General features: G+C 54.6%; 51 protein-coding genes (2 of these 51 only partly in view). 31 read left to right on the top strand and 20 right to left on the bottom strand.

Annotation, left to right across the window (positions count from 1 at the left end; translation table 11 throughout):
- The 3 genes from ACLCGK_RS07830 to ACLCGK_RS07820 all read left to right on the top strand — a co-directional run.
- Window positions 1–1,478: the 3' portion of a hypothetical protein gene (locus ACLCGK_RS07830; protein WP_410951740.1), read on the top strand. Its footprint begins 64 nt before the window's first position; 1,478 of the gene's 1,542 nt are visible here — the last part of the coding sequence; its start codon lies beyond the left edge, outside the window; its stop codon occupies window positions 1,476–1,478.
- An 84-nt stretch (window positions 1,479–1,562) separates the two neighbouring features.
- Window positions 1,563–1,853: a nucleotidyltransferase family protein gene (locus ACLCGK_RS07825; RefSeq protein WP_410951739.1), complete on the top strand. Its 291-nt coding sequence runs from the start codon at window positions 1,563–1,565 to the stop codon at window positions 1,851–1,853.
- A complete protein-coding gene (locus tag ACLCGK_RS07820; RefSeq protein ID WP_410951738.1) occupies window positions 1,850–2,326 on the top strand; it encodes a DUF86 domain-containing protein in 477 nt (158 codons plus the stop codon). Before ACLCGK_RS07825 ends, ACLCGK_RS07820 begins: the two co-directional genes overlap by 4 nt.
- Window positions 2,327–2,390: 64 nt before the next feature.
- Here ACLCGK_RS07820 and ACLCGK_RS07815 read toward each other — a convergent pair whose 3' ends face one another.
- Both ACLCGK_RS07815 and ACLCGK_RS07810 read right to left on the bottom strand, forming a co-directional pair.
- On the bottom strand, window positions 2,391–3,947 hold the full coding sequence (locus ACLCGK_RS07815) for a hypothetical protein (RefSeq protein WP_410951737.1): 1,557 nt from the start codon (window positions 3,945–3,947) through the stop codon (window positions 2,391–2,393).
- On the bottom strand, window positions 3,940–8,904 hold the full coding sequence (locus tag ACLCGK_RS07810) for an AAA domain-containing protein (protein ID WP_410951736.1): 4,965 nt from the start codon (window positions 8,902–8,904) through the stop codon (window positions 3,940–3,942). The genes ACLCGK_RS07815 and ACLCGK_RS07810 overlap by 8 nt, the downstream gene beginning before the upstream one ends.
- Window positions 8,905–9,788: 884 nt before the next feature.
- On the opposite strand from ACLCGK_RS07810, the gene ACLCGK_RS07805 reads away from it, so the two are divergent.
- From ACLCGK_RS07805 to ACLCGK_RS07795, 3 genes are all read left to right on the top strand, one after another.
- Window positions 9,789–10,028 (top strand): hypothetical protein, encoded by a 240-nt coding sequence (locus ACLCGK_RS07805; RefSeq protein WP_056798324.1) that lies wholly within the window; start codon window positions 9,789–9,791, stop codon window positions 10,026–10,028.
- Complete coding sequence (locus tag ACLCGK_RS07800; RefSeq protein WP_410951735.1) at window positions 10,028–10,624, top strand: YkgJ family cysteine cluster protein; 597 nt, start codon at window positions 10,028–10,030, stop codon at window positions 10,622–10,624. The genes ACLCGK_RS07805 and ACLCGK_RS07800 overlap by 1 nt, the downstream gene beginning before the upstream one ends.
- Before the next feature lie 286 nt (window positions 10,625–10,910).
- Window positions 10,911–11,216 carry a hypothetical protein gene (locus ACLCGK_RS07795; RefSeq protein ID WP_056798319.1) on the top strand — a complete coding sequence of 102 codons (306 nt, stop codon included), beginning with the start codon at window positions 10,911–10,913 and terminating at the stop codon, window positions 11,214–11,216.
- Between the two features lie 63 nt (window positions 11,217–11,279).
- Here ACLCGK_RS07795 and ACLCGK_RS07790 read toward each other — a convergent pair whose 3' ends face one another.
- The 3 genes from ACLCGK_RS07790 to ACLCGK_RS07780 all read right to left on the bottom strand — a co-directional run bounded on the left by ACLCGK_RS07790 (window position 11,280) and on the right by ACLCGK_RS07780 (window position 13,506).
- On the bottom strand, window positions 11,280–11,981 hold the full coding sequence (locus ACLCGK_RS07790; RefSeq protein ID WP_410951734.1) for a CerR family C-terminal domain-containing protein: 702 nt from the start codon (window positions 11,979–11,981) through the stop codon (window positions 11,280–11,282).
- 162 nt (window positions 11,982–12,143) lie between these two features.
- The gene (locus ACLCGK_RS07785) at window positions 12,144–13,205 is read right to left on the bottom strand and encodes a hypothetical protein (protein WP_410951733.1); all 1,062 of its coding nucleotides are present in this window, start codon (window positions 13,203–13,205) and stop codon (window positions 12,144–12,146) included.
- Window positions 13,192–13,506: a hypothetical protein gene (locus ACLCGK_RS07780; protein ID WP_410951732.1), complete on the bottom strand. Its 315-nt coding sequence runs from the start codon at window positions 13,504–13,506 to the stop codon at window positions 13,192–13,194. Before ACLCGK_RS07780 ends, ACLCGK_RS07785 begins: the two co-directional genes overlap by 14 nt.
- A 369-nt stretch (window positions 13,507–13,875) precedes the next feature.
- On the opposite strand from ACLCGK_RS07780, the gene ACLCGK_RS07775 reads away from it, so the two are divergent.
- From ACLCGK_RS07775 to ACLCGK_RS07750, 6 genes are all read left to right on the top strand, one after another.
- The gene (locus ACLCGK_RS07775; protein WP_410951731.1) at window positions 13,876–15,543 is read left to right on the top strand and encodes a hypothetical protein; all 1,668 of its coding nucleotides are present in this window, start codon (window positions 13,876–13,878) and stop codon (window positions 15,541–15,543) included.
- Between the two features lie 2 nt (window positions 15,544–15,545).
- Window positions 15,546–17,141 (top strand): hypothetical protein, encoded by a 1,596-nt coding sequence (locus ACLCGK_RS07770; RefSeq protein WP_410951730.1) that lies wholly within the window; start codon window positions 15,546–15,548, stop codon window positions 17,139–17,141.
- Between the two features lie 108 nt (window positions 17,142–17,249).
- Window positions 17,250–18,017, top strand: a complete 768-nt coding sequence (locus ACLCGK_RS07765) for a hypothetical protein (RefSeq protein ID WP_056798303.1) — start codon at window positions 17,250–17,252, stop codon at window positions 18,015–18,017.
- A gap of 207 nt (window positions 18,018–18,224) precedes the next feature.
- The gene (locus ACLCGK_RS07760) at window positions 18,225–19,331 is read left to right on the top strand and encodes a hypothetical protein (RefSeq protein ID WP_410951729.1); all 1,107 of its coding nucleotides are present in this window, start codon (window positions 18,225–18,227) and stop codon (window positions 19,329–19,331) included.
- 96 nt (window positions 19,332–19,427) lie between these two features.
- The gene (locus tag ACLCGK_RS07755) at window positions 19,428–20,798 is read left to right on the top strand and encodes a hypothetical protein (RefSeq protein ID WP_410951728.1); all 1,371 of its coding nucleotides are present in this window, start codon (window positions 19,428–19,430) and stop codon (window positions 20,796–20,798) included.
- A gap of 72 nt (window positions 20,799–20,870) precedes the next feature.
- Entirely contained in the window at window positions 20,871–22,244 is a 1,374-nt protein-coding gene (locus ACLCGK_RS07750; protein WP_410951727.1) for a hypothetical protein, read from the top strand.
- A 39-nt stretch (window positions 22,245–22,283) separates the two neighbouring features.
- Here the strand turns inward: ACLCGK_RS07750 and ACLCGK_RS07745 are convergent, their stop codons facing one another.
- Together ACLCGK_RS07745 and ACLCGK_RS07740 are read right to left on the bottom strand one after the other, a co-directional pair.
- The gene (locus ACLCGK_RS07745; RefSeq protein ID WP_410951726.1) at window positions 22,284–22,553 is read right to left on the bottom strand and encodes a VWA domain-containing protein; all 270 of its coding nucleotides are present in this window, start codon (window positions 22,551–22,553) and stop codon (window positions 22,284–22,286) included.
- Window positions 22,550–22,840 (bottom strand): VWA domain-containing protein, encoded by a 291-nt coding sequence (locus ACLCGK_RS07740; RefSeq protein ID WP_410951725.1) that lies wholly within the window; start codon window positions 22,838–22,840, stop codon window positions 22,550–22,552. Before ACLCGK_RS07740 ends, ACLCGK_RS07745 begins: the two co-directional genes overlap by 4 nt.
- Window positions 22,841–23,110: 270 nt before the next feature.
- Here ACLCGK_RS07740 and ACLCGK_RS07735 point away from each other — a divergent pair, with 270 nt between their 5' ends.
- Both ACLCGK_RS07735 and ACLCGK_RS07730 read left to right on the top strand, forming a co-directional pair.
- Complete coding sequence (locus tag ACLCGK_RS07735) at window positions 23,111–23,683, top strand: non-canonical purine NTP pyrophosphatase (RefSeq protein WP_410951724.1); 573 nt, start codon at window positions 23,111–23,113, stop codon at window positions 23,681–23,683.
- A 454-nt stretch (window positions 23,684–24,137) separates the two neighbouring features.
- A complete protein-coding gene (locus tag ACLCGK_RS07730; RefSeq protein WP_410951723.1) occupies window positions 24,138–25,019 on the top strand; it encodes a hypothetical protein in 882 nt (293 codons plus the stop codon).
- Window positions 25,020–25,045: 26 nt separating this feature from the next.
- On the opposite strand, the gene ACLCGK_RS07725 is transcribed toward ACLCGK_RS07730, so the two are convergent.
- Entirely contained in the window at window positions 25,046–25,339 is a 294-nt protein-coding gene (locus ACLCGK_RS07725) for a hypothetical protein (protein ID WP_410951722.1), read from the bottom strand.
- A 135-nt stretch (window positions 25,340–25,474) separates the two neighbouring features.
- Between ACLCGK_RS07725 and ACLCGK_RS07720 the strand changes: the two genes are divergently transcribed.
- A complete protein-coding gene (locus tag ACLCGK_RS07720) occupies window positions 25,475–25,894 on the top strand; it encodes a DUF6957 family protein (RefSeq protein WP_410951721.1) in 420 nt (139 codons plus the stop codon).
- A gap of 183 nt (window positions 25,895–26,077) precedes the next feature.
- Window positions 26,078–27,163, top strand: a complete 1,086-nt coding sequence (locus ACLCGK_RS07715) for a hypothetical protein (protein WP_410951720.1) — start codon at window positions 26,078–26,080, stop codon at window positions 27,161–27,163.
- Between the two features lie 500 nt (window positions 27,164–27,663).
- Here the strand turns inward: ACLCGK_RS07715 and ACLCGK_RS07710 are convergent, their stop codons facing one another.
- From ACLCGK_RS07710 to ACLCGK_RS07695, 4 genes are all read right to left on the bottom strand, one after another.
- Window positions 27,664–28,209 (bottom strand): hypothetical protein, encoded by a 546-nt coding sequence (locus ACLCGK_RS07710; protein WP_162241122.1) that lies wholly within the window; start codon window positions 28,207–28,209, stop codon window positions 27,664–27,666.
- Between the two features lie 341 nt (window positions 28,210–28,550).
- Window positions 28,551–30,518, bottom strand: a complete 1,968-nt coding sequence (locus ACLCGK_RS07705) for a TonB-dependent receptor plug domain-containing protein (protein WP_410951719.1) — start codon at window positions 30,516–30,518, stop codon at window positions 28,551–28,553.
- Window positions 30,519–30,728: 210 nt separating this feature from the next.
- The gene (locus ACLCGK_RS07700) at window positions 30,729–31,109 is read right to left on the bottom strand and encodes a DUF2388 domain-containing protein (protein WP_410951718.1); all 381 of its coding nucleotides are present in this window, start codon (window positions 31,107–31,109) and stop codon (window positions 30,729–30,731) included.
- Complete coding sequence (locus ACLCGK_RS07695) at window positions 31,099–31,548, bottom strand: chemotaxis protein CheW (RefSeq protein WP_410951717.1); 450 nt, start codon at window positions 31,546–31,548, stop codon at window positions 31,099–31,101. The genes ACLCGK_RS07700 and ACLCGK_RS07695 overlap by 11 nt, the downstream gene beginning before the upstream one ends.
- Window positions 31,549–31,715: 167 nt before the next feature.
- On the opposite strand from ACLCGK_RS07695, the gene ACLCGK_RS07690 reads away from it, so the two are divergent.
- Window positions 31,716–32,207 carry a hypothetical protein gene (locus tag ACLCGK_RS07690; RefSeq protein WP_410951716.1) on the top strand — a complete coding sequence of 164 codons (492 nt, stop codon included), beginning with the start codon at window positions 31,716–31,718 and terminating at the stop codon, window positions 32,205–32,207.
- A gap of 42 nt (window positions 32,208–32,249) precedes the next feature.
- Here ACLCGK_RS07690 and ACLCGK_RS07685 read toward each other — a convergent pair whose 3' ends face one another.
- Window positions 32,250–33,221, bottom strand: coding sequence for a hypothetical protein (locus ACLCGK_RS07685; protein ID WP_410951715.1), 972 nt, complete (start codon window positions 33,219–33,221; stop codon window positions 32,250–32,252).
- A 299-nt stretch (window positions 33,222–33,520) separates the two neighbouring features.
- On the opposite strand from ACLCGK_RS07685, the gene ACLCGK_RS07680 reads away from it, so the two are divergent.
- From ACLCGK_RS07680 to ACLCGK_RS07655, 6 genes are all read left to right on the top strand, one after another.
- The gene (locus ACLCGK_RS07680) at window positions 33,521–34,984 is read left to right on the top strand and encodes a hypothetical protein (protein WP_410951714.1); all 1,464 of its coding nucleotides are present in this window, start codon (window positions 33,521–33,523) and stop codon (window positions 34,982–34,984) included.
- A gap of 66 nt (window positions 34,985–35,050) precedes the next feature.
- The gene (locus ACLCGK_RS07675) at window positions 35,051–36,514 is read left to right on the top strand and encodes a hypothetical protein (protein ID WP_410951713.1); all 1,464 of its coding nucleotides are present in this window, start codon (window positions 35,051–35,053) and stop codon (window positions 36,512–36,514) included.
- Window positions 36,515–36,516: 2 nt separating this feature from the next.
- On the top strand, window positions 36,517–37,950 hold the full coding sequence (locus ACLCGK_RS07670) for a hypothetical protein (RefSeq protein ID WP_410951712.1): 1,434 nt from the start codon (window positions 36,517–36,519) through the stop codon (window positions 37,948–37,950).
- A 3-nt stretch (window positions 37,951–37,953) separates the two neighbouring features.
- The gene (locus tag ACLCGK_RS07665; protein ID WP_410951711.1) at window positions 37,954–39,387 is read left to right on the top strand and encodes a hypothetical protein; all 1,434 of its coding nucleotides are present in this window, start codon (window positions 37,954–37,956) and stop codon (window positions 39,385–39,387) included.
- A gap of 71 nt (window positions 39,388–39,458) precedes the next feature.
- Entirely contained in the window at window positions 39,459–40,508 is a 1,050-nt protein-coding gene (locus tag ACLCGK_RS07660; RefSeq protein WP_410951710.1) for a hypothetical protein, read from the top strand.
- Between the two features lie 22 nt (window positions 40,509–40,530).
- The gene (locus tag ACLCGK_RS07655; protein WP_410951709.1) at window positions 40,531–41,211 is read left to right on the top strand and encodes a hypothetical protein; all 681 of its coding nucleotides are present in this window, start codon (window positions 40,531–40,533) and stop codon (window positions 41,209–41,211) included.
- A gap of 212 nt (window positions 41,212–41,423) precedes the next feature.
- On the opposite strand, the gene ACLCGK_RS07650 is transcribed toward ACLCGK_RS07655, so the two are convergent.
- The 3 genes from ACLCGK_RS07650 to ACLCGK_RS07640 form a co-directional block, all read right to left on the bottom strand.
- Window positions 41,424–42,908, bottom strand: a complete 1,485-nt coding sequence (locus tag ACLCGK_RS07650; protein WP_410951708.1) for a prepilin-type N-terminal cleavage/methylation domain-containing protein — start codon at window positions 42,906–42,908, stop codon at window positions 41,424–41,426.
- A 269-nt stretch (window positions 42,909–43,177) separates the two neighbouring features.
- Window positions 43,178–43,927 carry a hypothetical protein gene (locus ACLCGK_RS07645; RefSeq protein ID WP_410951707.1) on the bottom strand — a complete coding sequence of 250 codons (750 nt, stop codon included), beginning with the start codon at window positions 43,925–43,927 and terminating at the stop codon, window positions 43,178–43,180.
- A 69-nt stretch (window positions 43,928–43,996) separates the two neighbouring features.
- The gene (locus ACLCGK_RS07640) at window positions 43,997–45,622 is read right to left on the bottom strand and encodes an RNA repair transcriptional activator RtcR family protein (RefSeq protein ID WP_410951706.1); all 1,626 of its coding nucleotides are present in this window, start codon (window positions 45,620–45,622) and stop codon (window positions 43,997–43,999) included.
- 122 nt (window positions 45,623–45,744) lie between these two features.
- Between ACLCGK_RS07640 and ACLCGK_RS07635 the strand changes: the two genes are divergently transcribed.
- The 4 genes from ACLCGK_RS07635 (at window position 45,745) to ACLCGK_RS07620 (ending at window position 50,532) form a co-directional block, all read left to right on the top strand.
- Entirely contained in the window at window positions 45,745–47,346 is a 1,602-nt protein-coding gene (locus ACLCGK_RS07635; protein WP_410951705.1) for a TROVE domain-containing protein, read from the top strand.
- Window positions 47,347–48,221: 875 nt separating this feature from the next.
- Window positions 48,222–48,524, top strand: a complete 303-nt coding sequence (locus ACLCGK_RS07630; protein WP_410951704.1) for a hypothetical protein — start codon at window positions 48,222–48,224, stop codon at window positions 48,522–48,524.
- 82 nt (window positions 48,525–48,606) lie between these two features.
- On the top strand, window positions 48,607–49,275 hold the full coding sequence (locus ACLCGK_RS07625; RefSeq protein ID WP_056798216.1) for a hypothetical protein: 669 nt from the start codon (window positions 48,607–48,609) through the stop codon (window positions 49,273–49,275).
- Window positions 49,276–49,560: 285 nt separating this feature from the next.
- On the top strand, window positions 49,561–50,532 hold the full coding sequence (locus ACLCGK_RS07620) for a metallophosphoesterase (RefSeq protein ID WP_410951703.1): 972 nt from the start codon (window positions 49,561–49,563) through the stop codon (window positions 50,530–50,532).
- 433 nt (window positions 50,533–50,965) lie between these two features.
- Here the strand turns inward: ACLCGK_RS07620 and ACLCGK_RS07615 are convergent, their stop codons facing one another.
- Together ACLCGK_RS07615 and ACLCGK_RS07610 are read right to left on the bottom strand one after the other, a co-directional pair.
- A complete protein-coding gene (locus ACLCGK_RS07615) occupies window positions 50,966–51,553 on the bottom strand; it encodes a hypothetical protein (RefSeq protein WP_410951702.1) in 588 nt (195 codons plus the stop codon).
- Window positions 51,554–51,719: 166 nt separating this feature from the next.
- Window positions 51,720–52,727 (bottom strand): fibrinogen-like YCDxxxxGGGW domain-containing protein, encoded by a 1,008-nt coding sequence (locus ACLCGK_RS07610; RefSeq protein WP_410951701.1) that lies wholly within the window; start codon window positions 52,725–52,727, stop codon window positions 51,720–51,722.
- Between the two features lie 585 nt (window positions 52,728–53,312).
- Between ACLCGK_RS07610 and ACLCGK_RS07605 the strand changes: the two genes are divergently transcribed.
- The 3 genes from ACLCGK_RS07605 (at window position 53,313) to ACLCGK_RS07595 (ending at window position 56,079) form a co-directional block, all read left to right on the top strand.
- Window positions 53,313–55,346: an AAA family ATPase gene (locus ACLCGK_RS07605; protein WP_410951700.1), complete on the top strand. Its 2,034-nt coding sequence runs from the start codon at window positions 53,313–53,315 to the stop codon at window positions 55,344–55,346.
- 104 nt (window positions 55,347–55,450) lie between these two features.
- A complete protein-coding gene (locus ACLCGK_RS07600) occupies window positions 55,451–55,807 on the top strand; it encodes a hypothetical protein (RefSeq protein WP_410951699.1) in 357 nt (118 codons plus the stop codon).
- Between the two features lie 71 nt (window positions 55,808–55,878).
- Entirely contained in the window at window positions 55,879–56,079 is a 201-nt protein-coding gene (locus ACLCGK_RS07595) for a type II secretion system protein (RefSeq protein WP_410951698.1), read from the top strand.
- Between the two features lie 81 nt (window positions 56,080–56,160).
- Here the strand turns inward: ACLCGK_RS07595 and ruvB are convergent, their stop codons facing one another.
- Window positions 56,161–57,105 (bottom strand): Holliday junction branch migration DNA helicase RuvB, encoded by a 945-nt coding sequence (ruvB, locus tag ACLCGK_RS07590; RefSeq protein WP_410951697.1) that lies wholly within the window; start codon window positions 57,103–57,105, stop codon window positions 56,161–56,163.
- 65 nt (window positions 57,106–57,170) lie between these two features.
- Between ruvB and ACLCGK_RS07585 the strand changes: the two genes are divergently transcribed.
- Complete coding sequence (locus ACLCGK_RS07585; RefSeq protein WP_410951696.1) at window positions 57,171–57,521, top strand: hypothetical protein; 351 nt, start codon at window positions 57,171–57,173, stop codon at window positions 57,519–57,521.
- 12 nt (window positions 57,522–57,533) lie between these two features.
- Here ACLCGK_RS07585 and ACLCGK_RS07580 read toward each other — a convergent pair whose 3' ends face one another.
- Window positions 57,534–57,671: the end of a hypothetical protein gene (locus ACLCGK_RS07580; protein ID WP_410951695.1), read on the bottom strand. Its footprint extends 1,383 nt past the window's final position; 138 of the gene's 1,521 nt are visible here — the last part of the coding sequence; its start codon lies beyond the right edge, outside the window; its stop codon occupies window positions 57,534–57,536.

The raw sequence follows: 57,671 nt of genomic DNA, 5'->3' as shown, positions 1-57,671 counted from the left end.
TGGCACTCGGGAGCCAGGGTCTAACAGACGGGCCCGTGCACCTGCACATCCACAAAGGTGAAGTCCCGAACGACTTCTATCGAAGGCTCTTCAAAGAGGCCGACCAGCGACTCAAGCAACTCGATGCGTGGTCACTCACATCTGAACTGATTAAGCTTGGGGTCAATCCGGTGGATATGGTCATTCACTCGATCCACCCCTCATTCCCCTGGAGAGGGGGTGGGACGAAATTTGTCCCCTCGGTATTCTTCATTGGCAATCTGGAACCAACCCGTTTTTACCCCGATTTTTCAACCAAGGTTGAGGAGCTGGATCAGTTGCTGCGCCAGACTTTGGATATGGAGAGCCACCCAACGCCTTCCGAAGCGGATCATCTTGGCCTGCCCCTGAAGCACCCCAAAGCCAGACTGTTTGGGTTCGTCATGTCAGGCGCCTCCCCTGTGCCGTATATGTGCTTCTCCCCCCTGATGAGAGAGTGCCTTGAACACTGGTCGGCTGAATTGCAAACCGCGCCACGTGAATACCAGGCAGGTGTAGTTGCCTACTTCCATGAGTTTGGACTTCAGCTGGGGAATTACGCGCCGGAACACCCATCAATCAATCAGGATTATCGCACACGAGTCAGTGAGTTCTTGCTGGCCATGGCAAAGGGGATTTGTGCGAGTGGGTACAGTGCTACTCCAGAGACACTCGATGCCAACACCTCGGTGCACAAGGAACCCGTGCTGAGCGAGATCCTGTCGAAACCGCAGTATCAAGAGCTTTGCAAGCTGTTTGTCGATGCAAGGATCTGGCCTTGTGAGGCGCGCTTCTTGGGTGAACTCTATGACACCCCAGATGAATTTGCCGAGACCCTGATGCTGTCTGGTGCGTCACAGGAGCGAGCTGAACAGGTGCTTCGTGGCTGCCTGATGACCGATATCATTTTTAGAAAACACGACGATCTACTGGCCGAATTCTCACACAAGGTTGCCGCCTTGCGCCGGGCCTTCCTTGATGTCGGCTATAACGACATTGTCGGCAGCCAGGCGATGGATGCTTTGGCAGTGGACATTGATCTGGGTGAGCATTTCAATGCCCTTGGCTACCTGCGCCATGAGGACATGGCCTTGGGCAGGGCCTTTTGCAGCCGGGCCACCTCGTCACGCAATCAGCAGGTGTTTCCGACAGATGAATACCTGGCGCGCAAGGTGGCGCTGGCAATTGCGTTGAATCAACGAGAACTTTTGAGTCGGGAGATGGAGGACTTCTTTGCTCGCAAAAACGGGGTCAACACTGAATTGGTTCGCACGGATAAATGCCAGCTCATGATCCTGACCAGTGGCCTGCTTGACCTGAAGAGTCTGCTGCGCACCCATGCTCGACTGGAAAAAGCCATTCAGATAGGCATTCCAGCTGATCTAGTGCTCAATAAGCCTGGATTTGAAAGGGCCTCCCGTGCAGCCGAGCGCTTTTTGCAGAGGGATCTTGGGCTCTGAATGGCGTTGACAGCACCATTCCTCATCCTGATCATATCTGTCTATGCTTCATTGAATTTTTGAATCATAACTGTGGGGTGTCTTATGGTTAGTCTCTCATACATCATTGAAAATAAAGAAAAAATCAGAAAGATGGCCGAAGCTCACAGGTTCAGTAAAATCAGGGTATTTGGATCGGTGGCTCGTGGCGAAGAAACTGAATTGAGTGATGTTGATTTTGTCGTTGATCCTAACGAGGATGCAAATTTATTCGATCTTGGTGGCTTGGTGATGGAATTGGAAGAGTTCTTAGGAACTCCAACAGATGTAATTTCGAGCAGATCTCTGGGGGAGAAAATAAAAAAGAGCATAGAACGCGATGGGATTGAATTATGAGTCTCCCAAAGAAGCGTGAACTAAGAGACTGCTTAGATGAGATAAAGCAGGCATCTCAGGATATATCGGATTTCACGAAAGACATGACGTATGATCAATTTTCCAAAAATAGAATGTCCATGCTTGCAACACTGAAGGCAGTCGAGGTAATTGGTCAAGCCTGCTGGGAACTCAGGGAGCATCACAAAGATTTCTTGGCTGAAGACCCCGATTTGACTAATCTTGTTAATCAGGCGCGAGGTATGCGTAACAAAACCGCCCACAACTACAATGCCACAGATTATAGGATGGTGTTTGGCGTCAAAGACGCAGCACCTGAGCTCATTGCAAAACTTGAAAATAGATACCAATTGTACAAGTTAAAGACGATGGCAGAAAACACTCTCCCGTTAGGGAGCTTCGGCAAATCCTTAAAAAATGTTTTGAGGAATAATAAGCTTGATAAAAGTGACTCAGGGCCGAAGCAAGGTTGAAAATACGCGGGGTTCATTTAACTTGAAGAAAAAACCCCTCCCTGTGGAAGGGGCTCCCCCACCTTTAGTATTTGCGAGGTGGTTTCTTGAGCGTCAGCTTAACCTGACTGGTCATTGGAAATTTCAGTCCATTCGAGTGCAGTAGCTCAAGACGATCCTTGTCCAAATGATTGGCTATGTCCCGTTCCGCCTCCTCACTCCACACCACATGCCCTTCACCCCGGCCAAACAGCTTGGCGTTGAGGAAGCCGTCAACCTGCGCTACCCGCACCGGGTCGCAGGTGATGTAGCCGATCGGGACTGTGGCGGCACTCTCGTCGCTCGGCTGGAAATGGTACTGAACCACCGCGAGCTGCCCTGGTACGAGGAAGATCTCAAACTGATCCTGAAGATCCACCCCTTCGAACGCGATGCCGTTGGGGATTCGGTTGTGGTAGGTGCTGCGCAGCTGGCCGAATTCACGCTTGTCCGTAAAGGGCAGGATGGCGGTGATCTTGCCTTTGGTGTGCGGCGCTTCGCTGAGCTTGTCGGACGTCTTGCGGCAGAAGTCACCCAGTAGCGTACTGCTGGCAGCCCACAGCGGAACAGCGCTCGACAGCCACAGGGCCAGATGAACTTTGCCTTCAGGCCAGTCCTTGGACAGGTCTTCGAGCATTCGACCGATCGTGATGCGGTTGTTGTTATCGTACACCGGGCCAATCATTGCCCGTGTTTCCTGGGTACCGTACCCCGTCTTGCGGTTTTTGTGGTCGATCAGCCAGGTATTGATATCTAGGCCGCGATCATCCAGGTAGCGCTCCAGGACTTCATCGTTGAATAGCTGGCAATACTCCTGAAGGCTCATGCCATCTTTGGGCATCCTCAGGCTGTTGAGAAAGTCGGAGATCTTGGCCTCAAGCTCCATGCTCAAAGGGCGCTGGCGGATTCCCCCAACCTTTTCCGCAACCCGCTTGATGACCTCCACACTACCAGTCGCTGTGGGCAGCAAGCCAATCTCCAGATCAACCTGAATGTTGACTGGCGCTGTTTGGTCACACGTACCGACCTTGTAAAGGCGTGTCTTGCGCGTCTCCGACTCGGGCAGCTTGGAAAAATCGAGGTAGGCGCGGTACTGGTCACCGAACGCATCCGCCACCGCCTGCACCGACCAGGCCTTGTTCTCCGGTGGAACAGGAATCTGGGGGAGCCCCCAGCGCGTCCGATTGTTCGGGCTGGCAGGCACAATGGTCTTGGTCAGCAGCTCGAAGATCGGGCGCTCGATCCTCTCCTCGTACTTGGTGAGGCTTGGGCTCGCGGACGAATTGCCCTTGGTGCGATCCAGCAACATGGATGAGGGCATCAGGTGCCCGTCATTGGTATGGACAGCCAGCTTGTTGCGAATCAGTGTGTCAATCAGCACATCGCATTCACGCCTGGACAGGCCGAAGTACTGGCGGATCTCGCCTGGCAAGACCTCCCCCAGCGCCAGCAGCAAACGGCAGGTAAACTCCTCGACCGCAGGCAGGGACACTTCTTTCGTCCAGGCGCAGTTGATCTGGTACTGGTATGCCGGCACCAACAGGGAAATGGTGTTACAGATGCGAAAGCCCGAGGCATCAACTGCTTGATACTCTTCATTCATGACGTTGACCCTCGATAACAGTGGTGCCATCCACGATTTCATAATCATCTGGAGCGGTGACTTGATGCTCGGCAATGTAGCTCACAACACTGCCCAAAGCTGAAGGTGCGTGCACCCCACTCCACATGCGCTTCGAACCAATGACAACCAGGCGATCCTTGGCACGCGACAACGCGACGTTGATGCGGGATACGTCGCCAAGGAAGCCTTGAAATCCTTTGTCATTGTTCCTCACCAAGCTGAGGAAAAGGATGAGGTTCTCAGAACCCTGATAGGAGTCGACCGTATCGATCCTGACGGCACCACGCAATGGCGCGGCCCATTCAGCGCGGCTCAGCTCTTCTTCAATCAAGCGCTTCTGGCCCCGGTACATGGTGATGACACCGATGGGCTGCGGGCTCATCGGGGTGCATTTGGCGTTGAGTTTTTCCATGTGCTCGGGGCGGGCCAGCTGGCGAAGCAAGTGCAAGCACACAGCCACCTCATGCTTATTCACAAACTTGCCCTTTTCGGGCTCATCTTCGTTGACCGCACGCTCTCCGGAGCCGCTGTCAATCCAGCTCACTGGCTTGTTCAGCGGATAAGGGAGCTCCGAGCACCAGGCGCCAGCCTTCTTGCGGAAGCTGTGCAGCTCGTTGTTGTAGAAGCAATGACTGACGATGTTGCCGATCGGTTCGATCATGCGGTATTGGGTGTTGAGCGTAATGCCGTTGTTCACCACAAACGCCCGCTCAAAGTCGGTTTTGACCGCCTCACGCTCATCGATTTGCAGCTTCCTCGCCACTTCGCGCACATGTCGTTTCTCATACATCGGCGCCAGCTGCTTATGGTCGCCCACCAGCAGGACGCGACGTCCACACTGCATGGCAATCATCAACTCCGAAGCCTGGGCTCGCCCGGCTTCATCGATGATGACCCAGTCGAATTCCATCTCCTCAATGTGAATGGCGCCTGCGCCGATGCCGACCAGGGTGCCACACACAAGTTGCGAAGTCTTGACGAGGAAGCGGTCGTAATTGGCGCCTCCCGAGCCGAGCACATCGATCCAATCCTGACTGATGCTGATCAGGTTGTTCAGACGCTGGAGTGCCAGCAGATCCGTCACACCGTGCTGACGCGCTACCTGCCTGGAAAGTTCATCCCAGAATTCAGACGCAGCAGGCGACGGCAAGTCGAACTCATAACCCCGACTGTCCATGTGATGCTGAAGCGACTCGACACAACTGGCAATTCGCTCATCAAATTCGCGAACTTGCTCGATGCGAACAGATTCGTCGATGTGGCGCTTGGCAGCGGCATCGCCTTTCTGCTTGGTGTACGTACGCACCCTATCCAGGATTGGGCTGATGCTGCGGTGCAGCTTGGCCAACTCCTCCACCAAATCCTGGCTGAGCATCAGGCGCGAAGACAGGGCATTGATGCGTTTCTCGTATTCGCGCTGGAACTTGAAGCGAATCTGACGCTGGATCGAGCTGGAGTGGCACTGGAGCATCTGATCGTCGATAGCCGACTCATGACCCAGACGAATGACGCTCACCTCTGTACCGAGCTTGGCGCACAGTTCACGGGCCTTTACCGCAACCGTGTCCACCGACGCATGCGACTGACCGACCAGGAGGATGTTCCCCGCCAGGTCATTCTCGAAGAGATAGTGAATCAGCTTGGTCACGAAAGCGGTCTTCCCCGTCCCCGGCGGCCCTTGTAAAACCTGGATCGGGCCTTCAGAGATCGTCCGCTGGAACGCCACGATCTGCCGGGGATTGAGCTGCTCGAATTCGGAATCGTACCGTGCCCGAATGGCAGCCTCATCAGGAATCTTACCAATGACCTTCGATTGCAGGGTGCCGTTCTGATCGAAATAGGCGGGCAGGTGGGGAATGCGGGATACACCGTTGAGCACCCTTTCCATGGCCTTTTTCCGGCGCTCACGGGAAGCATTACTGAGTTTGGACTCAAAAATCAGCTCAGTACCAGGGGTCAGCTTCTGCTTCACGCTGCGAATACCAGCAGCAAACATGCGCACAGCCAACCGGGTGGAGCTGCATTCCTCGGCAATGACCTCGCCAAACGGGCGGCCCTCTCCTTCCAGGTAGATGCCAATGTCACCCGCCTCAGCGTTGAAATCGAGCTCCCGGTTGTCCTGAGAAACATAGGGGATCAACAGTGACCCGCTGGCACTCTCCTCCAGGCTGGCGTTGTCGATCTCGACGCGCATCAGCTGATCACCCTCGGTTTCCAGCATCGCCCTCCAGATGGCCGTAGGCCTGATGGTCTGGTCAACGGAGTCATCGCAGGTTTCGCTGAACGCACACCCCTCTTCATCCTCCCCTTCTTCGGCTTTCTTGAGGAGGGTCTGAACAGGTTCTTGCTCCAGCAGGAAGCGCACGAAGGCTTCTTCATTCGCCTTGGTCGAGATGCCTTTCTGGATGGCAATCGGCTGGACGAAGGTGGCTTGGGCTTTTTGCCCTGCGGAGATGTATTCGCCGAAGGACACATCGGCGAGCCAGGCTGAAGACAGCGCCTCGCTCACTGGGTCGAAGTTGAAGGACAGGCGCTTGTCCTGAGCCGTGATCCGGATGTACAGGTGTTCCGGGTTGCGATCGGCCTTGGCCACATGAAGGTAGTAAGCTGATTCACCCGCTTGCAGCAAGGTCTGCTCGGCAGGCCATTTGTAGGCATCGGCAATGAATTTAAGCGGCTCGATGGGGGCTGCAGCCGGTTTGCGCAATACCTCAAGGGCAGCCGTGATGCTGACCGCAAGGGGGTCGATGGCAACAGGGATTCCATTGGGCTGTTCCTTGGCCAGCTCAAATTCAGCAGTGAGGGCTGCAGGCGCTTCATTTCCCAGGAGCTCGCGGACGATCTGGTAGACCGCATAACAGTCACGACCAAAACTATCACTGGTGGATGGATCAAGCGGGCCATACTCGACGTTGTAGGGCTCCGAGGTGTCGCCAAAGTCCAGGGCGTCGATGAACATCAGTGACAACGGTTCATCCGCCTGGGTAGGCCGCACCAGAATGTTGCCGGGGTGCAAATCGCCGTGGGCGAAATCCAGGCCATGAACATTGTTCAACAGGCAGCACAACGCGGCTGCAGCTTCGAGCTTTTGCTCCAGCGTCTCCAGTTGTGCGACATAGTCTGGCCAGGCAGTTCCGTCCTCGAAACGCGTGACCACGAACAGACCATTGCCGTGGGCGAACAGGCCATGATCCAGCAGGCCTGGCAGCGGCAATTCATCCTCCAGCGTCTGCTCAATGCGTTGGCGCATGCGCAGGATGCGACGGTTGATGCCTGGATTCTTCAGATCCACAACAGCCTTGGGCCAGAACTTCAACAGCGCTTCTTCGCCATTGCAGAGGCAGCGGTACACCATCTTCTCGCCCACAGGGGCAGGCATAACCCCTGGTACTGGCGGGAAGTAGCTCATCAGCATGTAGGGATTCCAATCGGCCTTGATGAAATCGCCTTTGGTGATCGCCTGCATGACCTCTTGGGTGTCGTCATATTGCAGTGACTTCCCGACCGCGATGCTGTTGAACTCCGCGAGCATTTCAGAAGCGTTGGCGAAGCGATTTTTCTGCTCCAGATCCATGGCCTTGGCAAAGAAGGCGTCGAGTTTCCCTTCAAAGGGGTCGCTCGGGATCGGGCGCCAGACGGGAATGCCATCGTCCAGGTTGAATTTCACGCCGTGGAAGCAAATCTTGTGGGCAACCAAGGCCAATAGGTAGACATCCTTGGCAAACGGGCTAAGCACCTCGCCCTCCGACGCATACACGTCCTCTGGCAACAGCGTCGAATTGCTTCTCAACCGCTCAGCCAGATCTTTGACCGTCCCCTTATCAGGTATGAATGCGGCATGGAAGCCGGAGGTCAGGATGATCCGCGAATCCTGGGAGTACCACAGGTTCTGCGCGTCGATATCACGGTGGGCGAAGCCCATGCCGTGCATTTCACTGAACGGCAGTAGCAAGGCCTTGGTCAGGTCTAGACGCTCCTCCACCGACCACTTGTGCCCATGCAGGTTCAGGTGCTGCTCAAGGCGCAGGGTGTTCTTGCGCAATTCGAACAATTCGACGCAGTCGCTGGTGATGTTGTCCTCAACCATCGGCGACAACGGGCGGAGCAGGAATTCTTCCAGCGGGCTGTTGGCAGCGCTGGCGGTGCGGTAGACGTAGTCCTCACGAGTCACCACGCGACGCCATGTATCGTCATCATGAAACGCCAGGCCCAGCGTTGCCAGATCCCAGCGACGCATCATGGCCTTGCTGACCGGTGGGCCCGCCTTGGTTGCCGGGTACTCGCTGAACAGGTGCTGGTCATGCACCCGGTCAGGTGCATTCGCAGCGGTGTATTCCAGGTAATTGAACTCAGCCAGCTCTACGCGATTGCCACGGAAGAAGCTGTCAAAGATGTGCTGGGCCTTGTTGGGCCTGAGCCGCCCCATCTCATCGAACTTGATCATCCGCACTTGCTGGACGAAGTTGTCGTAGTCGTTGCCAGCGATTTTCAAGAAGTCTTCGAGGGTGTGAACGTATTTGCGCTCTCCCTCAGGCAAGAACTCCGGGGTCGCGCTGCCACAGAGCACCACATGGGCTTCGACATAGGGATCGTAGGACAGCTTGTGGCCGATTTCCCGTTTGAGAATGGCTGCCAGGCGATAGCCCTGGTCACGCTTGCGGTGATAGGCGCTTTTCCCTCGGTTTTGCTGACCACGCGGGGTGGTGATCACCCAGTTGCCGTCGAAATTGGTCAGCTTGCCATGCCACTCCTTGAGCTCGACAACCAGCACCCGATCATGGGTGACGACAATCAAGTCAAATTCCATCGAGCCTTGCTTGTCGGCCACCAGTACCGAGGCATAACCAAACCAGCTATTGCGCAAGTGCTTCTGCATTTGGTCAAGCGCGTTCGTTTCGCTCTTGTGCAGCCCATTACCGCGAACGATGATATCCATACTGACATCCCTTGTGCTGACCTGCGCGACCGTGGAGTGACCAGGGGCGTCGGCGCCTCCATGGCATCCAGCTGTTGAATCGTGCGCAGTTCCCGCTGGCTTGAGAAAACACTCTTTCAGTGCTGGTTCAGATTCTGGAAGCCTGGCATACCTTGCCAGCGTCCGAGCTGTCGCGAATGGTATAAGAAAAGATGGCCATTGAATAGCCTTTCGAGATCATCTCAACATCATCGTGGTCATGTAGCAAGGCAGTTCGTTACTGGGTTGGCGGTCATGCTGAATAATGAATCTCTTTCACACTCGGGAATACCTCACGGATCGACTCAACGGTTTAGATGTTTATTGAATCAAAAATGCTAGTTGCGTCAAGACGCTCCTGACCACCATAGCCCACATCGCAGCGACAAAATCAGAGATTGCCTGCACCAAATGAGATTGTCCTTACGCCTGACACCCAAAGGAGGCGCGCATCTGAAACGATTCCAACAATCCGTGGGTGACTCCTGATGGCGTTCAATTTGGCAGTACCCACACCTCATAATAAAGCTCATCTGACTGTTAATCTAAGTTGAAATCCCTGGTGCTTTGGATTAAGCGCAAGCACCCGCTGCAAAACTATCAAAGGAGTTGGTCAAAAATATATTGCGAAACTCTAATGCGGAAAATGCGTTTAAGGCGACAATCTGGCAGCCTAGCCTGCTGATTAAAATGAGGCTCTCTGCACCGCTGAGGAAACTTCCATACCCCCCCGATGGAGTTCATGGGGCTCTTGAATGCACTTCCCATCCTCATCAATGCCACCCATGATTGCGCCATTATTTCCTTAGGGTGCAACGCTCTGGTAGACTCCAAGCCTCTTCAGATCAACGTCAACAGGTGCACAAATGACCAAGGCAGAAATGCAGATGCTCGAAAAGGTCTGGATTGCAGAGGTGGAGAACCGCCTGCCCTTTCAGACAAAGTCCAAGGTCGCTCAAAAGCTCGTTGACGAAGGCATGTTGCAACCCGACGTGACCACCATCAGCGGCATCAAGATCGAAGGGTTCGCCCTGACCCATGCTGGTCGCTTCACCTATTGCAACAGCTGTGAAGATCCCGAAATGGAACAAAGCAGCCCCCTCTGATGGCTGATCTGATCAAGTCCGTCGAGGTCGTTTACTCCAAGGCACAGGCCGAGGCACAGGGGCTTACTAACCTCAAAGCCATGAACCTGGATGCCATGGAGGATGACCCCCGCTACGCCTTCATGGCGGCCCTGGAGCGGGACATCCCTGCCAGGGCCAAACTCAATCAGCTTAAAAAAGCCTCTGATCAGCTAGCCCGTGTCGTGATCCCGCACTCAGCCTGCCGATCGGGTTGTAGCTACTGCTGCAACATCTCGGCGGTGATTTGTGAATCCGAGGCACGAGCAATTGCAAAGGCTTCCGGGCGCCAGATGAAGACCCTTCAGGGCGTGCCCAGCCCTTCCGTGCGCGAAAAGTGGCACAGAGCACCCTGCCCGTTCCTGAAAAAAGGCCGCTGCTCTGTGTATGACGAGCGCCCCATGGTGTGTCGACTGATGTTCAACATGGCTGACACGCCCGAACAGTGCAATACCGACATTCCCTCTAGCGACAGCCATGTCATCACACTGAATCTCAAACAGTTGGAGCATGGATTTGTCGCCGCCTTCGCGCATGAGGCTTGGGGTGACATCAGGGATTTCTTTCCGCCCTCCTGATCATAGCCCTCAGACTAACCGTCGAAAACATAATCCTCTCCCCCCCCAGTTTGCTACCAAGAACCGACCATGGATTTGAATAAGGGGAAACCTGACTTGGTTTGGACACAACCTGGGATACCCATTATCATAGTTTGACTGGGTTTTGGAAAATTGATCAAACACCCTAGGTTGACGGCCTGGCGCTTGGACTGCAGCCCACTGTAAAATGAAATGCATTCAGGCTCTGTCGTATTTTTGCCTTTAATTATAACCTCAGGACACCCCTGATAAAGGAACAGTACCCATGCGTCTTGGTTTGGAACAAATTACCCGTGAACAAACGGTCTGGCTGCTTCGCGATGAACAGATCGCCCCGTTCAAGGCCGTCGATGTGAAAAGCAACTGCATCGTTTTACAAGATTTTGAGCAGCCACCCCGGTATTTGCCCTATGACGGCAAGAACGGCTCACTGTATGGATCTGAAAAGGATGCGCGTGTTGCCCTGATCAACATCTTCCAGGAAGACCTCGACATCAGAGCGCGTCGCCTGGCTTCTGCCAAGGCTGCTCTTAATCAGCTCTTGCGCCAGCTCGAAGATCCAGCCCCGTAATCCAGGCTGTTGATCACCACAGGCCAGCGGGCCCTGCACGGTCTCACCTCTGCCTGGAGACGATCACCCTCCGTAGCTAGACAAGGCGGCTACGGATTGCTCCCTGAGCACGGTCTTCAGCAGGTCAAGGTCTTCACCAGAAATCTGAGTCCAATTGAGCGCCGCCTCGGTGTATCGACGCCCCACGTGAAAAATCAAGGTCTGCCCCAGTAGTGTCATGGCCCGCACTTTCACCAAGGGTTCTTCAGGTGGCAACGAGCATGCGATCGCCACCAGGGTCTGGGCGGCGCTGTCGATCTTGTCGGCAACATGCTCACGCATCAATGTAAAACCACATTCCAAGCCTTGGCCTGTCTGCGACATGGCCATGAACAGGCGCCGGGTGCCATCCTGTTCACCGCACCCCAGGAGGCGGTCGACAATGGAATCCTGCAGGTCGCAAAACAGGCAGATCGCCTGCTTCCTGGAGACCGGTTGCAGCAAGCGCGCCTCGATCATGCTCAACACTGATTCGAAATGGCTGCTCGCATCGTGCGTGATCAGTTCGGCGCAGGCCCGATACAAACCTTCCTTGTTTTCAAAGTAGTACTGCAGTGCAGGTGTATTAACGCCGGCTTTTTCCGCTATCTGGCGCGTTGTAGCAGCCTGGAAACCTTTGGTGGCAAATACGTCAATGGCGGCTTCGATGATGCGCTTACAGGTCTCGTCGCCACAGTGATAGGCCTGACGATGGGTGCGTCTGATCTTCTTGTCGGGGTGCGGCATGAACCTTTCCAGCTCAATACATGGGTAAAGCAATTGTATCAGCCGGGAAAATAATTCCAATCAGGAAATCATCAAACCTTCACCAAGGGCTGCCACGCTTGAAGCGCACTGCCAGTGGATGGCCGATGCACCCTGCCCAGGGAATGGGCAGGTATCAGGCGATTAAAGAGAAGGGGCAGCAACCGAGGTCTGTACAGAATGAGGGGCATGCTCAAGTTTCAGGGGCTCCCGCCTGGTGCCAAGATCCATTTCTTCCTTGACGATGGTTTTGGGGTCGATCGCGTACCTTTCAGCCCAGCCCTGTGGAAGATGGCGGCTTTTCAGAATCGCTGTCAGGTGATTGGTGTCCCCTTTAATATCAACGAGCATGGACAAAGCTGTCTGGTTGGCAAGGTGCCTGTCGACCAGGTAATCCTTCACTAGGATTTGCGCGCTGCGCTCGATGTGCTTGAAGGTAGGCTCGTCCTTGCGCTTGGTCAGATTCAGGATTTTTTCAGTCGAGAGGTTCATTTTCTGCATCGTCTGAATGCGATTGAGCGACTGCTGGCTCACCTCTGGCTCAGCAAAATACTTCCCAGTGAATCGGGCCTTGCACCACTGCATGAAGGTCTTTTCCTTTGCCAGCGCGCCATCAAGAATAGCTTGGTCGCGCCCTTCCATGAACTTTGCGTTGTCGTAGTGCTTTTTGGCGTCCCAACCCAGCTTCAAGCTGATGAGCCCGAACGCCACCAGGCCTGCCGCCGCCGAGGTGCCAAACCAACCCATGTGGATCTTGTCCATGCTGTAATTCATCATCTCCATGACAGGAGCCATGGTTGGAGAATTGAAAAACGAGTTCACTGTCCGCCCTTCCAATCCCATGCCGAGCGCAGCAGCAGCGCCGATAATCATGGCGTTTCCACCGACATAGCGAGCCAACTTGTCCGCAATATTGGCTTTGGTGCCTTCATCAATCGGCTTAATGAACACGCTCGACAACCAGGGTTTCATCTTCACGAAATTGTTGAAACCCGTACCCACCTTTTGCCAGAAGACATAGGAGTCGGGACGCGTGTAGTGATGGATGCCATTGAGCCCCAGGTTCGGCTCGAACTCGGCTCCAATAAGGTCTTTGGCCAACACGCCCACCACCTGGTTGGCCTGAGCCTCAACGACAGGGGCGATTTCTTTGGCTTGAGCGTCAAAACGCTCCAGAATCTGGCTTTCGAGCTTAAGCTTGGGCATGGCGGTTCCCCTTGACCCGGAGGATGAAATGATCGATTTGATACAGAAACTCCTCGGAGGCCTTGAAAAAGCGCTCTTCGACAGCAGGGTCGATCATCTCATCGATGCACCTGAGTTCTGGAATGTCATGGCATGACACCAGCAACGACATGCGCGTGCTGATCACACTCAACCGCCCAAGAATTTGCTGAAGACTCTCATCATCGAAATGGGGTGCCAGATCAATGACTTCTGCGGTAATCCTGCTGTTGGTCGTCAATATCTTTTCGACCCGCACGATTGAAACTGGGTAATTTCTCATGCCTAACCCTTCTTAGCGAGGTTTTGGGATATTGTAACAGATAGTGTGCTGCAAATTACAATTCCAGCAATGCGTCTAGTGCGGGTCGCATATGAAGGTTGGATCATCCTGCCTGCGCCTGCAGCAACTTGTAACCCATTTGCGATTTACCCTACTATTGAAGATGCAGGGTATTCTTCAATGTGCCTGTAAGCCTCAGCGATAACCAAAGAGTCGGGCCTCTTGAGCGTGGTACCATGAATGGCATTTCTGGTAGCCCATGTTCATACACCCCAGCTCAACCTCCACTGTGGGGAACCGGGTTGAGCATGAGATACTTGGCCAGTTGCCCCACACTCCATCAACAGTACATCTACGGCGGCAGACCTCGTGTTCACAATCAATCAAGGCTTCTCAATCAACCCCAGCAGCATGGCCAGCCAACAGCTGAATGATGATGCCGACGCCCTGCTAAGCAAATGCTTTGAGCTGGCGCCCATTGTCAACACACGATCCGTCGAAGCAGCCTTGCTGGCCAGCGATGATCCCGTGGGTGCAGCCGGCAGTTTCTATGGGAAGCTCAACGGTGAGCTGATGTTCGAGTTCATGCCAACCAAAATTGATCACGAGGCGAACATTTTTGAAATGTTGGTCGATCGAGGCATCAATATGGTTGATGCGTGCCTACAGAACATCAAGCTACCGCTGCTGAGCGTTTCCGAGACGCTCCATTTGATACCGGGACTAACCATGACCGCGTCAGTGAAATCTGATCGGGATGGACTGGTGAAATTGCCCGCCGCCATTGCCAGGCTGGATCAGATCTACGCGAAGGTGCTCGACCTGGCGTGCTTCGCCCCTGACCTTGACGTCCGACGCGGCCTTCCCAGGGTGTATCCAGGACAACACCTGAGCATTCCCCTCAATGATCCGAAAGCACGTGCCTTCGCCCTTGTGTTGAACACACCCAATCCACTGCCGTATATCGCCAATTCCACCTTGATGCAGGACTGCATGGCGCATTGGTTTGACGAGTTGCAAGGGGTGGAAGGAGCCTATCCCCACCTTGCCATCGAGGGCCTTCTAAATCGGTTCAATCGTGCTCACACCGACCTACTGCGGCGCATGGCGTTCTACACCGATGACCGCAATGGCAATGAACTCGGCATTGATCGCCTGCTGATCACGGTCGCCAAGCGAATCTCCCAGCTTGACCTGCGCCAGGACATACCGTCTTATCGCGCCCTGGATTTTGAACAGCTCTTGCTGCCACTGGGTGACGCTGTAGCGCTTGAAACGCATCTTGAAACGCAGGGCGCCACGCTTTTCCAGGTGGCATCTAACATCATTGCTTCCGGCAGCTTCCTGGAGTCTAGGCGCATCCTCCAGTCGTTCTTCACGTTCCCTGAGACATTCGTTCGTTTGCTGGTTGACCAGGAGATGGAACCGGATCGAGCCTTTTCGCTGTTCGCTCATGCCCTCGGTGATTACCTTGGGAAATCAAGATTCACGCCTGACTGCGCCGACCTTCAGGGGAAAATCGACTGGTACCGTGAGGTTTTCCAGGCTGCGGGGTACCCCGACCTGAAAGGCACTCACGCGCTGGATACGCTGTGCATGAACATCGAGCATGGCGAATACTTTCATGCCAGGGGGTATTTGCGCACCGAGGAGATGAACCTGGGGAGCGGTTTCTGCAGTCGTGGTTTTAACTCACCCTTCTCGGGACTGCAGGCTGAAACGATGGCGCGTCGGGAGCGAAAGGTCGCATTCGCCCTCGCCATGGGGCAGATTGAGATGCTCTTACCCAGCGCCATCCATTTGCTCGACAGATCCAAGCCCAAAGGCATTGACAAGGACTATGAGATTCCCAGCCTTATATTGAACCTTTTGAACCGTTCGCTTGTAGCTCCGAGCCAGATCATCTTCTCCAAAACAGCCTTCAAGACGGCGATGACGATGGGCTGCTCAGCCCACTTGCTATTGGATGACCCAAAGGTGGCCGATATCATGCGCGACAGTCTCGACGACATCCTCGAAGACGAGCTGGGACTTTGAACATGACACTCTCAATCCACCCTGGGGATCGCAGGGCAACGCAAAAACCCAAATATCGCGTCGTCGCTGATTATCAGATCCTGATTGATCAAGCAGTGCGCAGGGTGCTCGCAGCGCCGCCCTTCTCCATGAGTTCTGCACAGCGCAAGCCGCTGCGCGAACTGATCGATGTGGCCCTGCATCCTTCGAACCTGAGCAGGGACTCTTTCTGGAATCATCTGGCCAAGGATCTGCGCGATACCCTCGATCCGTATCTCCATGAAACGCCTGTGGAGCAAATGCGCCTTTGGGAAGGTCTCTCAAAATGCGGGCTGGAGCCGATTGCATTTTTTGAAAACACCAACCCATCGATTACGGGCAGCATGGTACCGTCCCCGAGATTGCAACTGCCTGAACATGATGAGGATAAGCACACAGCCTTTCGACACTTCAAGGATGAGATTCGACATCTTGATCAAGCCATGGAAACGTTCCTTTTCCCTGAGGAAAACGCCATTCAAGTAGGTTCAAAGACCTTCGCAAGCCATGAGGCAAGGCTCTACCACCTCATCAATGCAACGCCTGCCAACGCGACCTACTTGGCTACGTCAAAGCTCATGGCGCGATGCAGAGGCTGGTGGCTTGACGAGTTGCAGCAACCCACCGCCCCTCGGGTGTTCAATGCCAGGACTGCCTTCTATCACTCCTTGATTCAATGCCCAAGCCAACATGAGTTCGCACCAACACTAGAAGCGCTGCATAACTACTTTCTGTCGATGTCCATCGCCTTTGCCGGCATGCCTGCACAAGAGGATCCCGAAGCGTTCGACTGGGAGTGGGTCGAAATGAAAACCCACAGTATCCGAGACCTCCAGTTTGACGAAGAACAGGCAGTAACCTTGGCGGCGACAGCACTGATAGCAGGCTCTATCAAGGGGGCGGCACGAATCCTGGAAACCTTGATTGATCAGCCTGACGCTTTCGTTCAAGCATTGCGCGCTGGTGGGCAAAATAACGAGCAAGCCCAGTATTTTCTCAAAGTGTGCCTTTATAGCCATCTCAACAACAGCACAATTAGCCCCTCTGAGGTGCTTTCACTGGTCGAGAACATGCGCACGGCCTTCGTAGGCTATGGGTACCACGACATTGTGCGTACCCAGGCGCTGGATGCAGTGACCTGTCACCTGGACGCTGCTGAACAATTTGAAACCATGGGCTATTTGCGCACCGAGCCGATGGGTATGGGGGATGGCTTTTGTCGCACGCCCCATAAGGTGAAGAATAAGCTAGCTCCTGCGGGTACCCGAGAGGTTGAACCGCAACATTGCGAACGGGCGATGGCACTGGCTTTGCGGCTCCAGCAAACAGAAATGATCGAGCGTGCCGCCACCGTGTTTTTTGATTTTGAGATCGATACCGCAGAGGAATCGATGCTGTGCCACGGCGCGGCACTCCGCTTCCTGATAGACAGTGACCAATTCGACCCGACGACTATCATCACCACTCCACGCAGGGCAGAAATGGCCTTGAAGCTGGGGGTTAGCCGGGAGAAATTCCTCGCCCACCCGCAGCTTAAACATTATGCCGCCAGTGCCCTGGAGATAGATCTGGGTCTTTGAGCAAGCCGGGCAGCGCTTCGCTCGCCCGAACAGGGCGACCTCCTTGGGGTTGATTGCGCCAGGGTTCGCTCATCGACTAACCTAGAAAAAAGAATCCAGGAGCAAAACATGAAAACGCCGGCCCAACTTACCGAAATTCTCGAAGCCTTGGTTGACTCCGGGAAGGCCAAGATCAACACCGTCATGACCTCATTGTCGGACATCAATCACCAGCTCGTCTTTCCCGGCGTGAACACGGTGTACGTGGCTCCCAAGTTCGAAGTACCATTGGCTGGCGCAGAGGCTTCAGCGGCGCTGTTCATCGACCATCTGCTCAAGGACAAAGGCGCCCAAGTCCGCAGGGACTCCATCCTGCAGCAGGCAGAAACCGGCGAATCCGAGCTTTTGTTCCTCAAGGAAGTTCAAAGCACCAGCAAGGCATTTCAAAATGCCCCCGTGGGTGAGTTGGCTCAGTCGGGATCCAACGTCATCGAGGTGTACTACCACACCCGTGACCTGATCGAATTCCACCCCAATCTGTATGTCCAGGCCACCATTTCGCCAAACGATGCCATCATCAAGCAGTTGACTGACAAGGGGCTGTTCGAGCGCGCTGCGGTCGTCATTTTCCCGGAAGGGGCTGAGGCGACAAACCTGGAGGCGGCGTTTGAGTCCACGCAAAACATCGAAGATGCCTGGACAGCGCACAAGCATGTCATTGCGATCACAGAACGTCCGCGCTCCTCAATGGTGGGGGATGTAATGGTCAAGGATGGTAAACCCTTCGTGGTGGCGATGATGGGCTTCAAGCCATTGGAAAGCTTCGACCCCTTCCCAGAACCAGAGGTCAAGAAAGCGGCGGTGCGCGCCATGGACAGTGACGGCCTTCTTTACTGATCGTCCTCACCAATCGACCCCTGCACAGGGGGTCGATCTGCCTCCCTGCAGCCCCGCCTGCAAATGCCCCCACACACTCCATGACGATGAGAGCCTCAGGCTCAGCTCAGGCGCCCACAAACGCGGCACGCTTCGGTTTTAATGAAAATTGCCTCGATCCGCTCGTGTATGATTCAATTGCTTTTTAAATAATAAAAAGAATTGATCATGATCCCTCGCTTGCACAATTGGCTCACCCATCGAAAAATGGAAACTGACTTCCCGCCCACGCAGTGGCACAGGGTGGGTGCCATTGCCAGCAGCCTCACTTTTCTACCCTTTCTGCTCTGCTATGCCGCACCATTGGTCTGGCTGGCACTCGACAATCCCCTGAGATTTGTCGCAGAAAATACTGCTGTGGCATTGGGGGTAGTTGGCATTGGATCCGTGATGATCATCGATATCTGCGTTCCCTCCCACCTGAAGAAGCTTGGATTGAATCTCCTGGCACTGTGTTTCTTGAGCGCGCTCAACCTTGTCTATCCTGAGCTGGAATTGAAAATGGCCGAGCTCCTAGTTCTCCTGAATGAACATCGCGTAACGCTCACGTCCATGGCTCTACTTGCCGTGGCCTTGTGGGGCTTCTTGAGCCTCATGAAACACCCTCTACAAAACCTCATTGATCGCCTGTTCGGCCTCTGGGCCAAGGAGTGGGAAGCCCAGGGTTACATGAGCAAAGCCACCCGGTTCACCTGGTTCGACAAACGCAGCATTTCGATTCATGAAGCGGGTCATGCCGTGGTTATGGCGCTTGATCCTTTCCTGGATGACAGTGCCGAGGTCGTGTTGGCCCAAGGGCCTGACAGAGGCAGTTTCGGGTACTGCCGACACAATGGCTGGCCCCACAATGTCCTGATGCGTGAATACATGCAGATGCGTATGATCGGGATGCTGGCAGGCGTCGAGGCTGAGCGACTGATGCTGGGAGGCTATGGCTCCGGAGGTGCAGCGGATTTTAGAAATTGGCTGGCGCGGGCACCTCAGTTCATGGCCACTGACCCTGACGATGTGTATTTCACATCACCAACAGGATTGGCAGAAATCGAACTCAATCGCCTGACCCTGAACGAGGTGAGGAAAAAACACCAAGACCAGGCCCGGCGAATCCTGGAGGCAAACAAACCAATTCTCGAAGAGATCGCCGCCAAGCTGGTTGAGAAGAACCGCCTCCACGGGGCAGAGTTACGAGAAATTCTAAGCCGAGTCGTTTCGGTCGAGGGCGTACCAGACTTTTCCCGGTATCTCGAATGGCAGAGGGCGCACCAAAAGGCATAGGGCTCGGGGAGCCGCCTTGGTTGCGTCGGCACCTGTCCTTCCGGCATCATGGAATTGATAACTAACCTCTATATTGCCGTTCGTGGACATCCTCGCATGAAGCCTGACTGCTCACCACCCCCTGCCGCGTCGGCTGCCCGCGTTCCAATGCCACCGCACCTGGAACTGCACAGACAATCCCGGTGCATCCTGGATCTGATCGGGAGCGGCCTCAATAGCGGTAACGCTGCCCTGATTCATGACGCTGGCAAGCTGCTGGAGGCCTTCAGCACCTACGGCAGCCAGCAACGCCTATATGCCCTGATGGCGGCAGAGCTGGTTAAAATCAACGATACGATCCCCTACGGACGTACCCTGGAATCCATTCAAAAAGGACTCACCTCCAGTGAAAGCCTGTGCGCCCTTTTTGAATACGTTGCACCACCCCTCAATGTAATTATCAAGGCTATTGATAGCGCCCCGGATGCGGTGCCAATGGCGTTCGAAGCCTTTATTAGAACCGGGCTGGTCGAAGATCACGCAATCGATGACTTGATTCAGGAGGTCTACCCCTTGCCTGACTCCAGAGCGCTGGCGGTGCTCATGAAGCACAAACTTGATCGCTACTGCAGGGGTGACGAAGAAAATTTCAATGTGCCCAGATTAGTTTCCGACTACCTCTCTGATACCGGTTTACCCGCAACCCTGCGAGGCGCAGGAGCGATCGGTGAGTTCCTGAGGCAAGAGCTGCCAACACTGGTCGAGTGCGTTGAGCAAGAAGAAGCATTGGCTAGCGGCAATTTAGCTCATCTGTTTTCCCTGAGCAGTTTTGAGATGCTTGCTGCCAGCGGCTTTACGGCAGAAGTTGCAAGAATGGCAGTTTTCTACCTGAACTATGAAATGAGCGAGGGTCGAAGCAGAAGTCGGTTGGCCAAGCTTGTTCCTGCTGACATTGTGGCGGAGCGAACCCTTGAGATTCTGGGCACCTTGAAGCGCGTCAGCACGGGTCATCTGAATTTTTGCCTCGAAAGCCCGCTTATCTCCACCGCGCAATTTTGCGCGCTCCTGAACGTGGGGGATTCGCGCCTGGAGGCCAACGGAATGATGACAGCACTGGGAAGCGCCCTGTCGGTCTATGACGAAATGGATGACGTTTGTCGAGGGCAGCTCCTCGAAAAAAGCAGTTTGACTATACAACGCTTTGTGGAGCTGATTGGGAGCTACTCCCAGGGCATCTCAACTGAACTTGCTCGTGGATTGAATAGGGTGTATCGCCAATACAGCCATCTCGATGCCACAGGACAGTCCATGCTTGATCAGCAAACCCTCTGGGCGATCAACCATTGCATGCTGACCATGGACAGTAATCCCCAGCTCAAAGGAAAACTGCAACACGAAATCATCACCCTGCCGTATCTGCCTAAAACCGTGTGGTCGTCCGTAGAATGGATGCAAACGCAAAAACTTGAGCTCGACCTTGGCCTCTGATGCCTGCGCCCCACACGTTACAGGTGAGGCAACCCTAACCGTCCATTTGTCCAGTCCCCGGATATCGAACCGATGAACCCAGAAAGCCCGGCACCTGCCAATCAATGGCTCCAGATGAGCAGCATGCTCGAACCTTTGGATCAGCTGGGTGTGCTGTCCAACCGCATTCAAGTCTTGTTCGAACGCGGCCTGATAACCAACGATGTGTCGCTGATTCATGACGCCGGCAACATGCTGGCGACATTTACAGCATTCGGAACCCAGCACGGTTTGTTTGCAAAAATGACCGATCACCTGGTCGAAATCAGTAAAACCCTGCCCTTTGAGCGAACGTTGATAAACATCCAGCTGGGTAGCGTGTCCAGCGATGTATTTGAGGCGCTGTTTCATTACGTGTCGCCACGCATGAGTCAGCTCGGGGAGCTGATTGAGCGTGCTCATGACACGGTTCCCTCTGCCTTGCACGCCATGCTTCGTAACGGCCTGGTGCGTCAGCGGGAAGTTGATGAGCTGGCAACGCGCCTACACCTCATCCCGGACAATCTGGCGTTCACAATGCTGCTGGAGTTCAAGCTGCTGGGCCTTCGCTCGGGCGCCTCGGACTATTTCAATGTACCCTACCTGGTTTCCGATTATTTTTCGGAGGTTGGCTTACCGGGGAGTCTGCTCGATGCGGGTGCTTTGGGTCAATTTCTGATCCGCGAGCTTCCGGCCCTGAAGGATCAAGCCGTGCGCGCAGAAAAGGCCAGGAACTCCGGCCAGGCCAACCTGTTCTCCTTTGAGGCGCTGGAGCTTTTTGCGCGCAGTGGGTTCGAGCAGGAGGCCTCCACCATGGCCGCCTTTTACCTGGCATTCGATTCGAACGACGATCGTCATATGAGTCGCCTGGCACAACTGGGTCATGGCGAAGTCATGCTGCAAAAACTAGTGACGGCGCTTGGTACCCAGCAGCCAATGGCCACGGCGCAGGTGAATTTCGCCCTTGAAAGCCCGCTTGTCTCGGAGGCCCAATTTTGCACCCTCTTGTGCATCGACAGCTCGCGCTTGACCCCCAGCGCAATCATGGAAGGGCTCGGCCATGCCTTCTCGGTGTATGGCGATATGGAAGAGGCGCAACAAAAGCAGCTGCTTGGCAAAGTTGGGTTTGCCTTCGACCGCTTCGTCGAGCTTCTGGATGTGATGTCGAGACCGTGGCGAAACGCACTGGTCGAGGGCTTGATCAACGTCTTTTACAGTTATGAGAGCCTCGACTCGGCAGGAAAGGCAATTGTAGAGGAAAGATCCATTTGGGCGATGAGTCACTGCCTCAAGCGCCTGGACAACCACCCCAATGAGCTGTTCACCCTGCAACGCCAGATCCTGGATATTGATCACCTGCCCAGAACGCTCTGGGAGTCCGTCGAATGGATGCACACCCACAGCCTGGAGGCTGATCTTGGATTGTGAGCATGCACCCCTCTGCGCCACCTGAGGGCAACGACACCCTCACTGTCTACGTTTGGCCAGCCACTGAGGATATTCCGCCAAGACCCTGCCAAAAAACTCACTGTCACTGATCTGCTCCAGATCCCTGGCCTTGAAGAACCCGGCGTTATCAACCGGGCGATTCGGTAGGTCGTCGAGCTTCTTCAGGAAGGCGAAGGACTCGTGACCAATCCCGGCGAAAGCCCAAAAATAGGGTTGCCTGCACACCTGGGTAATCCAGGCCTGGGTGAGCTGCTTGTCCGTGGCGTCGCCATCGGTGATGAAAATCACCAGTACCGGGATTTTGGTGCCAAAAAATGCATGGTGAATCGCCTCAATGGCGGGTGCATAACAGTGGACTGATTGATTTTATGGGTGCCGATGATCTCCCGTTGCACGTAACCGCCAATTGTTGCCCAAGTCAGGGGTTGCAGCTTCACCTCATCATTGCCAAAGAGGTAGAGATCGAACGCGCTGTCAGTATCCATCGCCATGGCAAACCCCATGAGGCGCTCAAGCAGACGCTGAATCTTCCCGTCCCTATGGGGGTACATGGATTTTGATGCGGCAAGGGCCATCACTACCCGAGCACTTTTAGGGCCACACCTTGGGATATCAACAGGCTCGCTGCCTGGTTTTCGACAGGTCGATTCGCTTGGCTAAGGTAATCATATTCATCTCAGGTTTCATGAAGATCTCTCTCATTTTAACGTTGGCAACCAAATACCGGTAAAGCGGCACAAGCCTGTTAAGCAGGAATTGCTCATTCGATCCTTTAACTATAAATTGCAAGCTTCCCGTGACTTTCAATTTAAGGTAGATTGGGTCATCGTTACTGGAGGTTTGCTATGTCCCCTGTAAATCGTCTTGAGGGCCTGAAGATCGTCAGCTCCAACAAGACAAAAATCAACGAGTACCGAAGGCTCAGCGGCAACACGATTGAAGTTCAGCCAGGCACCGATTTACCTGAAATCCTCGGCACCCCGGATCAGATCGCGCTCTACAAGGCGCTTGAAGCAGGCGAAGGCCTGATCGTAGAGGATTCAATCCTGGTGGTGGATGGCGAGCCGCTGATCGACATCAAGTGGCGTCTGGAAGAGCTGACGCAGCGCGCTCAACATGAGCCCTGCAAGCTTGTCTGGGAGGTCAGGCTGGCCTATCTGCGCGATGGCCTGGTCAAGGTATTCCTAGGCACCCTGGAGGGCCGTCTGCGCCCCTGGGATGTTGCCGGCAGCGGCTATGACCCCATCTTCAACGTGCTTGGGGTGGGACAGAGCTTGGCCAGGCTGGAAATCAGAGGGCTCAAGGATCAGTACTCTGCCCGCGCCCGCGCTTTCAAGGCACTGCTTGCTGATCAACACCACATTTCAATCGACCAGAGCGCACTGCCAGCTTGGACAGGCGCCTATCAGAACACGTGAGGCCATGGATCAAGACGGTTGCAACCCGCCAACCTACTGCTTGATCCACGTTGTCGATGAAGATTCCATCAAGGTGCTGAAGCTCTAGAACTCAGAATCCCATGAGCTTCATGTCTACCTGCTGGCCTCAAGAAAAAATTGGGGCGACGCGAAGACAGCAACAACTCACGGCCAGCAGCTGGCCCAACAGCATGGCCTCACGTTCAAGCATGACAGGGACATCGACGAGGAATCCTACCAGGAGTCGATGCTACTGGACTGAAAACTTCAATTTTTCCATAACCTGTACTCCGAACAGGCACTGGCAACCACTGGTGCTGACGGTGATATGGAATTTCCTCGGAGAGAATGCTTACAATAAAGCACTAGACCTTTAGCAGATCCCGAGGAAACTTCGATGGGCACAAAGAGCCAGTCCCGCACCAGCAGGATAGAATGTACTGATGGTGTGATCATGCATGTGTCCATTTCCGAAGGGCGTTCTCAGACCGCCGATGCCTCGATCGTGATTCTCTCCATCAACGCGGATGGCCTTGAGCTGGAGACCTGGATTGCCAAACACAGCTGTACCGACGCACGAATAGCGAAAATCCTCTACGCTGCCAAGCACTCTCCGGAGTTCCGCGAATCGCTGAAGGTTAAGGACACTGCATATCCGGTGTCTGATGCACTTCAGGTGCTGCTTGAGCAGCTGGACAGGCCCTGTTTCGTCGAAATCAGCGGCAACCTGGATCAGGTGCCCGTGCATGAGGAGCGTTGCACGATTCTCAATTTCCCCGATGGCTTGCCCGCCAATCTGGAAAAAGCTGCCAAGAAGGCCGATTGGTTGTCGGTACGCCACGGGGGCGGGCAACATCGCCTCAGGGTCTACGCGGAGTACGGGCATGCGCATACCTACAATCAACGCCTGATCGACTTCCTGGAGTGCCACCTAACCAACACCCTGACGAAGTCCCACTACCGCTACCTGGGCTGTGCAAGTGCCTCAACCGTCATTCAGACCCCGGCGATCAAGCGTGTGCCCGTGGCCATTTCGGCAACGGAATTGGAAAAGCAGATTGCTTGGATCCTCCATATGCCCCTCGCCAATGCCGAGGATGCCCTGTGCCGGCTCAAGGTGGGTCGGGACGCCTGGTCAACAATGAAGGAACCTGAACTTCGATCTCATGTGAGTGATCCCGAGAGCTTGAACCTGATCGAGCGGACATTCAAAGACATCAAAGACCGGCAGTCTGCCTACCGCTGGCATTTGAGAGGGCTTCCGGCAGCCTACGCCATTCACAAGATTCACTTGGAGGCCCAGCGCGCCCTGGAATATGCGAGGATGTCACGGTAGATTTCGTCGCCCCCTAATCGATGTGACTAGGTGAGCGAACAAGGCTTACGGTTCAACGCCCAGCTCACCAACGCGACAGCGCCCCCGACAAGCACCGCCTGGAGTGGAGTTCCACCAATCAAACTGATGCCCGCCAGCGCTATGAAGCCGCTGAGCATGGCCGTGCTCTCATTATGAAGCTGATGATGCAGGGCTTGTAACTCCGCTTCATCCAAGACGCTCAGGGGAGCCTGGAACCGCAGGTTCATCAGGTACTGGTAGCGGTTGCGGCGACTGTGCCAATGGGTGTGGCTGGGTACGTCATTGTAATTTTTGTTCACAATGTGAGCCTCGTGATGAGATAAGCCTAGAAGAAGCATACCCTGAGAAACCAATATACGCAAAAAGAGAATTGGCTGGTTTATGCCGAACGCTCATGCGGTATGATGGCCTTAGAAATTACCGAGGGATTCCACATGAGCACACCCAATGCAGACACACTGCAACAGATCTCTGACTTTCTGTATGGCGGTGGTACCAGGAGCATGACAGGGTGTACGCCCGATCGTGTCCAAGAAATGGTCGTGCTGGCTAACCAGCGATTTCCACACAAATCTGTGTGCGTGGTATCGGACTGGATCTATGCCGAGCTTGAGATCTCTGAAGCAGACCGTGCGGCCTGTTTAGCCGCAGGCATCGAGCCGGTTATGATCTATTCGAGCAAGGTGGTCAGTGATCAGCGACGCCCGTATTTTGTTGGCGGCTGGGTGCGCAGCACGCCCATGGTCAGCTTTACCGAAGGCTGCCTGTTTGAAAGCCGCAACACCATCTACCTGCTGCAAGGGCCTGGTATTGCCAAGTCGGTACGTACCGACATCATCATGTCCATTCAGTAAGCAGGCTTCATATACACGCGATGCGGTTGAGAGCATCTAGCTTCAGTGCGGATGTCCGGGACGAAGCTCTCGAAAACAGCTTAGCACCCACACCACCCACTGGCGAGCGGAGGTGTGAAAGTCAGTGCCAATGTTGCTCAATTACAGCCTTCTCTCGCCTCCTAACCCAATGGAATTGCAGGCATGACTACAACAGGCCATCACTTCCCAGAACGCTTCGATGAGGCTCTGGAGGCACATTTTCTACCGGATCTGGGTGAGATTCTTACCTGCGAATTTGATACTGCCCTCGATTACATCGTCAAGGCAAACAAGCCTGTTGAGCTCGCAATTGCATTCCTTGGGAGCCCAAGCCTGATCTTGGCAAAGGCCGTGTTGCACCTGCTGAAGAGATTGCCGGAGTCACCCTCGATCGTGCTGTTGAACCAGGCCGTCTATTCAGCGTTTCACGCCTATTTCCCAGAAACTCCTCACGCCTTTGAACGCAAATTTGGGGAGCAGCTTCATCATCATGTGCGATCATTCCGGGAGCAGAATCCCGACAAACCGACACTTGAATTTTTCACTGCGACGCTGTACGGCAATCTATTCAGGCTTGCCCCTGATAGCCGCACATGGATTGCAGACAATTTCCTCTCATTTTCCCCTCTAGACCCGAGCGCTTGTGCTCAGGGCATGTCCAGTATTGAAGCGATGAGCAGCATACTTAATGCCGTAGGGCTGGATAACCTGGTTATCCGGGAGCGCGCTCGCCAGGTGCTCGACGCCCAGATTGCCAACGCCGTGGTCAATCCGCAGTTCGTTTACCTGCTGGTCAACCAACCTGAGTTCGACACGTTGTATCTGGCCAAGCTAGCCCGCTATCTACGCGAGGAAAACCCATACTCGCAGCTGGCCCTGCAGGATAATGAAGAAACCTTGAGCAAGCTGGCGAGGGTCTTTGTCTCGGACGCCCCCTTGGAGCAGGTTGAAGAAATCCGTGCCGCCTTGATGGCACTTTGCGGTGACGTATACCCCCTCAGGCCTGATCAGAAAGGTGCGAATCTGCTCATGGATTTCGCTACCGCAAGTCCAATGGCCAGCAAGGCTGTACTGACAACGCTGTACCGCCGCCAGATCCTTACACCGGCAGAGATTGGCCCGCGACTGAAGACCGTCAAAGACCTGAATTTTGCATCCATGCACAGCCGAATCCCTGTCCACGACCTACTAAACCATGCTCCTGAGTCACTCCAGGCGTTACACCTTGAGCATGAGATCGGTCTCTAAGGGGAATACGCTGCTCAAGGATTTGCCTGGGCCGTAGCGCTCGGGTGCCTGGCGTGAGCGCCTACGCCCTTGCCACGCGTTGATGCGGCACAGTCTGATGCACAAAGCCGAATTGCCGCTATCCATTAGCGAGGAGCAAGTGTCCTTCCCTGTCGGGTCGGGGCCAAGCTCAGGTCATGCCTCGGATACTGAGGTTTTTTTACAATTTTCCCTCAAGTCGATCACCCGCTGGCCGATAGCCTTGGTTTTGCTCAATTTTGGCATTACAGGTCATGGGCACCCACAATGAAGAAAGCAGGTGCAGGAAACGACATCTTCTTGGCGCTTTGCCCGAAAAGCGGTCACTTCTCGGTTGCAACCAGATCTTCAAGGTAGCGTGTAGCCCAAGCCTGTGCAGGAAAGCTTAAGACCTGTGTAGGCATCGGGCCTCGCTAAACAAGACGACATGCAGGAGGGGGGTGTATTAACGGGTTTAACAAGCGGACGCATCGCCCACTAAGTCATTCTTTCTTCGAGCCAATGTAAATTCCATACCTGGCGGCAAGAAGCTCATTGGTTACAATCTTATACTTTTCAAAAAAATTGAAGCCTTTCCCGGAGCCGTCGATAATTTGCGCACCTATCTTCGCCCCTAATGCGGTGAAATCGGTATGAACGGAACTAATTGAGCCTCGATTTGTGTACAGATAGTTATAGCCACCGATCATTATCTTATTTTGCCGCATCCCCAGCACGAGGTAAGTTTTAAAATCCTGGAGAGACCAAATTTGCTTATTTCCAGTAATTAAAACTGCATCGACACTTTGGTACAAATCACGCATCACTTGGGCCACCACCTGATTGTCCTGAATCTCAATCATCTTGATCTCCATCCTATGGGGAGTGGCCATAATCTTTTTTATTTCAGGAAGCTCGATATCATTTTTATTGTAAAGAATGCCAAGTGTTCGAATGCTCGGCATATTCAAATCAGCATGTTTGACTTGTAGCGCGACTGGTTGATCCATGTAGTACCCCCAAGTGTCAGGGCTGTACATGTTTTTCATGAGGCTGACCATGTACCGTGACGATATGACAACCAATTTCTTATTCGGACACTGGCTTGCAATCTTGCTCCCAGCGTCTGATCCCCACACAACCAACTCCGAATCGCGGACGCACAACGACTTGTCCAGGACTGAAGTCACATTCACTTCAAGACCAGGATTTGACGCCAAACCATCCCGGATTAGCGCTATTTCCGGGGCGTCTGACAAAAACGCAAGCGTTACTTGCTTTCTCTCATCCACACCCTGCACTGGATAACCGTATACCAGTACGGAGAAAAGACAAAATAAAAAGAAAGTACTATAACGACATATGCATGCCATACATACTCTCTCAATAATCAGAAGCTCACGGAAGCTTCCATCCAATACGCTTTCGGAGAGTAGGCTTCAGGCCGGAAATTCGACTGTCCGCCAAGCAAGTTGCTCCCTGAAAGTTTAGTGCACACCTTTGTCGCCCCAATAGAGCCAAAACATTTTTCAACAAACATGTCCAGATTGTGTTGAGTATCCAGCATCCAGCCATTTGACCAGGCAAAGCCCTGCACCCTGTTGTACATGCCGCCTACTCTCCAGTCATTGGCGAATGAATACTGCCCCATCAGCGTAAACACCGTGGTCGGGCTCGACTCCCCGATGTTGCTGGTATACGTAGTGGGATCAACGTGGCTGTCCACATCGGTATACGAGCCGCTAGCAGCCAACAGTATCGCTGACGTTGGTCGCCAGTCAATGCTTGCCTCAACCCCTCGAACAGTGCTGGAGTCCTTCAGGTTTTGAGCGGTCGCCACGGTTTTCCCGGTTTGACTGAAAATCCCTGGGTTGGGGGCAACCACATAGCCAATCATGTTATCGTACTTGTTGACATAGTAACGAATTTCTGAATTCACTGTCTTGTCAAGACTTGAGTACATCCAGGCCAATTCGTACGTCCGCATTTTTTCTGGTTCAAGATCAACCGTGTTATAAACGTCATATACTGGAACCATCCCCTGATCAAACAAGTATGCCTTACGTGCAGATTCCTGCTCGTACAGCAAAGGCAGACGAGTGCCTTTTGAAAAACCCACTCTGAACGTATTGTTAATGTCCAGATCATGCACCAACGAAACAGATAGCGAAGAAGTCCTACTGTCAAATTCGCTTGATGCCTCACCCTCAAACCCTGTATTCAGGGTGGTTTTATCTGTCAGTTTCCAGGCCTGACTGGTAAAGACTGTGTTGTAATCCAAGTTGTAGCTGTCGTCTTTAAAAAGCGTGTCGCTATTGGCCTGATCATGCGAATATTTATAGCCGCCTGACAGTTCAACAAAGTCGAAGTTTTTCGTCAGGGTGAATTCACCAGCGGTCGAAGTCAAATCATAACCGATGTTCCAAAAAAGCCGGCCAATGGCTGGGCTGACTGGAGCGGTCAAATAATCTGACTTGCGATGCAGGTAGGTGTGGGAAAAATTACTGGTAAAATACGTGCTGTTATCAATCATGTGAGTCCAGGAGGTGCTCACAAACCACGTGGAGTCTGAAGCCCCATGGTCATCACTGTTCAGGTTGGATGACGTCCACACATCAATGTCCGATTGGGCCGCGCCAAACGTTGCGGAAATCTGGTCTTCTTCGGTCGGCTGATAATCCGCCCGACCAAAAATCTGTTGCTTGTGGGTGTCGTCTGCTCGATGAACAAGCCCCTCATCATTCGTGCGACTATAAGAGCCAGAAACGAAGACATCACCAAGCTGTGTGCCATGCTGAATGTAAGTGTCATCAATGCCGTTGGTACCGTTGGCCTGGCTTATTGTTGTACCCTGACGCTCTTCTGCATATGCTGTAAAAATCTTGATTGTCAGCAACATGGAGTTGGAGCCAAACTCGCTATGCGCTGGCCCTCTATACACTTCGATACGTTCTATATCCTTGAGCGGGACAATGTTGAACGATACAAGGGTACCTGTCGTTGGGGTAAAAATTCCGCGCCCGTCGACGATCATATTTATGCGCCGGCCAAATTCTTCGGCCCCACCTTGCGTACCAATCGAGAGCGAGTGTCCGAAGCGGTAACCGACCGTCACCCCTGGAACAATGCGAAGGATGTCCCCGAGCGAACGCGCCCCGCTGGCCTCGATCATCTTCTTGTCGATGACGGTTACCGACGTTGCTGATTTCTTGGGGTTGGCAGGAAGGCTTACGTCGGCCAGGGTGAGGCCTGGGCTGAAGGAGTCGGCATCACCATACGCCACGCCAATTTGTGTAACGCAGGCGAGGAGCACTGCAGCTTTTAAGGTGGTGATAGTAAGGCTCGACATCGTCTTCATTTGCTCCATATCAGGGCGTACGCCCAGTGCGGAGGCTATGAGACTACAACGAAGACCGCATGTCAATAACAGTCATATGCGAAAGCACCTCCAGCCGAGCCAAGCAGGGCAGAATGAGACACAATTTCGCCAAATCATGTTTGCCGATTATTGCAACGCTTATCTTTTGACGTTTACGGCGACAAGTGGAGGATCAAGGTGCCAATATTGTCAATAAAGTGACTCGACCCAGGGATCATTGGCAAGGATCGCCACGGCGATCTCAAGCTTGGCCATGCTTCCGGAGGGGTACTGGTGGCGGTACCGATCAAAGGCCTGCTCCAAAGCAGGTCTTTCCTCAGCCCCCTGCGTGGCCACATAGAATGCCGCATCATCACGCATCGCCACTTTCATGGACGATCGATGAGAGCTTGATCCCGACGCATCAGTGCTCCCAATAAACCCGATCACCGTGATGCCCGTGGGGATGCTCGACATCAAGCTGGGCAGCATCGCCGCTGCCGCGTCGACCTCCGCATGGCAATGGGCGGTGAACCAGAGGCTGAGCACGGCAAACCCTTTGCCGCTGATCCGCAGGGTTCTACGCAGCATGCTGGACACCCCCGGCTGGCGCAGTGGCGTTGCAGCGAAAGACGGCCAGGATGTCGGCTGCAGACAATTTTTGAATGAGCCCGTGCTCATCCTGGATGATACCTTCAACGAAACTGCCGTGGGAGGAGGCCTGGCTATCCAGTGGTCGAGTGGCCTTCATCACCTGACTTACCTCCAGTACCGCGAGCGCGATCGGCTCGCGCTCATCCAGCACTACTGCCAGATCAGGCTGAGCGCCACGCGGCTGCCGGAACAGAATGGCCTTGGTATCTATGACTGGGATGTATTGATCGCGCACCCTGGCCAACCCGAGCATGTGCTCGGAAGCCCCTGGCACCTGATTGAGCGCCCCCAGCTTCACAATCTCACGAATCTGCGAGACAGCAAGCGCATACCGTTCCCTTCCACCAAGGCCGAAAATGAGGATGTCTTCTGACATGGGGGCAGCCCCTTAAAAATGTGCAATCAATATATCATTAAAGGGAACGAATGCAAACCCTGGTGACTTCGGCTACGTAACCCACCGACGAAATTACCCAGCGCCAGGTGACTTTCTCAGTGAGGTATATGGTAAATTGGATTAATAACAAAAAGGAGATCCGCCTCATGAGCACCACCCCGTCGTTCATTGATCAAATTCTCGCGAATGCCCGTCCCGTATCAGAAGCAATGGCACAGCAATCCCGCCCTTACATTCCTGCTGATGTGGATCTGGGCACCCCGGCCCGCAGCAATCCTGGCGGCGTTTTGAGAGGTGCGACCATGAAGTTGCCCGAGGTCGGCAAGCCTGCACCAACCACAGCGGATGTTCTGCTCTCAACCCCCATGCAAGCCCCTGCAGTGCGGCCAGCGCCGACGCCGCTCGGTCATATCCCGGATGATTACGATCTCATGGCGGATCTGCCCGTCGCGGCGCCTGGCCCCTTGGAAGCCCTGCAAGGACGCACCATGTCTGTCCCTGTGATAGTGAGGCCAGAAAGTCTGGCCGAGCGTGTACTGCGCACGCCGATGAACTTGCCTGCCATTGGCTTTGGTGATGCGGTCAAGCGCACGCTGGCGCCTGCGGAGCCCCTCCATGACCGTGAATTGTCCAGGTAAGAAAAACCCCGCCGAGGCGGGGCTTTTTGTGAAGTCCAGGGCTCAATTACCTTCACTCGGCTCTTCGCCCGCTGAGTCAGCAGCGTCAGGCGAAGGAGCGCCACCTGGTCGATAGGCCCACAAGCCAACATCCAGCCAGCCACGCGTCGGCATGGTAAGCATGGGCAGCAGGATCTTTTGAATGGAGCTTGGGTACGGCTCCGACATCCGCGAGATGTCGGTCAGCATGGTTGCCCACAGTGGACAATAGTTGCCTTGTGCGCGAGCTTCGGCAACCTTGCGTACGCTGTCCTGATCCAGCGAGCCAAGCCATTCACCTGCGAATTTTGAAAAGACTTTTTGTACGTCCACATCATTGATCACCAGCGGGGGGACGCCGGAAAGAATGGTCTTGACCGCCTTGGTCTCATCCGCAATGGCCTGGGTGACCAGGTCTTCGTCCACATCGGTCAGCCAGGGGGCATCGATCACCAGCAAGGTGGAGTAGTCCTGCGGCAAGTACCGGCACATGGACGGGTCGTGCTTGCCATAGTACGTCGCCACTTGGGCAATCAGCTTGGCCCGGTTGATCAGGGCTTCGTTGTCCATCACCCCAGGGGCTTGCCGCAGCAACGATTGCAGACTACCCATGGCCGCCCTGCTGGCGCGCTCGGGATTTGAATCCCCCTCATTGAGCTTGTCCCGGTAGATGGCCATCTTCAACAGCGCCTTGTAGATGTCCTGTTCCGCCAACAAATTTTTACTGGCCTGCTCTACCGTGTCGGCTAACTCGGTTTCGACCGGGGCCATGGCGTCATGAATCGCGCTCTGGGTGTTCTCGATCAGCCTGAACAAGGCTTCAGCGTACCGCCCCTTCTCATCCTGGGTATCAGCGTCATTGCCCTCCTGCCCCTTGGCTGGCTCCTTTTGAACCGCACCAGCATCCGCAACGGCAGGCTGATCAGCGAATGCGTGGCCCATCGCAAGGGTGCCGGCGAGCATCAGAGTCGCGCCCAGGGTTCGGTGCAGGTGCATAAGGAGTCTCCAAGGGTGAAGGAGTGTTGATGAGGGATTCTTCACCCCGCACCAATATACGCATAAATCGCTCGATGTCAATCCAACCCCCACGCCGTTGGTTGCAGCCCCCCTATCGGAAACAGGGATTGGCGCACAGGTTTGTGGACAAACAGGACAGAAAATCGTTTTCAGGACGACCATGCCAACGTTATGCTCAAGCTATAGACCTTTGCCGTGCGCCAACACCTCCTGACCGGGACTGATCGTCTTCTCGGGCTGTGCCCCACCTGGCAAGCACTCACCATGAGACCGATCCAATGACCAACGAAGAAGCGGAAGACTACACCCAAACAAGCGCCAGGTTGTCGGCTCGCATCAGCGAGCACTTCAGCGCCTTTGGCTGCACCAATCTGGCCCTGATTGATGCGATGCTTGCGACTGATCAAGAGTCCGTCGAGCTCTTTTTTAACAAGGAATCCTGGGGCTACTACCCGAAGACCCGGCACCTGCCGTTCATGATCGCGGTACTGCATGATTTCTCTGCGCGATCGCTGGCCGAGATCGCCAACACGTTTGATATCGACCCGGTCGAGTACATCTCAGACATCGATTATAACGACGAAAAAATACCGTCCGTTTCAGGGCAAAGAGTCGATGGCCGCGTGCTGGCCTCCAAAATGGTTGAAGCGTTTGAAATCCTCGATCCTCAGATGGCGAAAAGGAGTTTCACCGGTAATTTCGACCACAGTGGCATCGCATTGGCCTATATTGCGGCAGGCAGCAGCACCGGAGTTGCCAATGCCCTGATGGAGACCGAATTCAAGCGGGCTAAAACAGGTGATTTCAACTGGAACCTCCCACTGCAATCCCAGATTGCTGAACTGGCAATCTTCGTTGACCACCCGGAGCATTTACCCAATCGCTCAATTGCAGAGTTCCTGGAGAAGGCCGGCGCCTGGAACCCTCACGTTCTAAAAAAGACCCTGTATCAGAACTCATGCTGGGAGTCGATATTGGCATCACGAACCAAAAAAACATACCGATTCCAGCGCAAAATGCTGGACGACTTGGTCACACCACTCAACCTTTCGCTGAACAGCGAAAAGGTCAGGATGATGCTTTCGAATATCACCATGGACACGACCGAACAGGAACACGACTATCATGTGATGGTCGAAGATGTCCTGAAGTGGATCAAAGGCACTCCGATGCGCGAATACGCCAGCAAAGTGACATTTGGGCTGAGCCTGACCCGCAACTACCTGCGTTTCTCGGATCAGCCAGTCAAACCCCAGGATCTGTTTTGCGGCGATCCTGCAACCGGGCCACATTGCCTGGAGCTGCAGGCGCTGTTCGTCAGCAAGGGGCGCCGATTACTCCAGTCCGTCATTGATGAGACGTTGGAGATGCCGGATGACCACATCGGGTTCCATCACCTGAGCGTACCCTACATTTTGCGCAAGCTGGATCTGCCTCGGCAGCTGGTGAAGAAAGGATCATTCGAGGCCTATCTCACAAAGCTCGCCAGGGTGGGCGAAGCGTTCCAGATGGAGGGGGAAGTGCCAGAATACAAGTCCATGATGGACAGCATGGTTGATGAGGGGATGCGCCACTGGATCAGGGAGGTTTCGCAAACCATGCCGCTGGACGCCACGAAGCTTGATTTGCGCAGCGACACCATTGCTGACCATATGGTGCGCTGGGGGCTGGACATCAGCTTGATCCCGGAACCCACTGAAAAGTCCTTGAGCGCATCCCTGGAACGTGACATGGGCCTCTGATGGGCAGGATGCCCCATCACTTGCCTTTGACCTGGCCACTAAACCTGCGAGCTATCGAGATTACACATGATCATTTACCCCAAAATTCACAAGCTGCTCCGCGACAAGGGCCTGGGTGCCTTGCCACTACTTTGTGAAACCGAATTCACCGATGAATTCTACCCTGTCAACCTGGACAGCGAAGACAATGGCTATCAACTGGTTGACCGCATCATGCCGCTTTTCGCTGCGGCCCACCTGGGGTACGCGCCGCACGCCATTGGGGCGATGATGACCGCCTTGAAATTGAACCTGATGGATGTCGACCGGGGATTTGATCAAGGCAATCTGTGGGCTATTGGCCGCCAGCAGGGGAAGTACAAGACCCCCGACCCGGATGTTGTCGACTCCAGCCTTTTCGACGGCATCGTCTTTTTGCAGCAGATCGCCCTGGCTTATAACGTCGCCAGCCCCGACCCCGACGCGGCCCTGGCGGCAACCAAGACCTGGCTGTGCCGCACCAGCACGCGCATGCTTGCCGCGATGTCGCTGGGGATTCCTGAACTGTCGGCAAAAGCATTGATGGATGAGCAGGCAGAGCAAGTCGCCGCTGGGCTCGACCTTGAACTGATCGACACAGCTGCCATTGATGTGGCCGAGGTGTGCTTGAACACCACCCACCCCGTCCATCTGCCCAACCGCTCACTAACCGATTTCTTTGAGCTCACCGGGGCTTTCAGTGACCATGTCCTGCGCAAACGGATGGGCTCAGGCTTTTTCTGGGAGCAGCTGATTGCACAGAGCACTGACGATGAAATGAAGACCCTCATGCTCGATCATGTGCTTTCAGTTCATTTGGGCCACTCACCAGCCCAGGTCAAACAGATGCTGCTAGCCCTTGAGTGCAGCACCCTTGACGATCTGGATGGCATCAGCGGCCTCCAGGTTTATGAGCATCTCTTCTGCCAGCTGCAGCACACCACGTTGAGCCCCCTGCTGTCGGAAGAGGCATTTGTCATCGAGCTCCTCTCCACAGACATGATTGAGGCAGGCCAGTCATTGCTGGCGAACAACCACATGACCTTTGCCACATCCCTGCCGGAGGCTGAGGCCATCTTGAGGAAAATGTTCGAAGACCCCGGCACCCTGTACCAAAGAATTATGCTCTCCCAGATGCACGACTCATCCATTGCAGCGCCTCTCGGTCATTTTATGTTGTGGGGCAAACTCAAAGACGCCCAGCTGGGTCGTCAGGTCATTGACCCCGACGTGGCCACGCGCTACATCACACACATGGCGTCCCAGCTCCAAACCTTACGTTATCCAGGGTACCAACAGACCCCGGAACTTGAGCTTTGTTACGACGCCATTGGCCAATCCATGCGTCAGCTGGGCAAGCGACTTGCACACCTGGTGGATTACACCGCACTCAAGGAGTTGCCTGAGCAGCAGCGCGAAGACCTGATCCTGTGGGACTTTAACATCAAGGAGCTGGGGCTGGTCGAGGGCCGGGTGGCGACCAAACGATTGGAAATGGATCTGGGGCTCTAACCATGAACAGACCTGAAGCGATCCAGCGGGTGCTGGCAACTACACGCACGGATGAGCTGTACCGCATCCGAAGGCTCGGGTTGTCAGACGCCCCCATGGCGATAAAGATCGGCGAGCGGTATATCCAATACCCCGAACACCTGGCGCCCTTCCTCAACGCCATGCACCTGGGTTTTGAAACCAGTGAAATGGCGGTGATGGTCAAGGAGCTGGGTTTCGAGCTAGCGTGGCTTGATCCAACGTTGGAGGAGCTGCCATGGCTACAGGGGGTATCGGGTACAGCCAATGCATCCTTCGACCACCTCAATTTCCTGCAAAAAATGGTGTCGGCATTTTATCTGGCCTACGGGGAGTGTGAGGCTGCTGCCAGGGAGATCAGCCTGTGGATGGGGCAATCGCCGGTGTTTATGGCGGCGGGGCTGGTCATTGACTCACCACATACCGGGGCAACCGAAGCGCTCAACCAACTTTCATTTGGCCCGACCGGCCTACCCCCCTGCTTGTCCAGCATCAAAAAAATGCAGATGATGAGCGGGACGACTGAAACCCTGGTGGACATGTCCCACCTGCCCGACAGATCCATTGAAACCTTCATTGAGCGCAGCGGCGGCTTGAGCAGCGACATGATTCGAGGAAGGTTCGGGCACAACCACTTCTGGCAGACCCTGCTGCTGTGTACAAACCTCGACCCAGGCACCGCAACCAGAAAACTGTTCTTTGTGAATAAGGCGCCGTGGGAGCCTGATCATCGCCCTGCCATTTTGCTGGCACTGGATTCCTACGTCATGTCGGAATCGCTCTCACTCTACAACACCAATTTCCTGTATGAGGCAATGCTTGAAGAAGGCTTGTTGTCAGGCCTCGGCGACACGTTGAGTGAGCCAGCCTTTGCTGCCATGGTGCTCGGCAGCCTTACGAACGGAAGTTCTATTCGTTTCAGTATCGAGGACAGCGTGCGGGTTCAACGCGTATACGGCAGGCACCTGCACCTTCATAGGCTATTTCAGGCACTCACCAGTGATCCGGCTTCAATCTATGAGCGGGTGATGCATTCGCAAATGCGCGCCGCGCCTGACAACCTTCCATTGAGTCAGTTTCTGGTATGGGGTCTGCTGGGCAAAATGGACAAGGTAGAACAGGTGGTGAGCCCAGCCCTTGCCAGGCAGTATTGCACGTACGTCCTGCAGCAGTTCCAAACCTTCAAGATCGCCCCTCAGGGGGTGATCGCGGAGCTTGATCCGCTCTACGAGGAAATCAACGCCTCGATGCGGGCACTGATGCCGCTGCTGGAACCCTTTCTCGACTATCAGGCCCTCGCCAGGCTGGGTGAACACCATCGCGAGGATTTGGTGCTCTGGGGGTTGGACGTGCACAAACTGAAGGTGGATCGCGAGGCGATCATGACCAAACGACTGGAAATGGATCTGGGGATGTAAGTGATGAGCGCTGAAGAACACAAAGCCGGCTGCGCATCGATAGAGCAGCACATCAAGACCAAGGGGTTTGATGCCCTCCCAAGCCCGTTTGCCGCTGATTGCTGCGTGGAAATCTATCGCAACGGCATGCCCCTGGGCATCGACGCGCCAGGAGATGCAGTGCCGTTTCTCGTGACCCTGTGCAGCGGTGCGCAGCTGGGCACGGCTTCGAAAGTGTTGAAACAGCACCCGTTCGACTTGGGTGACTATTTTCGCAGGCAAACCTATGCAGACGATTTCAACCTCTACACAGCCAATGGTGAAAACTGGGGGCAAAAGGAGCTTTTCTCCCGGATCATCCAAGCCTTCGCCTTGGCCGATCCGGAGCATTTGAGGCAGCGCGCCAGCGGATTTCAGAAGATCGATGGCTATGCTGTCTTCGCTGCGATGGAAGCAGGTCTACCCGAGATTGAGCTGGGCGCGCTGATTGAAGCCGAAAGGGCAAGGTATCGAGATGGGAATCATCTTGAAACCAGTCAATTTGCCCTTGAGCATGCCTTGAGCGAGTCGCCCTATCTGCTGACTCACAGAAGCCTCTTGCCGGACGGCAACCCTGTTGCGTTTTTACGAAAAAGTGGCGCGTTGCACGACGATTACCTCAACGGCCTGCACACCCGCCCGTATTTTTGGGAAGGCGTGATGTGGGGTGCGTTCAGCGCCCAAGGCGAGCGGCAACCCCTCTGTACGCAACTGCTCAATGCCGCGCTGGTCGATATTGAACAGGCTGATCCAGGATTTGCATTGCGCTTGATGCGCTCGATCGATTTTTCACGCCTGGAAGAAGCTGCGCTAAGCAAGAGCTTTGTGCGAGGAATCTTCAGTCTAGGCAAACACGCCCAGTCGAGCATGCTGTTGAAGATCGGCGTCCTGCAGGCGGCCACACATCAATCTGACGAAGGCCCTATTCATCCAACCCGAGTGCTAGCCCCAACACTCCTTGGCTGCGCTGAAGGCCACATGGATGTGTTTGTCGAAACGCCACACCTGGTGGTACATGACCTGCTCACCGAGCTTGCCGACATGCCTGCGCACCACATCGGTCTGAACGCCTTCAACAGCCTGTCGCTGGTGAGCAAACTGAAGCTTCCCGAACAGGTCTGGGATATCCACACCGTCACGTCGGCCATGACCAAGCTGCTCGGCGCCTTGACGAATTTCCATTGCGAATCGGCTGCCCCCACCACAACCAAGGCAAGTATTGACGAATCCGCAATCGCTGCGCTGCGCCAGTTCAACAATACATTTTTGAAGCGCTGGGGGTTGAACGCCTCTGTGTTTACGATCATCCCCGAGCAAGCCCAGGCTGTGCTGGCGCTGTCCGACTTTGATCTGTCTGCCTTGGGTCAACTGAGCGAAAGCACATTGAGAAAGCGCCTTGAGCTGGATTTATCACTCTGACTTTCAATCAATATTGAGCTTTAATGTGGTTTTGTGCCAAAGTACCTGCATAACAATACCGAGAAATGCCCGTGAAAACTCTTTCGAAACACCTCGATGTAACCGCTGAAATTAACGCGGTCATCGACTATGTACGGCTAAAATGGACGCCCATCGAAAACCTGGACATCCTGGTCAATCAGCTTCAGGTCAGGGCATTTCATGACTGGCGCAGCTTCTTTGATCCGAGCATCGGTGGCATGGCCGGCACACTGTCTGGCCTGCATGGGCAGCGCAAGGAACTCTTGGCCAAGGCTTACACAGGCATCGCGCTGGAAACAGCCATCGTCATGGATAAGCCAGCTCAGCTCATCATGCACCTGTTGACGCAAGCACTGGCGCTCAAAGATGCGGCGCGCAAGCTCGACGGGGAGTGGAATTTTGAGAACGCTTCAGCAGCCACCTGCCGTAGCGCCCGGTTGCGTCATCCAACCCTTGGGTATGCAGTACCCAAGGGCTGGCAAGCAGCGGGTCAAGGCTATGACCCGAACGTCCACATGGCTGAGTATGACAACAAGGCTGATGCCGACCTGTTCCAGGGCACTGATCTTGAAGCACCGCGCACTCAACCACTGCACCAGATGATATCTCTGCCCCAGGTGGCGCACAACGAAATTGAACACCGGAAGAAACCCGCCAACACGTTGGTTTCCAGTATCTACAGTCACTTCCTGGGTGTTCGGGAGTACCTCAACACTGTCCAGTTGGTAAGTGCCATCGAATCACTGACGGATTGGAACGCCAAAGGTCTGGTCACGCATCTCGACCTTGCAACAGAGCACCCGATGCTGAACGTGATGCTCAAACTTATGCCACAGGCTCAAGACCTGGACTTTGATGCGGCTGTCGCCCAGGCGACTCAAAGAGCATTGGAGTTCGAGCGCATGAGCGATGAGCAAAAGGCCCAGCGCCGCGAATCACTGGTGGCACAGACTCGCGAAATTGTCCGCGCCGCACAGTCACCCACCGCGCAGGAAAAGGCCGAGCAACAGGCTCACGAACGAACAGTCCACCGGCTGTTGATCGAAGCGTATGGCACAAATGGCCCTGACCCCAAAAACGATTACGGCCTGACTCTTTAATCACAATCCAAGGACAATATCCATGAAACTCAGCTTTGATCAGCGGTTCGCTCCGTTCAATCAGTACCTGGAGCATACACTCAATCAGCCTTCATACTTCGAAAGCGTCGAAGCCATGATGAAAGACCTGCTTGGCAAAGAAATCAGCCATGCCGGGATCCTGGAAGAAGGCACCTCTTCTCCCTTCGTAGCCCTGGCCCACCTGGTCAACAACCCTCACCTGATAACGCGTGAGGGTATGCAGGCGGATGTGAAAATCGAGACCGGGGATGACGAGCTTGACACACGGGTCGACATTGCCGTGGACATGCTTTGTCGAAGCGCGCACGAGACCATCCACATGGCACCAATCGACACAGTCCCTGTCGCGGCTGTGAAGATCATAGGCCGAGCCTTGCAGACGCTTGATCTTACGCCCGCGCACCGACCATTCGGCAAGCTACTTGTCGATCTCATGGATCGCTCTCAACACCTGGAGCCTGTCCAGCAGAAGGAGATGCAAACCATGATTGCGTCGGCATTTGGGGCCTACCGAAAAAACTACGGCATCGACGCACAAACCGAACAGCAGATGAGTCGCTATGTGCATGGCGAGACAGCGGTGAAACTGGTCACTGAGCTGGGCTTCTCCCCTGACAACGTACGCAACATCACCCGCCAACAGCGGGACGCCCTGCGTTCCGTTGAGCCAACCTTCGGTTGAAAAGGTCGATTCTTCTAGCCCGGCGCTGCCACGAACCCCAGATGCCCTGACAATCCGGTGTTGATGGCAACCCACCAGTTGAGAATATGATTGAACTGGTGGTTCATGCTGCAACACTTTACGTTAGCGTAATCGCGAACCACCTGAAGTTGTCGATCAGTAAAACGGATCATGATCTTAATGGAGTTAGGGTTGAGGTTCAGATAATTCTCTTACCTCTGGCAGTGCCAGTAAAAAACCCCCGGCCAACTTGCTCTGACCGCAACAAAATACCAGTTGCCAGCGCCATCTCGGTAAATATACCCAGACTCTTCCAGGCCAATCCCTGCGCCCCCACGCATGTTGCAGGTCGCCCAGGTGCTGTCGGCCATGAAACAGTAGTTTGCATTCCAACCACCTCCAGACTGGCATGATCCCGCCCGGTAATCAGTAAAGACCGGCTTTGAGGAAGCCCAAACGCCGTCCTTGCAAGAAATGGCCATGCCGCTGGCATTGCGACCAAGCAGGCCATTGGGAGCGCACCCCGCCCCTTCCACGGCGACACCACCAATTTCCACGTATTCATTGGCGCTTAGGCGACCCCTGGATGTCACATTTTGAGCCGCCACGCTCTGTGCGTTTACACTTTGAGCGACCAGCGCATTGACGTTCGATGTGGCTGACGGATCCACGTAATACCCGGTGTTGTTCGAATCGTAGAAGATTTGCCCTAAAAGTGCTGATCCAGCAGAAACGTTCGTGCCGGCAGACACGGTGGTTGCCGCAGAGACCCCTCCGCCAGCGGCAATGTTCGATGTTGCAGTCACATTTCCACCCGCATGGAGATTCGCTGATGCTACAACACTCCCCGCAACGTTTGCGCCATTATCCACGATCAGGTTGTTGCGCACGCGGAGCTGACCGATAATTTCAGTGTTCGTATCAATGACGACCCCAGCACCCGAGATGGCTGCAACCCCTGAGTTTCGCCCCAGGTACAAGGCTTCTGCTGCCAGATTCTGAATTCTTGAGGCACCGACAATCTGACGGTTGTTGCTGTCTGAGCTGTCAAAGGTCAGTGGCGCATGCATGCTGTTGCCCCCATCGGTGCGCAGCCAGACATCTTGCGTCGCATTGTTGGAGGCCAGCATGGTGATGGTTGCATCCAATGGGTTTGAACTGAAGCTTGCATCGGTTGTGGTCGTGAACCCCGATCCCGTAGAGCCTGGCAGGTGGCCAGCCGCTGCCGTGATTGCCGCAAGTCCAGCAAGGTCGGATCGCACCTGCAGGACACCCGCATTCAACATCTTGAAGGGTGAAGTGACGGAGGTAGCTGTGATCTTGCGATTTGGAGCTACACCGGTAACCTGGATGCTGGTGGACAGGCTGACAAAGCCTGGTTTGATAGGCGAGGCGCTGGAGGCTGCGGGGAAGCTGCAGGGAAGATACTCTGCCCCCATGGCGAGCGTGCCGCCACAGCTGGTGTTTTTGAGCCACGCAGTACCCGTCCGGGTACCTGCTCCAATGCTGTTATTGTTCGCCAGGTAATTGCGCACAGCATTGTTGTACTGGAATAGCTGGGCACCAAGCGTCTGCGCCTTGAGCTGCTCTAGCTCGGCCTGCTTGGAATAAAAGGACAGCAGCATTCCTACAGACAGAAGCCCAATTACCAGCATCATTTCCAGCAGGGTCAGACCCCGTTGTTGGCGAAAGCTCATTCCATTCCCCATTTTTATTGTTAGGCAAAAAACTGGCGCATTTCGGGAGTTGTATAGACAGCAAAAACTCACTGGGACAGCCAGTCCCAGCGTAAAGCATGGCAATCAAAATCATAGTCAGATGGTATGTTCGAGCACCGGGGCTTGTCAATTTATAGATAAATCGACACATCACCATTGGTCTGCTAGAGCCCCGCACTTCTGCAGGCAACCTCAATTTCAACAGCCATGAAAATGGTTGCTGAAAGTTTCAGTTGCACATAGAAGGATCACCCTAAGCAGTTGGGGTCGATCTCATTTAGGCGAAGGGAGGTCAAGGCGCGCCCTGGACGATGCTCTATGACTGTCCGGTGATTCAAACTGGCTTGCTCATACAGCCGGTCACAAAGCATCTTGCCGACCAGGGCTTCAACCATGGGCCTTGGCGCGATCCATGGGGAACCCAGGATATAGGGGTTCTCCTCTTCCGCCTTGTGGATCGCATAGGACAGCTTGACCCACGGATTATCCAGCGGGTCTTCATGTGGCAAAGGCTGCTCGAAATGCTCAGGGTTGGCACACAAGAACCGAGAGACGACGCGATCCAGCCAGATATCCTGCTCATTTAGGGCAAGCTCCCACCGCATGAATCGGTCAGTTGCAGCCCGTTCCGACGCCGATGAAATGGATTCACACCCCTGCTCGATACTCATGGTCGATAACGGTACCACCTCGGCAAGCCGCTTCGGTGCAGCAGGCTTGGCCTCGATCGCGAAGGCATTGATGTAACCGTAGTCGCCCAGGGTCATCGCTGAGTTGTAGCCACCCTTGACGGACAGAACAGCACCCAGCTTGAGTTTTTGCAGCAGGGCCAGATCATATTGGCCACGTAAAATGACCGGTGTGGCATACCCCGCCCATTTGGGTGGATGGTCAAGCAGCTCGGCATTGACCTGAAAAGACCGATTTTCAATATCCAGGTGCGGCTCACTTTTCAGCTGCACATGTGCTCCAAGCAAGTTGAATTCGTACTGAAGCATGGTGAGCCCTGTTGAAACCACTGTTCCCCCATTGTCGCCTATAAGCATCCCCTACTGCAAAGCTCAACGCTAACCCGCAACGATTAGCGCCTTCACCTCATCAAGGCTCAGTCCATGGGATGCCAGGAAGTCCCTGGCGCGCTGTGACGGGTTTTTCCCCACATCCTTGCCGTAGACACGCCTGCCAAGGTCTGCATTGCTCGAAGCCGCCCTACAATGCTTCAGCACCGCCATCAGCTGCCCTCTCTCGAAATCGTTCAGCGAATTTCCGGGCAAGACCTGCTCGACGAGATCCTCAGTTGCATGCGCAGCATGGGTCTTGCCCCTGGCCGACCACAGCGCTGTCAGCATGCCAATCTCATCCTCGACCAGGTCGAGAGTGATCACCCCATTATCACTCAGGGTGACCATGCGCTCGACCGAGGAGACGAGGTCGCGAAAGTTTCCTGCCCAGATGGCCTGTTCACTGCGAGCAAACGAAAGGTATGCGTGGCGTGCACCACCCACGAACTGGTAATGCACCTGATCCTTCTCGCTAAGCTTGGCCAACTCAAAATCAAGGTTGGGCTCGATATCCTCACGCCGCTCGGACAGCCCTGGGAGGGTAAATGTCCAAGTGTTGATCCGGGCTAACAGGTCGGCGCGGAACAAACCCAGTTCCACGCACTCATTCAAATCGCGATTGGTGCCGACAATCAGTTCGAAATCACTGTTGACGGCCTTGTCAGCCCCCACCGGGAAGAACGATTTGTCTTCAAGGGCATGGAGCAGCATAGCCTGCACATCTTCAGCGAGCTCACCAATCTCATCCAGAAAGAGCATGCCGCCGTTAGCCTTTTTCAGCATCCCGTCACGGCTTTCCATGGCCCCGGTGAAAGCGCCCTTTTTGTGACCAAACAGCGTCGACATGACCGTATCGCCACGCAGCGTTGCACAGTTGACCTCCACAAAAGGGCCTTCCAGCCGCTTCAGGGAGCGCCTGGTGTCATTCTTGACCTTGTATACCCTGCGGGCCATCGCGGTCTTGCCGGCGCCCGTAGGCCCCATCAGCACAAGAGGGCTGCTGGAGCGCGACGCAATCTTCAGCAGCTTGCTGATCATCGTGTTGAAGGCACTGTTTTGCGTGTCAATCCCGTTCTTGAGGGCGCGCTCTTCCTTCACCACCTGCGAGCGTGTGCGCCGCATGATCTTGTCGTACTGAGGCAAGGAAAGATCCAGGATGGAAATCTTCGATGCGTGGTTTTCACTGTCCCGATCAGGGCCAACCTGAGCAAGCTTGGCTGGCCAGATGTTGGACTCGCAGACACGGTACGCCGCGATCTGCATTACATGGGTGCCGGTACTGAGGTTCAGGTAGTAGTTGTTCTCAGGTAGGAAGTTAGCCCTTTCGCCAATGCTGATCATCAAGTCGAAGCACTTGGCCAGGTCATAATGGGCGTTCTCGTCGTGTGTGTTGAGATCGACCGGGAGCAGCTCGACCTCGAAACCTTCGCGCACCGCCAGGTCGCGTGCATCCTGAGCCACGATTTCCGCCAATGCCTGGTGGCGCTGATCGAACATCAGCACCAGCGTGTCGATCACGAAATCAACCGACTGGGCAATGCCGACGTTGGGGCGCCAGCGTTGCAGACGCTTCTCGGTAAATCCCCCGTCCAACTGCGTGCCCAGGAAGCTGTACATGATATTTTTCGACATACGGTACACCGTAGCATTCTACATAATACCGTAGATAATAGGGCGCTTTTGTGTTGAGGTCAATTCAAGCCGAACCCGACCTCTGCCAATGATTACGCGGGCTCCAAAGAAATTTTGAAAAGTTGGCACGCCTTTTTCTAGGGATTAGGGGAAATCGTCAAATAGTCCGGGTCGCCGGAATGAACAAGGAGCAACACCTCATGGCTAACAAGAAAATTTTCGCGTCGGCGGCTGCAGTGCAAAACCACGCGGGCGGCAAGGCATTCGGTAAATCCGATGAACAAGCCCTCGTCCAATATGTGATGACGGGCACCTTCAACGACACCTTCTACGTCACAGGCGAGTCGCAGCTGACTGAAGTGCTGGCGCGGGCCAGCCAGGTGCCGGATGAATTCCTGGCTAAGCTCGCGATCTATGGCCGTGAGAAGGGCATGATGAAAGACATGCCAGCATTGCTGTGCGCCCTCCTGGTAGCCCGTGGCAGCGGGCACAGCGAAGCGGTGTTCAAGCGCGTGATCGATAACGCCCGCATGCTGCGCAACTTCGTGCAGATGTTGCGCTCCGGTGTCGTCGGACGCAAATCGCTGGGATCGCGGGCTAAGCGTTTGGTTAAGGGCTTTATTGCATCACTGAACGACTACGCGTTGTGGGAAGCCTCGGTGGGCAATGCCCCGAGTCTGGTGGATGTGATGAAGCTGGCACACCCGAAAGCCAAGGATGAGCGTCGAAATGCTCTGTACGCCTATGTCATGGGTAAGCCTGTGGACGCTGCGCTGCTGCCGGATTTCATCCGCGAGTATGAGGCATTCCTGGCGGGTAAGTCGAAAGCAGCACCACTACGCGCACCGTTCCAGAAGCTGACAGCCCTGCCACTCGGCACTGAAGACTGGATGCGCATCGCAACCAATGCGCGCTGGACGATGACACGGATCAACCTGAACACCTTTGCCCGGCATGGGGTGCTGCGCAACCCACAGATGATTTCCATGATCGCCGAACGCCTGGCGGATCGCGAGCAAATCATCCAGGCGCGGGCGTTCCCGTACCAGCTGATGACCGCCATGCTCAACATTGGGGATGAAGTGCCTGGTGAAATTCGCGCCGCCCTGGAAAAGGCTATGCAGGTCGCCCTGGAAAACGTACCCGCCTTCGACGACGACTCGCTGGTGCTGGCGATTGACGTCTCCGGTTCGATGGGTAACCCGGTGACTGGGCGCCAGACAGCCGCTACGAGCAAGGTGACCTGCCTGGATGCTGCCGCACTGATCGGGGCCGCACTGCGCGCCAAAAACCCCTCGGCGAAAATCCTGGCATTCGAGTATGGGTGCCGCGAAGTGGTGGTGCCGCACGACTGCAAAGTCATGACGATTGCGCAAAAGATCAAGGCGTACCACGGCGGCGGCACCAATTGCGGGAGCGTGATCCAGTACCTGCTCGATCACGGCATCAAGACCAACAACCTGATCCTCGTGTCGGATAACGAGAGCTGGGCTGATGGCTACCGGTCTGACCTGTCGACCTTGTGGGCGAAATACAAGCGTGATTGCGCACCGGAGGCGCGAATGATCAACCTGGATATCACGCCCAACCCATATTCGGTGAACGCCAAGCGTGCCGATACACTCATGGTCGGCGGATTCTCCGACGACGTATTCGCCGTGATGAAAGCCTTCCTGGCGGGCAATACGGATCAGGTTGATGCGGTGAAGGCCGTGGAGATCTAGGTGCATTTCGTACCACGTAGTACACTACAGCATGAGCAGCATTTCCCTCTAAATGCTGCGTATTGCTGTGTTTTTTGCCAATCAGCGTCAAAATGAATCGAAATTCGAAAAAAGATGTTGACGTAATTTGAGGCAAGTAGTACAGTAGTTTCAAGGTCAGCGAATGCCTGCAGCGGTCTACATCTGATAACTGTAATGACTCTGCAAATCCGTTGTCGCCAACCTTAAGCCAGATGCCGGTGGGTCTACATCGTATTGAACGACTCACCACCTTTTGCTGGCTCCCATTTTCAAAACCCCGCGCCACGGCGAGGGGAAACGGCTTCAAAAGTTTGAATCGAATGCTGGGTCGGGACTACATCATTTGGGATAAAACGTCTCCCCGTTTTTGTCGATTCATAGCCAGATGCCGGTGGGTCTACATTGCATACGATGACTCACCACCTCTTGCTGGCACCCTTTCAGCCTGGCGCGTAGCGACAGGATTGCGTTTCCAAGTTTGAGTCGAATGCCGGGTTCGGGACTACATCATTTTGAGATCCATGTCTCCCCCATTTCTTGTCGACTCATCGGTCAGATGCCGAGTATGCCTACATCTTTTAAATGTCCCGGCATGCTCATCCCTTTGCTGACCACCCTCCCCGAACAGCCGGCTTACCGGCTGTTTTTTTATGCGCCTGATTTGCTGCCAGGCAGCTCCGGCGCCAGCCTGGCCACAGCTACATATAGATCCCTTGCCTGCAGGCCCGCATTAACCGATGCTAGGTCTTATCTCAACGCCACGGTGGAGTTTCGTTATGCCCATCAATTTACCTGTCGGAAAACTCAAAAGCCTGTGTAACCCTTTTGGCCTGAATACCCCCTGGGGAGTGAAGGTGACCCAGGCGGATGTGCGCAGAGCCCTGGCCAGCAATTGCCTGGTCGCAACACCGGGTGGTGACAACCATGCGGGGCGTATCGCCTACCTGGTGCGGCACAAGGCACGTGACGCCATCTCGATCGATGTGGGCTGCCCCTCGCTCGGGGCTGCTTGCCTGAGCTGGCCAGTACTGGACGGGAATCACCGGTTGGCTGCAGCCATCTTTCGCAAAGATGAAGCCATCAGCGCTACAGTAGATGGCGAACTGGGCTATGCCGAAGACTTGTTCGGCGTTGACTGCGAAGAGCGCTGCACTTAACTCATGGAGATTGCCAGCGGTAGCGGTGCCTGCTAGTTTGTCCCCCAATTCAGCCGTCTACAGCCTTGGGTGCTTCCTCCAAATGGAATTCTTTGCCGTCAATCCAGCCGACATCGCGCATGAGCTTGCACTGCTTGAGCTGGAGGCCCTGGACGCCACCGGACGCCTGAAGGTCATGCCTTCGGCTTTCTACCGGGGAATATCACAGGGCGCCTTAAGCGCCTTTTGCGTGAAGCACGGTCATTATGCACTGCCCACCCATGAGCTACTGGACATCATCAACCAGAAGATCATCGAGGCCAGCCCGTCCCGCAACGCCCTGGAGATCGGCAGTGGCAACGGTACGCTGGGGGCTGGGCTGGGCATTACCTGCACAGACAATTTCCAGCAAGACAGTCCCGAGCTGCAGCGGTACTACGCACAGATCCGGCAGACACCCGTCAAATACGGCGATCATGTCGTGCGCCTTCCGGCCCTGGAGGCCGTTGACTACTACAAGCCCGAGGTCGTCGTAGCAGCCTGGGTGACGCACAAGTGGAACCCCGCTGAGCCCCACCGCCAGGGTAACGAAACAGGCGTGGACGAAAAGATTTTGCTTTCCAAGATCAAGCGCTACATCTTCGTCGGCAATGGCAAGCCTCATCAACACAAGCCGCTGCTGGAAGTACCGCATCAAACCCTGCAGGGAGATTACCTGTTCTCCAGGGGGCGTGCGCCCGAGGAATGCGCCCTGTGGATTTGGGACAACTGAGTGGGTCGCCGGCTGAGGGCTAGGCTTGAATCTTTCCTGATTCAGGCCTGCCTGTAGCTCAATTGGGGGATTGGGCTGAAGATCAGGTTTTATGGGCATGATCCCATCCAATGCGCAGCCCCCAGAAAGCGCTTTTGACAGACATCAATATACAGGTAAAAGCTTTCTACACGAAGTCAGCTGGAGGCCTCCCAGAGGTTCGGTGTTGGTAGCCTGAGCCCCGATTTGCAGAGTATACTAAGTGTACTTCAGACCAACATCTAGGTCAGACAAGCCGGGGGGATTATGTACGATTTCATTGGTGATGTTCATGGTCACGCCGAGCGCCTGGTTGCCTTACTCGAAACCATGGGCTATCGCGAAACGGAGGTTGGCTATTCGCACCCGACGCGCAAAGCCTTCTTTATCGGCGATCTGATCGATCGCGGCCCTGCCCAGGTGGCCACCCTCAAGATCGTCAAGGCAATGGTCGAGTCCGGTGCCGCGCACATCGTCTTGGGCAACCACGAATACAACGCCGTGGCTTGGGTAACTCCACACCCGGACAAACCTGGCGAGTTCTTGCGCAACCATGGTGAACGTAACCGCCATCAACACCAGGCCTTCCTGGATCAGGTGGGCGAGGACAGCGCGCTGCACCAGGAAATGATCGCCTGGTTCAAGACGCTACCGGTGTTCATCGAGACTCCCGAGTTTCGCGCCATCCATGCCTGCTGGCATTCGGCGTATATCGAGGCAGCAAGGCCGTTTTTGGATACAAACAATGCCATTCTTCCGGAAGCCTGGCCGATGCTGAGCGAAAAGGACACCGAGCCCTATCACATCATCGAAACATTGCTGAAAGGCACCGAGGTAGACTTGCCGGAGGGCATCACCTACTTCGACCCTGACGGCAATGAGCGAAATCGTACCCGCACGCGCTGGTGGGATGAGCAAGCCACCACGTACAGGTCATCCGGTATGGTTGCCAAGTCGGTGGAACACCAGCTGCCAGACACTCCGATCCCGAGCAAGAATCTGTTGAGCTATGATCAGCGCAAGCTGCTGTTGTTCGGCCACTACTGGATGACAGGGGCACCACAAGCACTCAATGCACACATGGCCTGCCTGGACTACAGTATCGGCAAAGGTACGCCTGGGACGAAGCTGTGTGCCTACCGGTGGCAAGGGGAGCGCCAGATCCTCCAGGATGGCTTTGTCTGGGTCGATGCCGTCAAGCCGGCGAAACACCTGGATAGCGGGGAGTTGATCCCCTGACCAAAATCACGCTGGCAGGCTCCTTCCAAATGACCAAAGCGGAGCAAAGGTCTTCGTCCATCACAAGGTGCGATGTCATCAGCACCTGCATTCACTGGTGTACTGGGCATCAGGCGAATTTCCGGATTCTGACAGTGAAGCAGCGGTGCAGGCTCATGTCATTGCCTGCATCAAGCAGGTTCATCCAGAGCTTGCGCAAAGAGACCTTTCTTTTTTTTTGCGGAAGAATGAGCCCTTCCCGGTACAGGCCCCAGGTGCTTAAAGCACTGGCAGCACCTTGACCACCAGGGGCGGAAATTGGGATAGAAGCATGAAGGATCAAAATCAATAACGATCTAAGCATGGCGCCAGCGGGCGCGTGGTCAGGGCAGTCGCATTATTCCTTGCAGCTTGCTGCAAGGGCTCAGTGATGGGACGTGCTGCATGTGATGAGCTAAAGATCAGGGCCATCATCCACAGGGTGGTTGTGTTTACGGGTAGTGCACCGTGACGCGGCTAGCGAAGGATAGGCGATAACCTTCTCCGCTGGATACGCTGGCTCACCAGGCGTCATGTACCTGTTTGCTTGATTGCACCACACACTCCAGTTGGCTGGATCACCGTAGATCGCTTTCACCATGGGTAAATCGGCTAGATCCTGCAAATCAAACACGCCCTGCTCGTTCGCCCCCATAAATTTGTACCAAGGATCTACGATGTAACGACCTTGAACGACCAAAAAGTCATGCCCATCGGCGCAGATTATTTCGCGATCGGTTACTGAGGGATTATCTCTCAGGTGAAAGCCATAGAGGTCACCTTCACCCAGCAATTTTGCGACACGTCTGGCGCTGAAGGTGCAGATGGACATGGTTTGTCCACCAGGAAGGAACAGGTGCTCATCGTAGTATTCAGCCTTATGTCCCGCTTCCGCATACTCTTTCGGGGTCAGCCCTGTTTCGGCGTCTGCCCAATAGCACCCCAGGGTTTCATAACGGGAAGTGAATCTGGCGTGCAAGTATTGCTTGTCCAGGTGGGACATGTCTTAACCCTCAATGGAAATCTGGTATCAGGACTGAAGAACTCAGACCCAGCTCCACGCTATAGCTATATGGCCAATATTAGCGGTGGATCTTTACCCTCTGCAATCCGCACCGCATTTCGCTGATGTGACAAAGGCCCCGAACGAGACCATGCTTTGCAGAGAGTTACCGCACCCAGATGGCCAAACCAATTACGGTTCCTGCCACAGCGTTCCCGGCAAATACCGAGGTGGTGCCTGCCCCGCCGAGCCATCCTGACGAAGGGTAAGTCGGCAAGGCAGTGACAATGAACATGCCGTCATTGGCGACAGATAAGCGGTTATCACCCAGGCCACCACCAGCGGACAAGCCATTCCCTCGTGGGTTCTGCCAATTGGCATTCGAGTAGCTGATCGCGCAATCGCCTGTAGGCTCGGCCATCTGATTGTAGCTGCAGCTCCCCTTCCAATACCGTACGTTGGCATAACCGGTGGATACCACCTTGAATACAGATTTATTGATGGCGTTGATGGTCGCATCGGCAAATTTGAAGGAAACAGATGATGTGGGGGACGGATTGGTCGTCAGGGCCAGATCTGCGCGGGAAGAGTTCCACTGCCCAGGAGCATATGGTGCCCCACGGCCCACCAGAGTCCATCCGCCGCCATCGGTGCTCATGTCGCAGTAAGCGGCCAAGTCACGACCTGCCACGGTGATGGTATAGACCCCGCTGGCGGCCTCCGGAGCGGCATTCTTGATGGCCTTGCACGATGCATAGGTAGGTTTTGCAATGGTGATTCCAAAGTCCCCGGAATGGGCTTTGCTCTGGGCGGAGGCATTGGCTGTCACCGTCACCGATCCTGCCAGGCTCGGTGTGCCACTGATCAATCCCGAGGAAGACATGCTCAAGCCCAGAGGCAGGCCTTGCGACTCCCAGGCGAGCTCTGGGTATACCGGATTCTGCTTGCCCTCATGCGTCCAGGCCACCAGGCTGTTCATGTCGAATTGGTAGGGGATACCAACCTGACCAGCAGCGAGCGTGTTCCCAGTGAAATTGAAGTCGTACTGGTCTTGGGGTTTTGCCTGGCCTCCGGCAATCGGGGCGTAGCTACGAATAATGTTGGCACCGTCGGCCATTGAGAGCTGAGAAGCGGTGAGCAGCAGCGCACTGATCAATAACCGATGGGCTTTCAAGATGACGACTCCGCCTTGTACGATTAGGTTGTATATTGGCTACAATGTTACGGCACTATCAGCACTACTTCAACTACTCACCCTAGATCACCGCGTACGTCGAAAGGGTCATTGTCATTCCAACGGTTTGGCCGTATATTGGCTGAAATTTTCCAAAAGACGCCACCATGCGAATAGCCCACCTGCTACTCCTCGCAGTACCTCTGTCCATCAGCACCCCTGGGCTTTGCGCTTACTCAGCCAAAACCTATGGCGAACCTGCAGTTGCACAGGCAGCATCCCCGTTTCTGAAAGACCGTGTGCCGCACGAGATGATTGCAAAACGCAGCGCCAGTCGCTCAGTGAAGGCGGCCAGAACCTCGCGTTCCCAGATCCCATCGATTCGCTCCAGATCAACCCAGGGTGCGTCCTCCAACTGCCAAATGCAGCGCACAGACCTTACCCAAGGAGCAGGCACACAACGCCAGGCTAAAGCGGATTGCCATGATCAGAAGGTGCACTCGTCCGCCCCTGGTGCCTTCACATTCGATTGAGCGGCTGCTCCCTAAAACCCCTGGGTTTTCAACATTGAGGCTTTGAAAAGCAATGAAAGAATGGATAAACAAGATCAAGGGGTTTGTGAAGGCCCATGCCAGCATAATTTTTATGTTGGCGATGCTCACCGCCTGCGCCAGCGTAGCCTATGTATGGCTCAGCGCCGACAACGATGTGAAGGAGCCGGTGCTCGATGGCAAGGGTGATTACACCGTCATAGACGGCGACGACCTCTTCTCTCTGCGCTCGGACGACTACAAGGACGTAACCAACGTCATCGTGGTAGTTCCAACAATCTTCTCGGACGCCAAGCATGTCTTGATTTCACACAAGGGCGCGGCCAACGCTGATCTGTACAAGAATGTGAACTCCGAAGGGTTCGTCGTGTATTTGGACACGCACCTCAAGCCCATCTTGCGAGCCAACACGGCGATCGATTTTCGTTACGTCAACTCGCTATCCGGCGTGGGCAAAAAGCTGGGCTTGAAAAACGACCCTGTGGGCTTGATAACTGGCGAAACGGCCAAACAAACCGCAGGAGAACTGGGAAAGCTTGTTAGTACGGTGATCTTCATGATCATTATGATCGCCGTCATGATGCGCCTGCAGATGGGGTCGATGTCCAACAAGCTGGACAAGGTTGATCCGAAGGATATTCAGGATAGCCTGGATGACCTTGTCGGCATGGCCGACATCAAGCGCGAACTCGAACAGCTGAAGGGAATGGTTGAAAACCCGCAGCACTACAAGAAATATGCTGCTGACAAGCCGTTCAACGTCATGATGACAGGCGAGCCTGGTACCGGCAAAACCAAGATCGCCCGCTGCCTGGCCAAAGACCTGGACGTCCCGCTGTATTACGCGTCCGCTGCCAGCATGGAAACCGGTTTTGTGGGGGGTGGTGTTCGTTCCTTGAAGAGCTTGGTGAAGCGTGCCTCCAAGCACAAGCGCGCCATCATTTTCCTGGATGAGGCTGAGTCGATCCTTCAGTCCCGCAACCGCCCTACCCGCAGTCGCTATGAAAACGAAACGATGACCGCTCTGCTCTCGCTTTTGGATGGCGTGGGCACCAAAAAATCCAGCGGTATCATCTGGATTGTGGCGTCAAACTTTGACGAAACAAAGGCAGATTTCGACGCGGCCATGTTGCGTCGCTTCCAGCTCAAGATCAATTTCAGGTTGCCCAACCATGAAGAACGCCGAGAGATCATGGCGCGCCTTCTGAAGAAAATTGATCAATCCAAACTCAGTGATGACATCGATCTCGATCACGTGGCCGGCGTTACTTCCGGAATGAGCCCCGCGATTCTTGAAACCCTTATTTCGCGTGCTGGGCTGATGGCCCTGCAGGAAACATCACTGGTTACTCATAGTATCCTGTTGCGGGCATTCGAGCGGGTCGCGGTTGGCCTCACTGATCGGGCAACCACTGCGAAAGTAGATGCCACGCGTAAAGTGGTGGCCATTCACGAGGCGGGACACTTTTGCATGCAGCTGCATTCTGCCCTGGTGAAAAGTCACGGCAACTTGACTACGCTGTCGACAGATCTGGACGTCATCAAGATCTCGACTGAATCCGTCTCCAAGCTCGGCGCGCTGGGTTTTGTCCTGAGCAAAACGGAAGAAGTTGGGTTGCTGACGCGAACCGCCTATCAGGACAAGATTCGCCACCTGTATGGCGGCATGGCCAACGAAGAACTCTATTTCGGTGAACCAGGCACTACCGCTGGCGCGGACAATGACATTGTCAAAGTGACCCAGATGCTTGACATGATGGTCAACCGCGTCGGCTTCTTCAGCCCTGTCAAATTGAACTATGGCGAACTGGCTAAGGCGGGCTACAACACGGATGCGCAGCTGCCTAAAATGGAACAGATGGCCGCATATCTGTACCAGGAGACAATGGAAACCCTGGCCCAATACCGAGGCTTGACTGATGCGCTGGTTCAGGCACTGATGGATCGTTATGTGCTGACGCTGGACGAGATCATCCCTTTCATCCTGACCTTCTTTGCGGAAAATGAATCCCTGCTAACAAGCTACAACCCACGCAAAACCATGGGCCTGTTATCGCACACCTCCTAATTCCATAACGTATATCAGGGCAACCAAAATGGCACACCCAGTTTCTTACGGGTGCGCCAATTTTGATTAGTCGGTTGACCATATTAGCCTACAAGGGATCAAAAATGCTTATAGTTTTTCTGATCATCCTCTCAGTGGTTTTGTTGATATCTATCTACAGTCAGTCATTAGCGCCACTGCACATCTTCATTACTGCAAGTATTATTTTCTATTTCACTCTTAATGTGTTGCTCGATAACAGGCAGAACAATGAGTTGCAAACAGCGCCCTCCTCCATAGCGCAACTCGACATCAAGTCAAAGGCAGAGCTAACTAATACCGACATCAGGAAGCATAAGTCCTCGCTGGAAACCTTGAAGCCAATTCCTGAGCAACCACAATCAAACCTGACCAAACCCGACAATGAAAGAAGCAGGCCAGTCAGGCCCACGCCCAGCAGAGGAACAAGCGATTACTTTTGACTTCCAACAGCGGCACTAAATAAATCCTGCCCCCCACTACACATTGGATCATTAACATGCATGATGACTCTATGAACACTGACAACCAACACGGGTTTTCTCTTATCGAGTTGGTTATGGTTATTGCCCTAATGACCACCCTAGCCCTTGTGACCATGGCGACATTCTCAAAAGCGCCCGATGATTTGGGGGCAATACCCCAAACAAGCGGCAGCAACAGCGCACCAAATGAAGTCGTGACCCCGTCGCGCTCCACGACCAGTTCTTTCTAGCCTTTTGGTCGGTCAATATACCGTTAATTGACCTGTCTTACTCATGCTGAAGGCGGCATATGCAAGCCAGCGACGGTTACCCTAGATCATGGCCATTCCGGCTGGCAATATCACCCGCCCCTTGCTGGTGCGGCTGACAAGCCCCTGCTGCAGAAGGTAGGGTTCGATCGACTCCTCAATGGTGCTCACGTCTTCGCCCATGGCAGCGCTAATCGTGCTCACGCCAACCGCTCTTGCGGAAAATGTTTCCTTCAACAGCTTGAGGTAACGTACATCCTGATCATTAAGCCCATCCGAACGCAAACCAAGCACTGCCATCGCTTGTGTCAGTGCCTTTCCCCCATCCGTCGAAGCGTATTGCCCCTTGCTTTGCAACACGTCCCTGATGCGGCGAAGATTACGCAGGGCAATGCGGGGTGTTCCACGACTGCATCCAGCCACAATCAGCGCGCCCTCACGAGTGAGCTCCACATCGAGGCGCCTGGAGGCGTCCAGAATCACTTCTGCGAGGTCTTGTTGATTGTAGAGCCCCAGGGTGAAGTGGATCCCGAATCGGGCCCTAAGCGGCGCTGAGAGCATCCCAGCGCGGGTTGTGGCGCCCACCAGGGTAAAAGGCTCAAGCGCCAGCCGTATGCTTTTGTCCTCCATCATGATGTCCAGCGCACCGTCTTCCATCGCGGAATACAGCACCTCCTCAATGAACATCGGCATTCGGTGAATTTCATCAATGAACAGTGTATCGCCCGGCTCCAGGTTGACCAGGAGCGTGGCCAGATCCCCCGGCTTTTGCAGTAATGGCCCCGAAGTCACCTTGATACCATTGCCCATCTCATTGGCAATGATGCCTGCCAGGGTAGTCTTGCCAAGCCCAGGCGGGCCGCACAGCAATACGTGATCAAGATTCTCCTGTCTCGCCAGTGCGGCACTGATAAAAATAGAGAGCTGCTCTGAGATATGGGGTTGCCCTTTGAATGTGGCAAGGGTTTGGGGCCGCAGGGCCTTGTCTGAAGGAGCATCGTTGTCCATGGGGCTTGCCTAGTTATATTTTTCTGTCAATATATCACATATTCGACATAGCCATTGGTGCAACCATGATCCGTACGGGTATGGCGCTCGCTGAGCTGCCGGGACTGATTCATCCAGAGATGCTCGCCAGACAACTGCGACCACAGACTCCCCGTGAAGAAGCGCTGGTTGATCTGATTGAGGATCTGCTGGTTTTTGATGATTCAGAGGATCGCAATGACGGCATCGACTACGATGAGCTGGAACGCCTCAAGGCGCTTGAGGTGAAATTCACCAAGGGCAATGCCGCGTTCAAGGCGGGCCTGGAAGAATTGAAAATGCTGCTCTGTCAGGTCGGCACCGATCATGAGAAGGTCGCCCACATGACGGAATGGTTGTTCCGCCAGCGGGCCGCTCTCACACAGCTTGCACCCTAGCGGAGGGCTGGGTTAAAGCCCAAGGTTACGCTGCAAAAACACTTCTTGCTCTTGGTCGCTGAGCGACAGCTTTTCAATGGGTAGCTGCAGATAGTCCGCAGCGATGGCCTTGAGGTCGGCGGTCGGCATGCTCTGGCAATAAGCAATGGC

This window comes from Pseudomonas sp. S1(2024), assembly GCF_046557535.1.
Note: the sequence above shows the minus strand (reverse complement) of the source record. Positions and strands in the feature narration are given on the sequence as shown.

Excerpts from the sequence above, each read along its gene's own strand:
- ACLCGK_RS07825 (WP_410951739.1), top strand. The coding sequence starts at position 1,563 with ATGGTTAGTCTCTCATACATCATTGAAAATAAAGAAAAAATCAGAAAG.
- ACLCGK_RS07820 (WP_410951738.1), top strand. The coding sequence starts at position 1,850 with ATGAGTCTCCCAAAGAAGCGTGAACTAAGAGACTGCTTAGATGAGATA.
- ACLCGK_RS07815 (WP_410951737.1), bottom strand. The coding sequence starts at position 3,947 with ATGAATGAAGAGTATCAAGCAGTTGATGCCTCGGGCTTTCGCATCTGT.
- ACLCGK_RS07810 (WP_410951736.1), bottom strand. The coding sequence starts at position 8,904 with ATGGATATCATCGTTCGCGGTAATGGGCTGCACAAGAGCGAAACGAAC.
- ACLCGK_RS07805 (WP_056798324.1), top strand. The coding sequence starts at position 9,789 with ATGACCAAGGCAGAAATGCAGATGCTCGAAAAGGTCTGGATTGCAGAG.
- ACLCGK_RS07800 (WP_410951735.1), top strand. The coding sequence starts at position 10,028 with ATGGCTGATCTGATCAAGTCCGTCGAGGTCGTTTACTCCAAGGCACAG.
- ACLCGK_RS07795 (WP_056798319.1), top strand. The coding sequence starts at position 10,911 with ATGCGTCTTGGTTTGGAACAAATTACCCGTGAACAAACGGTCTGGCTG.
- ACLCGK_RS07790 (WP_410951734.1), bottom strand. The coding sequence starts at position 11,981 with ATGCCGCACCCCGACAAGAAGATCAGACGCACCCATCGTCAGGCCTAT.
- ACLCGK_RS07785 (WP_410951733.1), bottom strand. The coding sequence starts at position 13,205 with ATGCCCAAGCTTAAGCTCGAAAGCCAGATTCTGGAGCGTTTTGACGCT.
- ACLCGK_RS07780 (WP_410951732.1), bottom strand. The coding sequence starts at position 13,506 with ATGAGAAATTACCCAGTTTCAATCGTGCGGGTCGAAAAGATATTGACG.
- ACLCGK_RS07770 (WP_410951730.1), top strand. The coding sequence starts at position 15,546 with ATGACACTCTCAATCCACCCTGGGGATCGCAGGGCAACGCAAAAACCC.
- ACLCGK_RS07765 (WP_056798303.1), top strand. The coding sequence starts at position 17,250 with ATGAAAACGCCGGCCCAACTTACCGAAATTCTCGAAGCCTTGGTTGAC.
- ACLCGK_RS07760 (WP_410951729.1), top strand. The coding sequence starts at position 18,225 with ATGATCCCTCGCTTGCACAATTGGCTCACCCATCGAAAAATGGAAACT.
- ACLCGK_RS07755 (WP_410951728.1), top strand. The coding sequence starts at position 19,428 with ATGAAGCCTGACTGCTCACCACCCCCTGCCGCGTCGGCTGCCCGCGTT.
- ACLCGK_RS07750 (WP_410951727.1), top strand. The coding sequence starts at position 20,871 with ATGAACCCAGAAAGCCCGGCACCTGCCAATCAATGGCTCCAGATGAGC.
- ACLCGK_RS07740 (WP_410951725.1), bottom strand. The coding sequence starts at position 22,840 with ATGGCCCTTGCCGCATCAAAATCCATGTACCCCCATAGGGACGGGAAG.
- ACLCGK_RS07735 (WP_410951724.1), top strand. The coding sequence starts at position 23,111 with ATGTCCCCTGTAAATCGTCTTGAGGGCCTGAAGATCGTCAGCTCCAAC.
- ACLCGK_RS07730 (WP_410951723.1), top strand. The coding sequence starts at position 24,138 with ATGCATGTGTCCATTTCCGAAGGGCGTTCTCAGACCGCCGATGCCTCG.
- ACLCGK_RS07720 (WP_410951721.1), top strand. The coding sequence starts at position 25,475 with ATGAGCACACCCAATGCAGACACACTGCAACAGATCTCTGACTTTCTG.
- ACLCGK_RS07715 (WP_410951720.1), top strand. The coding sequence starts at position 26,078 with ATGACTACAACAGGCCATCACTTCCCAGAACGCTTCGATGAGGCTCTG.
- ACLCGK_RS07710 (WP_162241122.1), bottom strand. The coding sequence starts at position 28,209 with ATGAAAAACATGTACAGCCCTGACACTTGGGGGTACTACATGGATCAA.
- ACLCGK_RS07705 (WP_410951719.1), bottom strand. The coding sequence starts at position 30,518 with ATGAAGACGATGTCGAGCCTTACTATCACCACCTTAAAAGCTGCAGTG.
- ACLCGK_RS07700 (WP_410951718.1), bottom strand. The coding sequence starts at position 31,109 with ATGCTGCGTAGAACCCTGCGGATCAGCGGCAAAGGGTTTGCCGTGCTC.
- ACLCGK_RS07695 (WP_410951717.1), bottom strand. The coding sequence starts at position 31,548 with ATGTCAGAAGACATCCTCATTTTCGGCCTTGGTGGAAGGGAACGGTAT.
- ACLCGK_RS07690 (WP_410951716.1), top strand. The coding sequence starts at position 31,716 with ATGAGCACCACCCCGTCGTTCATTGATCAAATTCTCGCGAATGCCCGT.
- ACLCGK_RS07685 (WP_410951715.1), bottom strand. The coding sequence starts at position 33,221 with ATGCACCTGCACCGAACCCTGGGCGCGACTCTGATGCTCGCCGGCACC.
- ACLCGK_RS07680 (WP_410951714.1), top strand. The coding sequence starts at position 33,521 with ATGACCAACGAAGAAGCGGAAGACTACACCCAAACAAGCGCCAGGTTG.
- ACLCGK_RS07675 (WP_410951713.1), top strand. The coding sequence starts at position 35,051 with ATGATCATTTACCCCAAAATTCACAAGCTGCTCCGCGACAAGGGCCTG.
- ACLCGK_RS07670 (WP_410951712.1), top strand. The coding sequence starts at position 36,517 with ATGAACAGACCTGAAGCGATCCAGCGGGTGCTGGCAACTACACGCACG.
- ACLCGK_RS07665 (WP_410951711.1), top strand. The coding sequence starts at position 37,954 with ATGAGCGCTGAAGAACACAAAGCCGGCTGCGCATCGATAGAGCAGCAC.
- ACLCGK_RS07655 (WP_410951709.1), top strand. The coding sequence starts at position 40,531 with ATGAAACTCAGCTTTGATCAGCGGTTCGCTCCGTTCAATCAGTACCTG.
- ACLCGK_RS07650 (WP_410951708.1), bottom strand. The coding sequence starts at position 42,908 with ATGAGCTTTCGCCAACAACGGGGTCTGACCCTGCTGGAAATGATGCTG.
- ACLCGK_RS07645 (WP_410951707.1), bottom strand. The coding sequence starts at position 43,927 with ATGCTTCAGTACGAATTCAACTTGCTTGGAGCACATGTGCAGCTGAAA.
- ACLCGK_RS07640 (WP_410951706.1), bottom strand. The coding sequence starts at position 45,622 with ATGTCGAAAAATATCATGTACAGCTTCCTGGGCACGCAGTTGGACGGG.
- ACLCGK_RS07625 (WP_056798216.1), top strand. The coding sequence starts at position 48,607 with ATGGAATTCTTTGCCGTCAATCCAGCCGACATCGCGCATGAGCTTGCA.
- ACLCGK_RS07620 (WP_410951703.1), top strand. The coding sequence starts at position 49,561 with ATGTACGATTTCATTGGTGATGTTCATGGTCACGCCGAGCGCCTGGTT.
- ACLCGK_RS07615 (WP_410951702.1), bottom strand. The coding sequence starts at position 51,553 with ATGTCCCACCTGGACAAGCAATACTTGCACGCCAGATTCACTTCCCGT.
- ACLCGK_RS07605 (WP_410951700.1), top strand. The coding sequence starts at position 53,313 with ATGAAAGAATGGATAAACAAGATCAAGGGGTTTGTGAAGGCCCATGCC.
- ACLCGK_RS07600 (WP_410951699.1), top strand. The coding sequence starts at position 55,451 with ATGCTTATAGTTTTTCTGATCATCCTCTCAGTGGTTTTGTTGATATCT.
- ACLCGK_RS07595 (WP_410951698.1), top strand. The coding sequence starts at position 55,879 with ATGAACACTGACAACCAACACGGGTTTTCTCTTATCGAGTTGGTTATG.
- ruvB (WP_410951697.1), bottom strand. The coding sequence starts at position 57,105 with ATGGACAACGATGCTCCTTCAGACAAGGCCCTGCGGCCCCAAACCCTT.
- ACLCGK_RS07585 (WP_410951696.1), top strand. The coding sequence starts at position 57,171 with ATGATCCGTACGGGTATGGCGCTCGCTGAGCTGCCGGGACTGATTCAT.